General features: G+C 68.9%; 56 protein-coding genes and 1 pseudogene (2 of these 57 only partly in view). 21 read left to right on the forward strand and 36 right to left on the reverse strand.

The features are described 5' to 3' along the window. Together G328_RS0110175 and G328_RS0110180 are read left to right on the forward strand one after the other, a co-directional pair. A protein-coding gene (locus tag G328_RS0110175) for a DivIVA domain-containing protein (protein ID WP_019619250.1) crosses the window boundary here: on the forward strand, positions 1 to 628 show its final stretch. Its footprint begins 992 nt before the window's first position; the window shows 628 of its 1,620 coding nt (coding positions 993-1,620); the start codon falls outside the window, past its left edge; it ends in the stop codon at positions 626 to 628. A 6-nt stretch (positions 629 to 634) separates the two neighbouring features. Beyond that, positions 635 to 1,681, forward strand: coding sequence for an AI-2E family transporter (locus G328_RS0110180; RefSeq protein WP_019619251.1), 1,047 nt, complete (start codon positions 635 to 637; stop codon positions 1,679 to 1,681). Between the two features lie 30 nt (positions 1,682 to 1,711). Here the strand turns inward: G328_RS0110180 and G328_RS0110185 are convergent, their stop codons facing one another. The 8 genes from G328_RS0110185 to rpsB form a co-directional block, all read right to left on the reverse strand. Then, a complete protein-coding gene (locus G328_RS0110185; RefSeq protein ID WP_019619252.1) occupies positions 1,712 to 1,996 on the reverse strand; it encodes a hypothetical protein in 285 nt (94 codons plus the stop codon). 6 nt (positions 1,997 to 2,002) lie between these two features. Beyond that, positions 2,003 to 2,791 (reverse strand): aggregation-promoting factor C-terminal-like domain-containing protein, encoded by a 789-nt coding sequence (locus G328_RS15965; protein ID WP_019619253.1) that lies wholly within the window; start codon positions 2,789 to 2,791, stop codon positions 2,003 to 2,005. Positions 2,792 to 2,894: 103 nt separating this feature from the next. Continuing rightward, positions 2,895 to 3,458 (reverse strand): DivIVA domain-containing protein, encoded by a 564-nt coding sequence (locus G328_RS0110195; protein WP_019619254.1) that lies wholly within the window; start codon positions 3,456 to 3,458, stop codon positions 2,895 to 2,897. A gap of 15 nt (positions 3,459 to 3,473) precedes the next feature. Beyond that, complete coding sequence (locus G328_RS15100; protein ID WP_187325756.1) at positions 3,474 to 4,370, reverse strand: phosphatidate cytidylyltransferase; 897 nt, start codon at positions 4,368 to 4,370, stop codon at positions 3,474 to 3,476. Between the two features lie 104 nt (positions 4,371 to 4,474). Continuing rightward, a complete protein-coding gene (gene frr / locus G328_RS0110205; RefSeq protein ID WP_019619256.1) occupies positions 4,475 to 5,029 on the reverse strand; it encodes a ribosome recycling factor in 555 nt (184 codons plus the stop codon). A gap of 60 nt (positions 5,030 to 5,089) precedes the next feature. Continuing rightward, positions 5,090 to 5,821 carry a UMP kinase gene (gene pyrH / locus G328_RS0110210; protein ID WP_019619257.1) on the reverse strand — a complete coding sequence of 244 codons (732 nt, stop codon included), beginning with the start codon at positions 5,819 to 5,821 and terminating at the stop codon, positions 5,090 to 5,092. Between the two features lie 124 nt (positions 5,822 to 5,945). Next, positions 5,946 to 6,803: a translation elongation factor Ts gene (gene tsf / locus G328_RS0110215; protein WP_019619258.1), complete on the reverse strand. Its 858-nt coding sequence runs from the start codon at positions 6,801 to 6,803 to the stop codon at positions 5,946 to 5,948. 19 nt (positions 6,804 to 6,822) lie between these two features. Then, positions 6,823 to 7,704, reverse strand: coding sequence for a 30S ribosomal protein S2 (gene rpsB / locus G328_RS0110220; RefSeq protein ID WP_019619259.1), 882 nt, complete (start codon positions 7,702 to 7,704; stop codon positions 6,823 to 6,825). Between the two features lie 299 nt (positions 7,705 to 8,003). Here rpsB and G328_RS0110225 point away from each other — a divergent pair, with 299 nt between their 5' ends. Both G328_RS0110225 and G328_RS16515 read left to right on the forward strand, forming a co-directional pair. Further along, positions 8,004 to 8,546 carry a M23 family metallopeptidase gene (locus G328_RS0110225; RefSeq protein ID WP_019619260.1) on the forward strand — a complete coding sequence of 181 codons (543 nt, stop codon included), beginning with the start codon at positions 8,004 to 8,006 and terminating at the stop codon, positions 8,544 to 8,546. A gap of 36 nt (positions 8,547 to 8,582) precedes the next feature. Then, positions 8,583 to 10,193 carry a hypothetical protein gene (locus G328_RS16515; protein ID WP_154651567.1) on the forward strand — a complete coding sequence of 537 codons (1,611 nt, stop codon included), beginning with the start codon at positions 8,583 to 8,585 and terminating at the stop codon, positions 10,191 to 10,193. A gap of 42 nt (positions 10,194 to 10,235) precedes the next feature. Here the strand turns inward: G328_RS16515 and G328_RS0110235 are convergent, their stop codons facing one another. From G328_RS0110235 to G328_RS16765, 8 genes are all read right to left on the reverse strand, one after another. Beyond that, the gene (locus tag G328_RS0110235; RefSeq protein WP_019619262.1) at positions 10,236 to 11,141 is read right to left on the reverse strand and encodes a tyrosine recombinase XerC; all 906 of its coding nucleotides are present in this window, start codon (positions 11,139 to 11,141) and stop codon (positions 10,236 to 10,238) included. Between the two features lie 64 nt (positions 11,142 to 11,205). After that, on the reverse strand, positions 11,206 to 11,790 hold the full coding sequence (locus G328_RS0110240; protein ID WP_019619263.1) for a DUF7010 family protein: 585 nt from the start codon (positions 11,788 to 11,790) through the stop codon (positions 11,206 to 11,208). Between the two features lie 89 nt (positions 11,791 to 11,879). Then, the gene (gene dprA / locus G328_RS15105; protein ID WP_019619264.1) at positions 11,880 to 13,127 is read right to left on the reverse strand and encodes a DNA-processing protein DprA; all 1,248 of its coding nucleotides are present in this window, start codon (positions 13,125 to 13,127) and stop codon (positions 11,880 to 11,882) included. Between the two features lie 26 nt (positions 13,128 to 13,153). After that, positions 13,154 to 14,725: a YifB family Mg chelatase-like AAA ATPase gene (locus G328_RS0110250; RefSeq protein WP_019619265.1), complete on the reverse strand. Its 1,572-nt coding sequence runs from the start codon at positions 14,723 to 14,725 to the stop codon at positions 13,154 to 13,156. Continuing rightward, entirely contained in the window at positions 14,726 to 15,085 is a 360-nt protein-coding gene (locus G328_RS0110255) for a YraN family protein (protein WP_019619266.1), read from the reverse strand. A gap of 212 nt (positions 15,086 to 15,297) precedes the next feature. Next, positions 15,298 to 15,969 carry a GAP family protein gene (locus G328_RS0110260; protein ID WP_019619267.1) on the reverse strand — a complete coding sequence of 224 codons (672 nt, stop codon included), beginning with the start codon at positions 15,967 to 15,969 and terminating at the stop codon, positions 15,298 to 15,300. Between the two features lie 5 nt (positions 15,970 to 15,974). After that, positions 15,975 to 16,406, reverse strand: coding sequence for a DUF1214 domain-containing protein (locus G328_RS16760; protein ID WP_235619874.1), 432 nt, complete (start codon positions 16,404 to 16,406; stop codon positions 15,975 to 15,977). Continuing rightward, entirely contained in the window at positions 16,403 to 17,134 is a 732-nt protein-coding gene (locus G328_RS16765) for a DUF1254 domain-containing protein (RefSeq protein WP_235619875.1), read from the reverse strand. The genes G328_RS16760 and G328_RS16765 overlap by 4 nt, the downstream gene beginning before the upstream one ends. 665 nt (positions 17,135 to 17,799) lie before the next feature. On the opposite strand from G328_RS16765, the pseudogene G328_RS16895 reads away from it, so the two are divergent. The 3 genes and pseudogenes from G328_RS16895 to G328_RS0110295 all read left to right on the forward strand — a co-directional run. After that, positions 17,800 to 18,114 (forward strand): annotated as a pseudogene (locus G328_RS16895) (winged helix-turn-helix domain-containing protein); the annotation flags it as partial. Between the two features lie 1,294 nt (positions 18,115 to 19,408). Next, complete coding sequence (locus G328_RS16875; protein WP_390294829.1) at positions 19,409 to 19,537, forward strand: LuxR C-terminal-related transcriptional regulator; 129 nt, start codon at positions 19,409 to 19,411, stop codon at positions 19,535 to 19,537. A 147-nt stretch (positions 19,538 to 19,684) separates the two neighbouring features. Further along, positions 19,685 to 21,379, forward strand: coding sequence for a thiamine pyrophosphate-binding protein (locus G328_RS0110295; RefSeq protein WP_019619273.1), 1,695 nt, complete (start codon positions 19,685 to 19,687; stop codon positions 21,377 to 21,379). A gap of 12 nt (positions 21,380 to 21,391) precedes the next feature. On the opposite strand, the gene G328_RS0110300 is transcribed toward G328_RS0110295, so the two are convergent. The 6 genes from G328_RS0110300 to G328_RS0110325 form a co-directional block, all read right to left on the reverse strand. After that, positions 21,392 to 21,715, reverse strand: coding sequence for a DUF2469 family protein (locus G328_RS0110300; protein ID WP_019619274.1), 324 nt, complete (start codon positions 21,713 to 21,715; stop codon positions 21,392 to 21,394). Between the two features lie 11 nt (positions 21,716 to 21,726). Next, positions 21,727 to 22,407: a ribonuclease HII gene (locus G328_RS0110305; RefSeq protein ID WP_019619275.1), complete on the reverse strand. Its 681-nt coding sequence runs from the start codon at positions 22,405 to 22,407 to the stop codon at positions 21,727 to 21,729. Then, positions 22,404 to 23,249, reverse strand: a complete 846-nt coding sequence (lepB, locus tag G328_RS0110310; protein WP_019619276.1) for a signal peptidase I — start codon at positions 23,247 to 23,249, stop codon at positions 22,404 to 22,406. The genes G328_RS0110305 and lepB overlap by 4 nt, the downstream gene beginning before the upstream one ends. Before the next feature lie 100 nt (positions 23,250 to 23,349). After that, positions 23,350 to 23,697 (reverse strand): 50S ribosomal protein L19, encoded by a 348-nt coding sequence (gene rplS / locus G328_RS0110315; protein ID WP_019619277.1) that lies wholly within the window; start codon positions 23,695 to 23,697, stop codon positions 23,350 to 23,352. A gap of 146 nt (positions 23,698 to 23,843) precedes the next feature. Further along, positions 23,844 to 24,464: a hypothetical protein gene (locus G328_RS0110320; protein WP_019619278.1), complete on the reverse strand. Its 621-nt coding sequence runs from the start codon at positions 24,462 to 24,464 to the stop codon at positions 23,844 to 23,846. Positions 24,465 to 24,502: 38 nt separating this feature from the next. Continuing rightward, complete coding sequence (locus tag G328_RS0110325; RefSeq protein WP_019619279.1) at positions 24,503 to 25,594, reverse strand: carboxylate-amine ligase; 1,092 nt, start codon at positions 25,592 to 25,594, stop codon at positions 24,503 to 24,505. A 220-nt stretch (positions 25,595 to 25,814) separates the two neighbouring features. Between G328_RS0110325 and rpsP the strand changes: the two genes are divergently transcribed. The 4 genes from rpsP to trmD are packed head-to-tail and all read left to right on the forward strand — an operon-like array spanning position 25,815 to position 27,803. Further along, on the forward strand, positions 25,815 to 26,240 hold the full coding sequence (gene rpsP, locus G328_RS0110330; RefSeq protein WP_019619280.1) for a 30S ribosomal protein S16: 426 nt from the start codon (positions 25,815 to 25,817) through the stop codon (positions 26,238 to 26,240). A gap of 22 nt (positions 26,241 to 26,262) precedes the next feature. Further along, complete coding sequence (locus G328_RS16670) at positions 26,263 to 26,493, forward strand: RNA-binding protein (protein ID WP_026339806.1); 231 nt, start codon at positions 26,263 to 26,265, stop codon at positions 26,491 to 26,493. A 1-nt stretch (position 26,494) separates the two neighbouring features. Next, complete coding sequence (rimM, locus tag G328_RS0110340) at positions 26,495 to 27,046, forward strand: ribosome maturation factor RimM (protein ID WP_222828698.1); 552 nt, start codon at positions 26,495 to 26,497, stop codon at positions 27,044 to 27,046. A gap of 22 nt (positions 27,047 to 27,068) precedes the next feature. Further along, positions 27,069 to 27,803, forward strand: coding sequence for a tRNA (guanosine(37)-N1)-methyltransferase TrmD (gene trmD / locus G328_RS15115; protein ID WP_019619283.1), 735 nt, complete (start codon positions 27,069 to 27,071; stop codon positions 27,801 to 27,803). Positions 27,804 to 27,981: 178 nt separating this feature from the next. Here trmD and ffh read toward each other — a convergent pair whose 3' ends face one another. Together ffh and G328_RS0110355 are read right to left on the reverse strand one after the other, a co-directional pair. Next, on the reverse strand, positions 27,982 to 29,532 hold the full coding sequence (ffh, locus tag G328_RS0110350; RefSeq protein ID WP_019619284.1) for a signal recognition particle protein: 1,551 nt from the start codon (positions 29,530 to 29,532) through the stop codon (positions 27,982 to 27,984). A gap of 59 nt (positions 29,533 to 29,591) precedes the next feature. Then, entirely contained in the window at positions 29,592 to 30,500 is a 909-nt protein-coding gene (locus tag G328_RS0110355) for a LysR family transcriptional regulator (RefSeq protein ID WP_019619285.1), read from the reverse strand. A 54-nt stretch (positions 30,501 to 30,554) separates the two neighbouring features. Between G328_RS0110355 and G328_RS0110360 the strand changes: the two genes are divergently transcribed. Both G328_RS0110360 and G328_RS0110365 read left to right on the forward strand, forming a co-directional pair. Next, complete coding sequence (locus G328_RS0110360) at positions 30,555 to 31,109, forward strand: gamma carbonic anhydrase family protein (protein ID WP_019619286.1); 555 nt, start codon at positions 30,555 to 30,557, stop codon at positions 31,107 to 31,109. A 3-nt stretch (positions 31,110 to 31,112) separates the two neighbouring features. Continuing rightward, positions 31,113 to 31,766: an IclR family transcriptional regulator gene (locus G328_RS0110365; RefSeq protein ID WP_019619287.1), complete on the forward strand. Its 654-nt coding sequence runs from the start codon at positions 31,113 to 31,115 to the stop codon at positions 31,764 to 31,766. Here G328_RS0110365 and G328_RS0110370 read toward each other — a convergent pair. Continuing rightward, positions 31,763 to 32,737 (reverse strand): NAD(P)-dependent oxidoreductase, encoded by a 975-nt coding sequence (locus tag G328_RS0110370; protein ID WP_019619288.1) that lies wholly within the window; start codon positions 32,735 to 32,737, stop codon positions 31,763 to 31,765. The two genes, G328_RS0110365 and G328_RS0110370, sit on opposite strands and share 4 nt — an antisense overlap. Continuing rightward, positions 32,734 to 33,828 carry an isocitrate/isopropylmalate dehydrogenase family protein gene (locus G328_RS0110375; protein ID WP_019619289.1) on the reverse strand — a complete coding sequence of 365 codons (1,095 nt, stop codon included), beginning with the start codon at positions 33,826 to 33,828 and terminating at the stop codon, positions 32,734 to 32,736. Before G328_RS0110375 ends, G328_RS0110370 begins: the two co-directional genes overlap by 4 nt. 249 nt (positions 33,829 to 34,077) lie before the next feature. Between G328_RS0110375 and G328_RS0110380 the strand changes: the two genes are divergently transcribed. The 3 genes from G328_RS0110380 to G328_RS0110390 all read left to right on the forward strand — a co-directional run bounded on the left by G328_RS0110380 (position 34,078) and on the right by G328_RS0110390 (position 37,687). Next, entirely contained in the window at positions 34,078 to 35,337 is a 1,260-nt protein-coding gene (locus tag G328_RS0110380) for a CaiB/BaiF CoA transferase family protein (protein ID WP_019619290.1), read from the forward strand. After that, positions 35,334 to 36,206 carry a hydroxymethylglutaryl-CoA lyase gene (locus G328_RS0110385; RefSeq protein WP_019619291.1) on the forward strand — a complete coding sequence of 291 codons (873 nt, stop codon included), beginning with the start codon at positions 35,334 to 35,336 and terminating at the stop codon, positions 36,204 to 36,206. Before G328_RS0110380 ends, G328_RS0110385 begins: the two co-directional genes overlap by 4 nt. Positions 36,207 to 36,301: 95 nt before the next feature. After that, a complete protein-coding gene (locus tag G328_RS0110390; protein ID WP_019619292.1) occupies positions 36,302 to 37,687 on the forward strand; it encodes a 2-hydroxycarboxylate transporter family protein in 1,386 nt (461 codons plus the stop codon). Positions 37,688 to 37,748: 61 nt separating this feature from the next. On the opposite strand, the gene G328_RS15120 is transcribed toward G328_RS0110390, so the two are convergent. Continuing rightward, the gene (locus tag G328_RS15120) at positions 37,749 to 39,014 is read right to left on the reverse strand and encodes a S1C family serine protease (protein WP_051082900.1); all 1,266 of its coding nucleotides are present in this window, start codon (positions 39,012 to 39,014) and stop codon (positions 37,749 to 37,751) included. A gap of 252 nt (positions 39,015 to 39,266) precedes the next feature. Between G328_RS15120 and G328_RS0110400 the strand changes: the two genes are divergently transcribed. Beyond that, positions 39,267 to 40,727 (forward strand): amino acid permease, encoded by a 1,461-nt coding sequence (locus G328_RS0110400; RefSeq protein WP_019619293.1) that lies wholly within the window; start codon positions 39,267 to 39,269, stop codon positions 40,725 to 40,727. A gap of 37 nt (positions 40,728 to 40,764) precedes the next feature. On the opposite strand, the gene ftsY is transcribed toward G328_RS0110400, so the two are convergent. Further along, positions 40,765 to 41,646, reverse strand: coding sequence for a signal recognition particle-docking protein FtsY (gene ftsY / locus G328_RS0110405; RefSeq protein WP_026339810.1), 882 nt, complete (start codon positions 41,644 to 41,646; stop codon positions 40,765 to 40,767). A gap of 39 nt (positions 41,647 to 41,685) precedes the next feature. Between ftsY and G328_RS15970 the strand changes: the two genes are divergently transcribed. Beyond that, positions 41,686 to 42,273, forward strand: coding sequence for a histidine phosphatase family protein (locus tag G328_RS15970; protein WP_019619295.1), 588 nt, complete (start codon positions 41,686 to 41,688; stop codon positions 42,271 to 42,273). A 135-nt stretch (positions 42,274 to 42,408) separates the two neighbouring features. Further along, complete coding sequence (locus G328_RS0110415) at positions 42,409 to 43,437, forward strand: TerC/Alx family metal homeostasis membrane protein (RefSeq protein WP_019619296.1); 1,029 nt, start codon at positions 42,409 to 42,411, stop codon at positions 43,435 to 43,437. 78 nt (positions 43,438 to 43,515) lie between these two features. Here G328_RS0110415 and G328_RS0110420 read toward each other — a convergent pair whose 3' ends face one another. From G328_RS0110420 to G328_RS0110440, 5 genes are all read right to left on the reverse strand, one after another. Then, positions 43,516 to 44,625 carry a bifunctional 2-methylcitrate synthase/citrate synthase gene (locus G328_RS0110420; protein ID WP_019619297.1) on the reverse strand — a complete coding sequence of 370 codons (1,110 nt, stop codon included), beginning with the start codon at positions 44,623 to 44,625 and terminating at the stop codon, positions 43,516 to 43,518. Between the two features lie 17 nt (positions 44,626 to 44,642). Further along, positions 44,643 to 45,542 (reverse strand): methylisocitrate lyase, encoded by a 900-nt coding sequence (gene prpB / locus G328_RS0110425; protein ID WP_019619298.1) that lies wholly within the window; start codon positions 45,540 to 45,542, stop codon positions 44,643 to 44,645. 33 nt (positions 45,543 to 45,575) lie between these two features. Next, a complete protein-coding gene (locus G328_RS0110430; protein WP_019619299.1) occupies positions 45,576 to 47,111 on the reverse strand; it encodes an MmgE/PrpD family protein in 1,536 nt (511 codons plus the stop codon). Positions 47,112 to 47,171: 60 nt separating this feature from the next. After that, the gene (locus G328_RS0110435; RefSeq protein ID WP_019619300.1) at positions 47,172 to 47,810 is read right to left on the reverse strand and encodes a GntR family transcriptional regulator; all 639 of its coding nucleotides are present in this window, start codon (positions 47,808 to 47,810) and stop codon (positions 47,172 to 47,174) included. Between the two features lie 98 nt (positions 47,811 to 47,908). Further along, complete coding sequence (locus G328_RS0110440; RefSeq protein WP_019619301.1) at positions 47,909 to 48,781, reverse strand: LuxR C-terminal-related transcriptional regulator; 873 nt, start codon at positions 48,779 to 48,781, stop codon at positions 47,909 to 47,911. 119 nt (positions 48,782 to 48,900) lie between these two features. Here G328_RS0110440 and G328_RS0110445 point away from each other — a divergent pair, with 119 nt between their 5' ends. Next, the gene (locus G328_RS0110445; RefSeq protein WP_019619302.1) at positions 48,901 to 49,260 is read left to right on the forward strand and encodes a DUF485 domain-containing protein; all 360 of its coding nucleotides are present in this window, start codon (positions 48,901 to 48,903) and stop codon (positions 49,258 to 49,260) included. Beyond that, positions 49,257 to 50,888 carry a solute symporter family protein gene (locus G328_RS0110450; protein ID WP_019619303.1) on the forward strand — a complete coding sequence of 544 codons (1,632 nt, stop codon included), beginning with the start codon at positions 49,257 to 49,259 and terminating at the stop codon, positions 50,886 to 50,888. Before G328_RS0110445 ends, G328_RS0110450 begins: the two co-directional genes overlap by 4 nt. Before the next feature lie 10 nt (positions 50,889 to 50,898). Here the strand turns inward: G328_RS0110450 and G328_RS0110455 are convergent, their stop codons facing one another. The 3 genes in view from G328_RS0110455 to G328_RS0110465 are tightly spaced (at most 28 nt apart) and all read right to left on the reverse strand, a layout consistent with a single transcriptional unit that may run on beyond the window. Beyond that, positions 50,899 to 52,203, reverse strand: coding sequence for an NtaA/DmoA family FMN-dependent monooxygenase (locus G328_RS0110455; RefSeq protein WP_019619304.1), 1,305 nt, complete (start codon positions 52,201 to 52,203; stop codon positions 50,899 to 50,901). A 28-nt stretch (positions 52,204 to 52,231) separates the two neighbouring features. Beyond that, the gene (locus tag G328_RS0110460) at positions 52,232 to 52,855 is read right to left on the reverse strand and encodes a LysE family translocator (RefSeq protein WP_019619305.1); all 624 of its coding nucleotides are present in this window, start codon (positions 52,853 to 52,855) and stop codon (positions 52,232 to 52,234) included. Beyond that, positions 52,852 to 55,273, reverse strand: the 3' portion of a protein-coding gene (locus G328_RS0110465) for a DEAD/DEAH box helicase (RefSeq protein WP_026339812.1). Its footprint extends 137 nt past the window's final position; the window shows 2,422 of its 2,559 coding nt (coding positions 138-2,559); the start codon falls outside the window, past its right edge; its stop codon occupies positions 52,852 to 52,854. The genes G328_RS0110460 and G328_RS0110465 overlap by 4 nt, the downstream gene beginning before the upstream one ends.

Consider the following 55,273-nt stretch of genomic DNA (forward strand, 5'->3'; position numbering starts at 1 on the left):
CGCCGGCCAGCAGCGCCGCGAGCTCGAGGCCGAGCGCGTGCGCGTGACATCGGAGCTCTCGGAGCTGCGCGAGACGACGCTTCGTGAGCTCGCCGAGGCGCGCAGTTCACAGGAGGTCGAGCTCACGACGAAGCGCAACGAGTTCGAGCAGCAGCTCGTCGTCGCCGGCCGCAACGCCGAGGCGGCCGCGAAGCGCATGATCGACGAGGCGACCGAGCAGCTCGCCGACCTCAACCAGCGCAGCGAGCAGGTGCGCCGCGAGGCAGGCAAGATCATGGCGGATGCGCGCAAGCGCGCGCAGGAGACCGTGCAAGCCGCCGAGCGCCAGGCAGCCAACCTGCTCGAGAACGCGAACAAGCAGGCCCGTGAGCGCGCCCGTGAGCTCGAGGCCCGCACCCTCGCCGAAGAGCAGGCCGCCGAGCAGCGCCTCATCGCGGTGCGTGACGAGCGCGACCAGATCGAGGCCTACCTCGAGCAGATGCAGGAGCTCTTCTCGCGCATGCCCCTCATGTCGGGCAAGAAGGGTGGCGCGAACGAGGCTGAGCAGAAGCCTGCAGCGAAGGCCGACGAGGCCAAGCCCAACGCATCCAAGCCCGCGGCCGCCAAGCCGGGGCCCAAGAACGGCTAGGCACCCATGCGCATCGAGAATCCGTTCCGGATCGGGTTTCTCGCAACCCTCGGAGCCCTCCTCGCCCTGACGCTCGGCGGGATGGTGCAGTCGCTGTCGACGGTGCTCACCTACATCGCGACGGCGCTGTTTCTCGCGCTCGGCTTCGACCCCGCGATCAGCTGGCTTGAGCGTCGCCGCTGGCCCCGCTGGGCGGCCGTGCTCGCCGCGGTGCTTGGCGTGATCGTCGTCGCTGGCCTCGTCGTCTGGGCGATCGTGCCGTCAGTCATCGCGCAGGCGAACGAGATCGGCGCCCGCTACGGCGCGATCATCGGCGACATCGTGAACTCGAACGTCGTCGAGTGGCTCACCGCGACGTTCCCCGCGCTCGACGTGCAGGCGATGGTTGCCCAGGCCGCGTCGTGGCTGCAGGGCAACATCGGCGCGATCACGGGTGGCGTGCTGCAGGTGGGCGTCGGCATCGTGAACGGCCTGTTCGCCACGATGATGGTGACGATTCTCACCATTTACTTCGTCGCGAGCCTGCCGAGCATCAAGCGCGCCTTCTACCAGCTCACGCCGGCGTCGAGCCGCGGACGCGTCGCCGAGCTCTCGGAGCGCATCACGGGCTCGGTCGGCGCATACGTGCTCGGCATGCTCACCCTCGCGCTCATCAACGGCGTGCTCACGTTCACGTTCATGACGATCGTCGGCGCGGCGATGCCGATGGTGTTCGCGGTGCTCGCCTTCATCGGCTCGATGATCCCGATGGTGGGAACGATCTCAGCGTCGGTCATCATCGTGCTCGCGCAGCTCATTCTGCTTGAGCCGGGCTCCCCCGTGTGGTGGATCGCCGGTATCTACTACCTCGTCTACATGCAGGTCGAGGCGTACGTGCTCACGCCACGCGTCATGTCGCGCGCGGTCTCGGTCCCCGGCGCCGTCGTCGTCATCGCCGCCCTCACCGGCGGCACGCTGCTCGGCCTGCTCGGCGCGCTCGTCGCAATCCCCGTCGCCGCGAGCCTCATGATCATCATGCAAGAGGTCGTCATTCCACGACAGAACGAGCGCTAGCCGCTCCCTGCCAGCGGATGGGCGCGCGGGCTACGCGATGCGCCAGCAGTGGCTGTGCCAGTGCCGTCGATCGGCAATCGCCGCGTCGTCGCCCATGATGTTGTCGGCGCGGAACACGACGACGTGCGCCTGCCCGACGGGCACGGTGAGGCTGCAGCCGGGGCACACGTACTCTTTCAGCGCCCGCTCGGCGCTCACCGACTGCACGGTGTACTCGCGACCGCGGCGCACCTCGGTGCGCCGCATACCGCCGCGGATGCGCTCAATGTCGAGCGGGACGAACTCCCGGTCGCGCCGGGACTTGCGTCGCCCCATGGCGGCTTAGTACCAGCCGTTGCCCTGCGTGAACTTGAAGTCGTACGCGCCGCACGGCGAGCCGTAGCGGCCGACCATGTAGCCGAGCGCCCACTTCACCTGCGTGACGGGGTTGGTCTGCCAGTCGGCACCGGCCGAGGCCATCTTGCTACCGGGCAGCGCCTGGGGCAGGCCGTAGGCGCCCGACGAGGCGTTCGTCGCGCTCGGGTTCCAGCCCGACTCCTGCGTGATGATCGCGTCGAAGCAGGCCCACTCGCTGCCCGAGTAGCCCTGGCTCGCGAGGTACGCCTGCGCGTCACCCTTCACGGTGCCGGTGTCGTACGAGACCGAGTCGGGGTACGACGAGGAACCGCCCGACGACTCGCCGGACGATGAGTCGGTCGAGGAGGCGTCGCTCGACTCGGTCGACTCGGTGGTGCTCTCTTCGGTCGGCTCGGGCTCGGGTTCGGGCTCCGGCTCAAGTTCAACGGTGACGTCGCTGCGGCCCGAAACGAGCGACTGCTCGGTCGAGGCGCCATCGCCCGACTTGTCGTCGCCCGCCTGCGCAGTGTCGCCCGACTCGCCCGAGCCGTACGTCTGCGGGTTCGCACGCGTGATGTCGGCGAGCGAGGGCTGGTACGAGGCGGCGGCCTGCGAGACCGGCACGGTGAGGAACGGCTGCGCGAGCCCGACCGCGGCGACGGCGGCGAGCGCGCATCCGGCCACGACCGAAGTCACCTTGCGGTTACGGCGCGATGAGCGCACGGCCCACGGCACTGCTGCGCGGGTCGACCCCGAACGCGTCATTTCCGTCATCTGCTGCTCTCCATTCGTAACTGCCACCCGTCTACGATAACGGATTGGTTACGAAGAGACAACGGACAGGTCTCGAACGTTCAGGTTTGGGGCAGGCTGCGTGCTAGCGGATCGCGAGCATGACGTCGACGACGGCGTCGATGAGCAGGTCGACCTGCCCCTCTTCATAGCCGCGACGCTTCGAGGTGAACGCGACGCCACGTGCCTCGCGGAGCGTCATCGATGCCTTGCCACGCAGGAAGTCGTCGACGCGGTTGCAGAACGACTCGACCTCGTCGACCGAGTAGCCGCGCTGCAGCAAGGAGACGCGGCGGAACCGCTCCCCCGACGGCCGCTCGAGCCGCTTCAGTACCGCGCGCGCCGCATCCTTGATCTCGGCCATGTACTCGTCGCGGCCGCGGTGCGCAATGCGCTCCTCGTGCTCGCGCACGGCAACCGCGTCTTCGAGGCGCTCAAGCGCCGCGTCGACGTGCGGCGCCGAGTAGCCGCGCTTGCGCATCGTGAACGCCGTGTGGCGGATGCTCTTGGCCGTCAGGCGCTTGCCCTCGGAGCCATTGTCGAAATTCTCGTATCGCTCGCGGGCGACGCGCAGAGCACGGTCGACCTCTTCGGGGTCGTAACCGTACTCCCCTCGCGGGGCTCGGGGGAAAGGCGCCTCAGTCTTCATCTCTGCTATTTTGCCTCAGCCGAGGCGTTGCGCAAACTCCATGAGCGGTGTGGACCAGAAATACAGGGCGAACGCCATGGCGCCGGAGGGCAGCAGCGAGTCGACTCGGTCGAAGAAGCCGCCGTGTCCAGGCAGCCAGTTCGACATGTCTTTCACCCCGAGATCGCGCTTGATCATCGACTCGGTGAGGTCGCCGCACACGCCCGTGACCGTCAGCGCGACGCTCATGATGAGCCCGAACCACCAGGGCAGGTTGAGCAGCCAGACGCAGGCGATGATCGCGATGACGGTGCCGAAGACGAACCCGCCAACGATGCCCTCCCACGTCTTGCCCGGGCTGATGCGCGGCGCGAGCTTCGTGCGGCCCCACTGCAGCCCCGCGGCGTACGCCCCCGTGTCGACAGCAACGACGACCGAGATAAACGAGAGCACCCAGAACTCGCCGAGTGGCTGCGACAGCAGAATCACGGTGAACGCCGAGAGGAACGTCACGTAGAAGTGCACGAACGCGCTCGACGACGCGTCGATCGCGAGCTGGCGTCGGCTCGTGACGAGCCGACTGCGCTGCACGCGGTGCAGGCCGGCCTCGACGAGTCGCCAGCCGACGACAAACAGCACGCCGGTGAGGAACGCGACCCAGAACACCGAGGGCGGGAAGAAGTACGCGATCGGCACGATCGTGAGCGCCACGAGCACCGAGGGGATGCGCGGCACTCGCCGCCCGACTCGGCGCATGGCCGTCGTGAGCTCGACAACGACGAGCACGCAGATCGCCATGCCGAGCGGAATGAACAGCCGCTTATCGATAAGCAGCGTGAGCAGCACGGCCGCGATGAGCACCGCCGCGATGCCGATCGCGCTGAGGAGGTTGCGACCCGATCGTTCGTTGACCTGGTCATTGATGCGGCGCACCTGGCGGCGGATGCGCGCCGCTTCGATTTCCAGGGAGCGCGACGCGGGCGGGACCCCGTCTACCTCAGGGTCCCGCCCATCGTCATTCGCTACCGGCTCGTGCACTAGACCTCGAGTAGGTCGGCTTCCTTGTTCTTGAAGGCCTCGTCGACGCGGTCGATGTAGCCCTTCGTGATCTTGTCGAGTTCCTTCTCGGCGCGACCAACCTCATCCTCGCCGACTTCACTCTCGAGCGCCGAGAGGTCGGTCATGCCCTTGCGGCGGATGTTCCGCACGGCAACGCGGGCTTCCTCGGCCTTGTCGCGCGCGATCTTCACGTACTCCTGGCGGCGCTCCTTCGTGAGCTCCGGCATGACTACACGGATGAGCTGGCCCTCGTTCGAGGGGTTCACACCGAGGTGCTGGGCCGCGACAATCGCCTTCTCGATGTCCTTGAGTGCCGCCTTGTCGTACGGCGTGATGACGAGCATCCGAGCCTCTGGCTGCTGCAGCGATGCGAGCTGGCCGAGCGGCGTCGGGGTGCCGTAGTAGTCCACGAGCAGCTTCGTGAAGAGGGCCGGGTTCGCGCGCCCGGTTCGGATGTTGCCGAACTCCTCGTGGGCGTGCTCGATGGCCTTTTCCATCTTGTCCTTGGTCTCGTCGAGAACGTCGGAAATCACAGGGGGTCCTTTCGATGCGTACCAGCCCATCCTACGCAGGGCCGGGAGGCGGTCTGACCGCTAGTTGCGGAAGCTGTTCGAGACGAGCGTGCCGATGTCGTCGCCGAGAATCGCGCGCTCGATGTTGCCGTCGGGACTCATGCCGAACACGCGCATGTCCATGCCGTTGTCCATGCACAGGCTGAACGCGGTGGAGTCGACGACGCGCAGGCCTCGGCGCAGGGCGTCCTGGTACGAAATGCCGTGGATCATTTCGGCGTTCTCGTCGCGCTTCGGGTCGGCGGTGTAGACGCCGTCGACGCCGTTCTTCGCGACGAGGAGCACGTCGGCGTGCACCTCGAGCGCGCGCTGGGCCGCGACGGTGTCGGTCGAGAAGTACGGGAGCCCGGCGCCGGCGCCGAACACGACGACGCGGCCCTTCTCCATGTGTCGCTCGGCGCGCAGCGGAATGTACGGCTCCGCGACCTGGCGCATCTCGATTGCCGACTGCACGCGCGCGCTGCCGCCCGCCTGCTCGAGAAAGTCCTGCAGCGCGAGGGCGTTCATGACGGTGCCGAGCATGCCCATGTAGTCGGCGCGAGCGCGGTCCATGCCTGCGTTCGCGAGTTGAGCGCCGCGGAAGAAGTTGCCACCGCCGACGACCACGGCGATCTGCACCTGCTCCGCCGCTCGTGCGATTTCCTTCGAGATGTTCGTGAGCACCTCGGGGTCGACCCCGAGCTTGCCGGCGCCGAAGGCCTCTCCCGAGAGCTTCAGCAGAACGCGGCGAGGTTTGGTGGCAGTCGAGGTCATCGGGCTCCTAGCGACGGGGTTCGGTTCAGTAGTCGAAGATCAACCCTAGTGCGCCGAGGGCGGCCCATGCTGTGCACGGACCGCCCTCGGCGATGGTTGCGCGCGCAGGCGCGCTGGGGTTCGACTACTCCGCGTCGTCGGCGGTCTCGACGCCGGCGCCCACCTTGAGGCGGGCGAAGTCGACGATGGTGAGACCGGCGTTCTCGGCGATCTGCTTCACCGTGAACTTCGGGTCGCGGGCGTACTCCTGCTCGTTGAGCACGATCTGCTTGAAGTAAGCACCGAGGCGACCCTCGACGATCTTCGGCAGCGCGGCCTCGGGCTTGCCCTCGGCGCGGGTGATGTCCTCAACGACCTTGCGCTCACGGTCGATGTCGTCCTGCGGAACGTCCTCGCGGTTGAGGTACGACGGGTTCGCGAAGGCGATGTGCTGCGCGAGACCGTGCGCCGTCTCCTCGTCGCCGCCGGCGTAGCCGACGATGACGCCGACCTGCGGGGGCAGGTCCTTCGAGGTGAGGTGCAGGTACACGTCGAACTGCTCGCCCTTAACGAGGCGAACGTTGCGCAGCTCGAACTTCTCGCCGATCACGGCCGCGAGGGCGTTGATGCGCTCCTCGACGGTCTCGCCATCGACGGTCGCCTTGAGCGCCTCTTCGGCGTTCGTTGCGCCAGCGGCGGCGGCAGCCTCGAGCACGGTGTTCGCAAGGTCGATGAACTTCTCGCCCTTGGCGACGAAGTCGGTCTCGCAGTTGAGCTCGATGATGCTCGCAGTGCCGTTGTCGTTCACCTTGGCGGCGACGAGGCCCTCGGCGGCCGAACGGTCAGCGCGCTTCGCGTTGCCCTTCGCGCCCTTGAGGCGAAGCAGCTCGACGGCCTTGTCGCGGTCGCCGTCTGCCTCTTCGAGCGCCTTCTTGGTGTCGGTGAGTCCGGTGCCGAGCTGTTCGCGCAGCGCCTTCACGTCAGCGATGGTGAAGTTTGCCATTGACTGAGTCTCCTCTTGGTTACTTGGTCTCGTCGGCCGAAGCGGCCGCAGCCTCTTCAGTCTGAGCGGCGTCGGTAGCCGACTCCTGAACAGCCTCTTCGGCGGGCGCCTCGGCGGCGGCCTCGTCAGCCTTCGCCTCGCCCTGCTTCAGCAGCTCGAGCTCCCACTCGGCGAGCGGCTCAGCGGTCTCGCCGGCGCCCTCGGCGGGCTTCTGGTGACGGGTCATGAGGCCCTCGGCCGCGGCGTCGGCGACGATGCGGGTGAGCAGGCCGACCGAACGGATCGCGTCGTCGTTGCCCGGAATCGGGTAGTCGACGTCGTCGGGGTCGCAGTTGGTGTCGAGGATCGCGACAACCGGGATGCCCAGCTTCTTCGCCTCGTCGATCGCGAGGTGCTCCTTGTTCGTGTCAACGACCCAGAGCGCCGAAGGCGTGCGCGACATGTTGCGGATACCGCCGAGCGTCTTCTCGAGCTTGTCGCGTTCGCGACGCTGGATCAGCAGTTCCTTCTTCGTGTAGCCGCTCGAGGTGTCCTCGAAGTCGACGAGGTCGAGTTCCTTGAGGCGGTTGAGTCGCTTCTGCACGGTCTGAAAGTTCGTGAGCAGACCGCCGAGCCAGCGCTGGTTCACGTAGGGCTGGTTCACGCGGAGCGCCTGCTCCGAGATGACTTCCTGCGCCTGCTTCTTCGTGCCGACGAAGAGCACGGTGCCGCCGTGGGCAACCGTCTCCTTGACGAAGTCGTAGGCCTTGTCGATGAAACCAAGCGACTGCTGGAGGTCGAGGATGTAGATGCCCGAACGCTCCGTGAAGATGAAGCGCTTCATCTTCGGGTTCCAGCGGCGGGTCTGGTGACCGAAGTGGACACCGGCGTCAAGCAACTGACGCATCGAGACGACAGCCATGGTCGTTTCTCCTTGAGTTGGGCGCACCCGTGGTGCGCGGTTTTGGTTACTACTGCCGCAAGCGGCAATCCTGGTGCCCGGCCACGACTCCGCTCACCGCTCGGGTGAGACCGTCGAAGTCGCTGGCGTTTTGGACACGCGAAGTCAGCCCGGTGACGGACTGCAACTCAAAAGTCTAGCGCGTTTTGGGCTTGACCGGCACCCCCGCCTCGCCAACCGTGGCGCCTGTGGATGCGCGGTCATCCACAGGCACGCGGGCTCGGCGAGCGCGGGAGGTCACGGTTCGCGAGCCTAGCCGCATGCGACCGCACCGTATCCGCCTGTTCATCGCCCTCGCGGCGCTCGCGTTCGGTGCAGTCTGGGCGCCGAGCCCGGGCGTCGCCCTGGCTGCGCCGGAGCCTCCCGTGACCTCGGCCAACGATGACGAGAGCGCCATCTGGTCGTGGCCCGTGCGGCCGCGGCCCGAGGTGACCCGGCTCTTCGAGCTCGAGCATCGCTACTCCGCCGGGCACCGCGGCATCGACCTCACGGTGCCCGCCGGCACCGAGGTGTTCGCGCCCGACGACGGCACGGTGCACTTCGTCGGCTGGGTCGTCGACCGCCCGCTCGTGTCGGTGCAGCACGCGAACGGCATCCGCTCGACGTTCGAGCCCGTCGATGCCGTCGTCGCCGAGGGCGAGGTCGTCACGCGCGGCCAGCTGATCGGGCACGTTGCCGAATCACCCGCCCATGAGCCCTCCGGAGGGCTGCACCTCGGGGCACGGCTCGGCGACGACTATCTCGACCCGCTCGCGCTCCTGGGCGAGGTGCCGCGCGCGATCCTCCTGCCCATCTCGCCCTGACCGTCACCGTTCGTCTCGTAGTTGAAAGGCCATGTCATGCACACCCCTTCTCTTCCGCCCGGCAGTCTCGTGCGCCGAGCACCGCTGCCCGAGTTTCCATCGCCACGGCTGCGCGCCGCGCTCGCGTTCCTCTTGCTCGGCGCGATCGTCGTGCTGTTGATCCCGCTCGGTTGGCGCCAGGCGTCGGCCGCTGAGCTCGGCCCAGGGTTCTCGAACTCGTCGGGCGCGTTCGTCGGCGCGATGCGCTACGACTCGCACAACGCGTACTGCATCGAGCTCACGAAACCGCGGCCGGTCGGCGCGGTCACGCAGCCACTCACGAACGACCAGCCCGTGCCAACCGCAATCTCGAAGCTCAGCGTGACGCAGCGCACGCAGCTGCACTGGGCGATCAGCGAACGCGGCGACTCGAGCGACCCCGACGACACCGCGGCGGTCGCGATGTTCGTGTGGTCGGTCGCCGACGCGGCCCACTACCCGGGCGATGCCCACTACTTCGCGCTCATGGATGCCACGACGAAGGCCTCGGTGCAGGCGAAGCTCGCGCAGCTGCGCACCGACGCCGAGCGGGTGCAGGCCATCGAGCGGCCGACCTCGGTCTCGGTCGACGTCGTATCGGAGCCCGAGGGCCTGTACCTCAAGGTGCCGAAGGTCGGGACGGGCGTGCTCGTCAAGGTGCGGCTCGAGGGCGCGACCTACGGCGGCGAGGCCGAGTTCACCCTCGACGGCGGCGCCGACCAGAAGGTTCGGCTGCAACCCGAGCGCGGCGCGCCCGAGCTCAACGCGACCGTCTCCACCAGTGCGGCGGAGGGATACGCGACGCCCGAGCTACGCGTGCTCGTGACCGAGGGCAAGCAGCTGCTCATTCAGCGCAGCCCGTCGGCGTGGCCGCAGGCGAGCGACCGATACCTGCTCGGCACCTTCGTCAATGTGCCGATCACGCCGGCCGCGACCGCCACCCCGACCGCGACGCCGAAGCCCACCCCGGTCGGGAAGCCCGGGCCGACGCGCACGCCGGTTGGGAAGCCAGCTCCGAGTCCTACTCCTACTCCTATTCCCACTCCCACGGTGACGCCCACTCCCGTTCCCACGGTGACGCCCACCCCGACTCCGACGGCTACTCCCACACCAACACCTACTGCCACTGCCACTGCCACTGCCACTGCCACTGCCACTGCCACACCCACTCCGACGCCGACGCCCGAAGTGACGCCAAGTCCGGCGCCGACACCTACGCCGACCCCGAAACCGGCTCCCACCGCGACGCCGAGCATCCCGGCGACGCCCGAGCCGAAGCCCACTCCGACACCCTCAGCACCCGTGATGCCGCCCGCGCCGGAGCCCACCCCGACGCCGACGGTCACGCCTTCGCCAACCCCCTCACCGACGCCCACGCCCACGCCGACGCCCACGGAATCGGCCGAGCAGACCACGCCGCCGACCACCGCCCCGCCCGAAACACAGCCGGCAACGCCGTCGAGCGCATCCGAGCAGCCGGCTGTCGAGGACACGGCTGACCGGCTCGCCGAGACTGGCACGAAGCCGGGCATGTGGATCGGCGTGGCGAGCGCGGGACTCACGCTCATCGGGCTCGGCGGCTGGCTCCTGTCACGCGATCGCCAGCGCCGAGAGGAGTCTGCCTGGTAGCTCCCACCTGCACGGAGGCGTCGGCCGGACTTCGGTCGGCGCCTACGCGCGCGGGTGCGCGCGCCGGTATGTGTCGCGCAGGCGCTCGGCCGAGACGTGCGTGTAGATCTGGGTGGTACCGAGGTCGGCGTGCCCGAGGTACTCCTGCACACCGCGGAGGTCGGCACCGCCGTCGAGGAGATGGGTTGCCGCCGTGTGCCGGAACGTGTGCGGGCCTGACGGCCCCTGCCCCGGCGCGAGTTCGAGGAGGCTTCGGCTGAGTTCGTAGACGCTGCGGGTATTGATTCGGCCCCCGCGTGCGCCGAGAAAGAGCGCCTCGCCGGATGCGTCGTTCGCGAGTTCTGGACGCCCCCGCTCGAGCCACGCGGTGAGCGCGACCGCGGCGGGCCGGCCGTACGGGATCACGCGCTCGACGTCGCCCTTCCCGATTACCCGCGCGGTCTGCGCGGTGCGGTCAAGCGAGGTGGTGTCGAGCGACGCGAGTTCCGAGACACGCATCCCGGTCGCGTAGAGCAGTTCAACGATCGCGAGGTCGCGCAGCGCCGTCGGCGCACCCTCGTCGGCGCGGGTGCGCAGCGAGGCGAAGATGTCCCCCATTTGCGTTTCGGTAACGAGCCGTGGCAGCGACCGGCCGACCTTCGGCGACTTCAGGCGGCGGGCGACGTCGTCGCCGCGGCCGGTCGAGTGGCACCACGCGCTGAACCGGCGCGCGACCGAAGCGCGACGAGCGATCGTTGCCGCGGAGTGGCCCTGTTCGTTCTCGGCCCAGAGCCACTCGCGATAGTCCTCGAGGGTGAGCTCCCGCGCGTCGACCTTGCCGCCGCGTTTGACGTGGTCGGCGAAGCGGGTGAGGTCGCCGAGGGCAGCCCGGCAGGTGTTCGGTGAGCGGCCGAACTCGCGATCGAGCGCGACGACGTAGTCCTCGATCGATTCGCGCAGGCCAGCCATGTCGTCATGCTAGTTCCGGCCGCGGCACCAAGCGTCGCGACCCTCGGCGACCTCACGAGACCGCCTAGAGGAACCAGGCCACGACGGCGCTCACTCCGAGCACGAGACCGGTGACGAGGCTCGCGCGACCGGCTTGAATCGCCGAACGGCGTTCTGCGGTCTGCTCATCTGGCACCGGCGCACCCGGCACCCGTGCCGCTCGAACGCCAAGGCTCATCATCACCGTGACTCCAACCGCGACGGCGGCGCCCATGACCAGGTAGAGCGGCGTGGCATAGAGCCAGGAATACGGCGCGAAATGCACGACCAGCACGATCACCATGGCCAGGGGCACCAGTGCGTAGCGGCGCCGCACGACAAGGAAGATCACGAGCGGCAACGCCAGCAGCTGCCCCGCGCTGAGGTACACGGAGAGCGTGTTCATCCCGGCGAGTTCCGGGCGCGCGGTCGTCCCTGTCAGCGCAGTGAGACCCAGCGCAAGTGGGAGCGCGACCATGCCCTGAAACAGCGTCACGTACGCCGCCGTGCGCTGACTTGTTCGGTACCAGGACGCCGCGCAGACGAGCCAGGTCACACCGTACGCGGCGAGGAATCCCCATCCGTGTCCGGTCGCTTCGCCGAGTGCATGGGTGTATTCGGGGATCGACACGTCGCCTCCATTGGCTTCCCTCGAACTGTCGTCGAGGCGTGGGTTCGGTCGAGATTCGTTCCCTTCAATGTAGCCGCGTCCCCACCGCGCTAGCGGCGACGCCACCCGGTGCCGTCTTGGAACGCCCGGTCGAGCAACTCGAGTTCGGCGAGCCCGGCCCGGGTATCGGCGATCGAGAGCCCCGCGAGCGCGGCAAGCTCGGCTTCGCCATTGCCGCGGCGCGGGCGCAGCGCGTCAAGCACCCGCACGGCGGCGTCGCTGAGCCGCATTCCGTCGAGGTCATCGGCACCGAGCAGGGTCGGATGCGCGTCGACCTCGCCGTCGACGAAGAGGCGGCCGCCGGTCGCGCTCCGCCACAGTTCAAGCGCCTCGTCGCCCGACGAGACCATGGTCGCCTCGCCGGCCCGAATGAGGCGGTGGCAGCCCTCTGAGGATGCCGACGTGATTGCGCCAGGGACGGCGCCGACCTCGCGACCGAGCGCGTTCGCGTGGTTCGCGGTGTTCAGGGCACCGGAACGGGCACCAGCCTCGACGACGATCGTCGCGGGCGAGAGTGCGGCGATGAGGCGGTTGCGGTGCAGGAACCGCCACTTCGTCGGTGGCTGCCCGCACGGCACCTCCGACACGACGGTGCCGTTGCCCGAGAGCATCCGCTCGAACACCCCGGAGTTGCCAACGGGGTAGAGCCGGTCGATCCCGCCCGCCATGAACGCGACGGTCGAGCCGCCGCTCGCGAGGGCAACGCGGTGCGCCTGCGCGTCGATGCCGTAGGCGCCGCCCGAGACAACGGCGAGCCCGTAGGTGACCGCCGCAACGGCGAGCTCCCCCGCCGCTTCGAGCCCGTATTCGGTCGCGGCGCGCGAGCCGACGAGTGAGAGGCTGCGCGCGTCGGGGCGGAGGTGTGCGGGGTTGCCGCGCACCCAGAGCCCGATCGGCGCGTGCACGCCGAGGTCGTCGAGCTGGGTCGGCCAGAGGTCGTCGCCCGGCGATAGGAAGGTCGCGTCAAGCTGCGTCGCGGCGTGCAGCAGGGGCAGGTTGCGCTCGAGGTCGAGCCGCGGCGCCCACGTGTCGAGCGACTTGCGCCAGTTCACCGAGCGCGCCTCAACCGGGTCGGCCGCGAAGACGTCGCGCACGACCTGATCGCGGCCGCCCGCAAACAGCTCGAAGATGCAGCCAGCGCCAAGCTGCTGCACGAGCAGCCCGGCGGCCCCGTCGCCGGGCTCGGCGACGCAGGTCCAGCACATGCGGGCGACGACATCGAGCGGGTCGGCGGCCGAGACCCGACCGACCCGCAGTGGGCGGGCGAGGGATTCGAGAGTGGACTGGGTGCTGCGCATTGGGGCTCCTGGGAGGTCGGGGATGGCTACGCGTCGACCGAGGTCGCGACGCGGGTGCGATAGAAGAGGGCTTCGGCGATGTGGCTGCGACCCGGCCGGGCGGCGCCGTCGAGGTCGGCGAGGGTCCACGCGACGCGCTGCGCCCGGGCGTATCCGCGCATCGTGATCTGCCCGCGGCTCAGGGCTTGATCGAGCGGGTCGGCGGCGCCGGACTCGCACTGCAGCGCCGAGTGGCGCAGCGTCGTGCCGTCGACCTGCGCATTGCGGCGCAGCCCGAGCGGCTCGAGCCGCTGCGCGGCCCGGGCGCGCGCCTCGAGCACGAGGGCCGCGGCAACGCCCGAGGTGAGGCTGCCGCGCTCCCCCGCCGCCGCGAGCCGGGCGGTCGCGGTCGACACCCGCTCGACGCGCAGCTGCAGGTCGATGCGGTCGAGCAACGGCCCGCTCAGCCGCTGCAGGTAGTTGCGCTGCACCATCGGCGTGCAGTTGCAGGCGAGGCCGCGCACCCCGGCGTTCCCGCACGGGCACGGGTTCGCGGCGAGCACGAGCTGCGGATTCGCGGGGTACGTGACGGCGCCGCGAGCGCGGTGAATCGTGATCGACCCCGACTCGAGGGGCTGCCGCAGCGCGTCGAGCACCCGCCGTGGGAACTCGGGGGCCTCGTCGAGAAACAGCACGCCGTGCGCCGCGAGCGAGAGCGCGCCGGGCTGGATCACACCCGAGCCGCCGCCGATGAGCGCGACCGCCGAGGCGGTGTGGTGCGGTGCCTGCAGCGGTGGCCGCCGGTCGAGGCCCTCACCGAGCGGCATGCCCCGCAGCGAACGCAGGGCCGCGACCTCGATCGCGGCGTCGATGTCGAGGTCGGGCAGGATCCCGGGCAGGCGCTCCGCGAGCATCGTTTTTCCTGACCCCGGCGGCCCGACCATCGCGAGGTGGTGACCACCCGCCGCGGCGATGAGGAGGGCGCGCACGGCGCTGTCGTTGCCTACGACGTCGGCGAGGTCACCGGCGATCGCCGGGCGCGATTCGGCCCCGGGCAGGTGAAACTCGAGCTCGGGCGCGACCGGCTCACGGAGCTTGCCCGGCTCGGCGCCGTAGTGCTCGGCGAGCTCCGCGAGCGACGCGACCGGCACGACGCGGATGCCCTCGACGAGTTCGGCCTCGGACCGCGCGGCAGCCGGCACGAGAATCGTCTCGAAGCCGTGCTGCTTCGCGGCGTGCACGGCCGGCAGCACGCCCGCGACGGTTCGCACGGCGCCCGTGAGTCCGAGCTCGCCGATGTGGGCGTTGCGGGCGGGCCCCTCACCGTCGATGACGCCCATCGCGACGAGGATCGCGCAGGCGATCGGCAGGTCGAACCCCGCCCCGTGCTTACGCAGCTCGGCCGGGCCGAGGCTCGCGACGACGCGCTGCGGCGGCACGGGCTGCTGCGACGACTGCATCGCGGCCCGCACCCGGTGCCCGGCCTCGCCGATCGTCGCATCCGGCAGACCAATAATGAGGAGCTTCGGCAGGCCGCTCGCGACCTGTACGTCGACCTGCACCGCATCGCCATGCAGTCCCGCGAGCGCGATGCCCCAGCTGCGTCCGTTGCGCGCCATCTACTCCCCCACCCCTTCGATGTGCAGCAGGGTCGAACTCGCAAAACGCGGCATGACAATCGACACGACGTCGAGGCGCATTGGCATGAACGGGCCCGGATGCTCGTCGAGCCACCGGTGCGCGACCCGCATCATTCGCCTCACCTTCGTCGGGGTGATGGCATCGAGCGGATGCCCGCTGCCGATCGAGCTGCGGGTCTTCACCTCGAAGAACACAAGGTGGCCGCGCCCTCGCGCAACGATGTCGACTTCACCGTCGGAACAGCGCCAGTTGCGGTCGACGATCTCGAACCCGGTCTCGCTGAGGTACCTCGCGGCGAGTTCCTCGCCGTCGCGACCGAGCGTGATGTGTCGCGCCATATGCGCCTCCCGAAACTGCGGTGATTGGTGACTGCAGTCATCTTGGAGAACCGCTCGGGCAGCCGCCCGGCCGCGAGCGCGGTCGGTGGATAACCGCGCATCCACAGGCGCCCCGGTAGGTCACGCGACGAGCGCGTCGGAGCCCTCGCGAATCCCAGGTTTGGCCCAGATTCGCAGTCGGCCCAGATTCGCGATCGGCCCAGCCGCCAGCCCTAAAAGGCTTGGAGCGCCGCGCCGATGTTCTGCGCGGAGAGCACAATAAAGAGCACCATCATGATCGTCGCGTTGTTTGCGACGAGCCACGCCCGGGCCTTCGCGAGCGCGCCGGCCGAGGCCCTCGGTGCGACGAGCGACACGGGCACCGGCACCGTCACGGTCGCGGTGGCAAGGACCGTGAAAATCACGATCATCCAGACCGAATCACCGACGACGACCCGGGTGGCGCCGAACACCGAGCCGGCGGTCGCCGCCATAATGAGGTTCTTCGGATTCATCGAGAGCCCGAGCCCCAGTACGAATGCGGTCGGCGTTTTGACGCCGTCAACTCGCGACATCCATGACGGCATCTCGGGTTCGGTGCCCGGCCTCGGCCGCTTGCGCCACTGTCGCACCGCGAGCAGCGCGAGAATCAGGCCGAGTACGAGCTCAAACCAGCCCAGCACCGGCTGCGATTCCGCGGCCGAGGAATCGCCGACGACGGTCAGCGTCGCGAACGAAAAGAGCGTCGTGGCCGCGGTGATACCGAGCACCCAACCGACCAGGAACACGATCGCCTTCGGCGTCGAGTTCGGCGCCATCAGCAAGATGATCACCGCGATGATCGGGAACGGGCTCGCAGCGATGCCGACGGCCTGCGGCAGCGTCGCGCCGATGTACTCGAGCACGGTGATTACGCTTCGACGTCGGTGATGAGCTGTGGCGGCTCCCACGTCGCGGCCCCGGGACGCGGCCGGTAGAGGCGGAACAGGTAGTTCCACCCTGGCACGATCGGCAGTGTGTTCGGGCGGGTCGGGTCGCCGCCGAACCGAACGGTGACCCCGCCGTCACCGTCACGCGTCGCCGTGAGGTTGTTCAAGTTGTATCGCTCGGCCTCGTTTGGCTCGAAAAAGCCGTCGCCGTTGTAGACCGAGACCGACCAGAATCCGTCGACGGGCACATCGGTCACGCGAAGGTGATACTCACCGACGGGCAGGTGTGGCGACTGGTTGATGTAGATCGCTTCTGTCTCGGGCAGGCCGCCCCAACCCACCGCAGTGCCGATCAGGTGGCTCAGCCGCTCGACCTCGTTCTTGCGCCCGAATGCCCGGGTGAAGTCGGTCATGCCTCGGCCGAGCACCTTGAGCGCGTCGGTTGTCTGTTGGAGGGACACCGGATCGAAGTCTGGTGCCACGTACTCGCGACCGGCAACCGACGTCGCGCCGAACGCATCCTGCACGGCCGCGACCTCCGCGAGGTCGTCGGCGACTGCGGGTCGACGAGCACGCGCGCCGCCGCCAGCACGAATTCACTCCCGAGTTGCTCGGCCGTGAGCTCGTAGGTGCCGGGCTCGTGCAAGATCCGCTCGATGTAGTGTTCTTCGCTGACGAGCATGACCGAGACGTACCTACCGCCCGCGTCGGGCACCGTAATGGTGGCGCCCTGCGACACATCCAGCACGTTCGCGCTGTAGAGCGTGTCGCGGTTCATGCGAATCACGGTCTGGGCATCGATGGGCGTGGGCTGGCGGCCATGGTTCCAGCGGTTGGAGCCCTCAGCCCGGGCCGTAAACGCCGTAAACATCCGGGCGGATTCCGCGCGGGCATAGTTCTCGGCGGAGACGAGAATCTGGTTTGGGCTCACGGTGGTCTCCTTCGTCGGCCCGGTCAGCGTCGTCGAGCTCGGTCGTGCGCTGGCCGCCGAACGCTGCAGCTGGGTCTGGCCCAGTTTTGCAACGGGCCCGCGCCGGCTCACCCGTGTTCGGAAGAAATCATCCTTTGTGGATGACCCACGGTTTCGTGGAGCAATTCCACACCCACCGTCGCGATGTCGCCCAAATAGGATGATCGCCATGGAGACTCCAGGGCTCAGTCATTGGTTGTCACTGCCCTGGTTCTTGACCGAGGTGCCCGCCGCGCGCCCGCGGGATGTCTCGAGGCCGCGGCTCAACTCACTCGTTACGAAGCTCATTTCGGCGGCTCCCCTACTACTCGTTGCGGCACCAACGGGGTTCGGCAAGTCCACGGCACTCGCCGACTGGGCCCGGGGGCGTGCCGGAGTGTCGTGGCTCTCGGCAACAACCGCGGTCGATTCGGCGCGTCTCGTGCACGGCGGCCTGCTCGAGCTCGTGCCGCCCGCGTCGCGCGCAGCTTGCAGAGCAGCCAAGCGCGTCAGTCGGCACGAGCATCCTCGAACTTATGCCGCAGTTTCCCGAGGGTGCGACGCTCGTCGTCGACGACGCCCATCTGCTCGACACCGCGGTGCTGCAGCGCGGCATCTGTTCCTCCACAATGCTCGCTTCCGGCAGACTTCGCGTGATCCTCGTCGGTCAGTCACGGCTTGAGGGATGCTTCGCACGAGAGCTCGCGTCGGGCGAGGCAAGCCTGATCGGGCACAGCGAGCTCGCGCTGACTCCCGAAGAAACCGTCGGAGTGCTGAATGCGAATGGCGCGTCGCTCGAGGCCGACGAGGTCACCGCTGCCACCCGAGGTTGGCCCGCCGCGGTTCGGCTTCAAGTCATGGCCGCGGAAGGGAAGCCAGGCTCAGACGGGAAGGCGACATCGGCGCACCTCGTTGGCGACTACATCGAGCGGGCCGTGCTCCCGACCCTGCCCGACCACCTGCGCGATTTCGTCCTCCGGGCGACCACCTGCACTCGGCTTGATGGCCGACTCGCGGATGCACTTGCCGAGGGCGATCACGGTGCACGGTTGCTCGAGGAGTGCGCGGTGTCGGGTTTGTTCCTCGATCGTGTTGTCGATGCCGCCGGTCACGTCGTGTATCGCTGGCACGAGGTCTTCGCCGAGGAATGCCGGTCAATGCTCATGCGCGACGACCCCGTGCGAGCGCGCAGGCTCAACCGCATCGCGGCAGAGCGCCTTCGCCGCCGTTTCCCACCGGTCGCGATCGAGCACGCACTCGCGGCCGATGCCCCGGAGCTCGCACGTAAGATTCTCCGAACGTCGTGGCTGCGCATGCTCCTCGAATCTCAGGTCGAGCCACTCGAACGGCTCTGTCTGGCGATGCCCGGCGGCCTCCCCGAGGAGCGCGACCTCCTTCTCATCCGGGCGTGTTGCCGCAGTCAGCTCAACGATCCCGCTGGCGCCGGGCTGCTGCATCGACGCGCAACGTCAAAGCCGATACTTCTGGATGCCCCGTTCATCGAGAGCTTTGCGGAGCTCCTGCTTGCCGCCTCGCCCACGCAGAAGGCACTGGCGACCGACCGTGCGACGACGGTGCTCGGGCAAAGCTGCCCGGACGATGACTACCCGCACGGCCTGTTCCTCCTCGGCTGGTCAGAGCTCACGCTTCGCCGCAATGGCGAGACTGCGGTACGCCTGCTGCGGTCGGCCCTCGCCGAAGCCAAGGCACGCGGACTCCCCCACCTCGAGCGGATCTCGGCGTTGGATGCCGCCCTCGCCCTCTCATTTGCCGGAGAGTTTGCGGACGCCGACGCAACCCTCACGACGCTGACGCCAAAAGCACCCGGCCGGCCCGGCGAGTGGGAGCCGTTCGACGGCGGCATCACCACCTACATTCGTGGCCACAACGCATTCTGGCGCGGCGAGTTGCACCGGGCGCTCGAGTCATTCAGCGCCATCGTCGAACGGGACCGTGTCGATACTCCGATCGTCTCGCTCGCGCGGGCCTTCTTCGCCCTCACCGTCGCGGAGCTCGGGCGAGCCGACCTGTTCGATATCGCTGAACAGCAGCTCAAGCAGGTCCGCAGCGAAGACAGTCAGGGGGTTCCGTGGGCGGCCTATCGACAGCTCGCTCTGGGCCGCTTGCTTGAGGCGCAGGATCGCATCCCCGACGCACACCGAGCCGTGCGGCACCTGCTCGAGCGCGACGCTCGCGGCGCTCGACCATGCCGAGGGGAGAACAGACACCGCCTACCGCAGGCTCAGTCGCGCACTCGCGATCGCGGCACCGCACGACACGTTCTTCCCGTTTCTCACCGACGACGAGAACTTCAGCCGACTGCTCGCCGACTTCGCCCGCTCTGGCACGGATCACGAGCTCACGCTTGCGACGATCTTCGAGTTGCGGGATCGAACGCACCCCGCTCTCGCGCATCGCGGGTTGACACCGCGCGAGCGCGAGCTCCTCGGCCTGCTGCGTACCAGCATGACCGCCGCCGAACTGGCGGCGTCGCTGCATCTCTCGGTGGCGACCGTGAAAACGCACCTGCAGTCGATCTATCGCAAGCTCGGGGTCTCGACCCGCCGAGCGGCACTGCGAATCGCGCACCACTAGTCGCGGAAAACTCAACCTAACACCGCAAGCACTGCGCATTTTGTAAGCTAAAAATCCAAGAGATGTTGCAGAAAGCACATTCCGAGTACCGTCGGCACATATCCGGAGACATCGAAGTCCCGCATCGCCCGCCGTGAAGGAGTCACCATGCCGACCGTCGCCGAACGAGTTGCCACCGCCCTCGCCCCGTACGCCGACGAGATGTTTGGACTCCTCGGCAACGGCAATGCGTTTGTCGTTGACGCCGCGCTGCGGAACACCGGGACGCGCTTCACGGCCGTGCGGCACGAGGTCGCGACCGTCGCCTCCGCCGATGCCTACTACCGCGCGACCCGCAAGCTCGCGGTCGCGACCGCGACCTACGGCGCCGGGTTCACGAACACGCTGACGGCCCTCGCCGAGGCGTCGATGTCGCGTGTGCCGCTCGTGCTCCTCGTCGGTGACGCGCCCACGGGCGGCCCGCGCCCCTGGGACGTCGACCAGGATGCGCTCGCCGCGGCCTGCGACGTCGCGACCATCACGGTGCGCGCCGACTACGCCGCCGCAGCCGTGAACGACGCGGTTCGTCGCGCGCTCGCCGACCGCCGCCCGGTCGTGCTCGCGCTCCCCTACGACCTGCCGACCGCGACCGCGACTGAGGCGGACGTCGCCCCGATCGACTTCGACCAGAAACTCGCATCGCAGCGCCCCGAGGTCGACCGCACCGGGCTCGAGGCACTCGCCGCCGACCTCGCGGCGGCGAAGCGCCCCATCATTCTCGGTGGCCGGGGCGCACTCGACGCCCGCGCCGACCTCACGGCGCTCGCCGACCGCCTCGGGGCGATCACCGTCACGACCGCTGCGGCGCGCGGCCTGTTCGCCGGCCGCGCCCTCGACGCCGGCGTCTGCGGTGGCTTCTCGTCGGAGCGCACGGCGGGCTATCTCGCCGAAGCCGACCTCATCGTCGCGGTCGGCGCCGGGCTCAACCAGTTCACGATGGGCTTCGGCCGCCTCTTCCCGCAGGCGCGGCTCGTGCAGATCGACGTGCTCGACGCCGCGACGCACGCCGCCGTCGACACGTACCTGCGCGCCGACGCCGCCACGGCCGCGACCGTGCTGAACGAGGCGCTCGCCGACGCCGAGGCGCAGGCGTGGCCCGGCCTCGACGCCACCGAGGTCGCCGCGGCGCAGTTCGACCGCCCGTACGGCCGCACCGCCACCGAGGCTGCACCCGCCGCCGACGGGCTCGCGGCCGACGGCCAGCTCGACCCGCGCGCACTCACGGCAGCGATCGACCGCGCGCTCCCGGCAGAGCGCCTCATCACGAGCGACGGCGGCCACTTCATCGGCTGGGCGAACACCTACCTCGACGTACCCGGTCCCGACTCGGTGCTGCTCGTCGGCACGGCGTTCCAGTCGATCGGGCTCGGCTTCTCAACCGCGGCCGGCGCCGCGCGCGCCGCGAACGAGAGGGGCCGGATGCTCGTGCTCCCCACCGGCGACGGCGGCGGGCTGATGGCGCTCGCCGACCTCGACTCGCTCGTGCGCACGGCCGACCGCGCGACCGTGATCGTCTACAACGACGCGGCCTACACCGCCGAGATCACCCAGTACGGCATGCAGGGCCTCGACGAGCGCCCGATGCGCATCGACCGCGTGAGCTTCGCCGGCCTCGGGCAGGCGGTCGGCGCGCGCGGCACCGAGGTGCGCACGCTCGACGACCTCGCCGAGTGGGCGACCTGGGCCGCCTCGGGCGAACCGGGCACCTGGGTGCTCGACTGCCGCGTCTCGGGCGAGGTCATTGCGCCGTATCAGCTCGAGATCATGGAGAACCTCAAGCGTCAGGTCGCCGCGACGCGCTAGCGACGCCCGCGACTACTCGTCGATCGAGAGCTCCTTCGGGAGCTCGAAGTCGTGCGCGTTGAGTTCCTCGACGTTGACGTCCTTGAACGTCAGCACCCGAACCTGCTTCACGAAGCGGTCGGAACGGTAGATGTCCCACACCCACACGTCGCGCATCGTGAGCTCGAAGTAGAAGTCGTTCGCGGTGTCCTTGCGGTCGAGCGTCACCTCGTTCGCGAGGTAAAACCGGCGCTCGGTTTCAACGACGTATTTGAACTGCTTCGCCACGTCGCGGTACTCGCGGAACAGCGCCAGCTCAACGCCGCGCTCGTAGTCGTCAAATGCGTCCTCGTTCATAGCGAACCAGTCTAGGCCCGCGAGGTGTCGGCGCCGTCAAGGATCTTCCCGAGCCAGCTGCGGCGATGCTCGGGGCTCGCGCCGCGCTCCCGAATCGCGTCGCGATGCACCTGCGACCCGTATCCCTTGTTCCGCTCCCACCCGAACGCTGCGTAGTCGGGCGAGGCGAGCGCGAGCCGCCGCATCCGCTCGTCGCGGGCCACCTTCGCGACGACGCTCGCGCCGGCGACGCTCGCGCAGTCGCGGTCGGCCTTCGGCCGCACGGTCACCCGAAGCGGCTGCGTGAGCCCGGGCGAGAGCCAGTCGTGGCTGCCGTCGAGCAGCACGGCGGCGCGGTCGACCGGCACGCCCGCGCGATAGAGGTCGGCGAGCGCCCGCACCGCGGCGGCCGCGAGGCACTGCGTGATGCCGAACTCGTCGATCTCGGTCGGCGTCGCCCAGCCGACCGCGGTCGCGAACGCCCACCGCTGGGTTTCGGGCGCGAGCCGCTCGCGCGCCTTCTCGGTGAGCAGCTTCGAGTCGCGCAGCCCCTCGGGGAACCCCGCCTCGGCCTCGGCGGGGCGCACGGCACACGCGCCGACCGCGACGGGGCCGGCGAGGGCGCCACGGCCGACCTCGTCGATGCCGATCACGAAGTCGGCGTCGACGAAGAGGGCACGCTCGATCTCGAGCGTTGGCGCGGCGACGGTCACGGGTCGCGCGACGGGATGCCCGCGAACACCTCGGGGTAGTTCCCGAGGAACTGGATGCGCGCAACCGGCCAGTTAATGAGGAACGCGCGGCCGACAATGTTCTCGTACGGTATGAACCCGCCCGTCGGGGTGTCCTGGTGCGCGCGCGAGTCGGCCGAGTTGTAGCGGTTGTCGCCCATGACCCACACGGCGCCCTCGGGTACGGTGACATCGAAGGCGGTGCCGGATGCGGCCGTGTTATCGCCGAGTTCGACGTACGGCTCGCTAATCGGCACGTCGTTGATGACGATCTGCCCGTACGCGTTGCAGCACACGACGTGGTCGCCCGGCAGGCCGATGACGCGCTTGATGAGGTGGCTGTTTGTCTCCTCAGGCTTCAGCCCGATGAGCTCGAGCGCGCCGTCGACGGCGGCCTCGAGCGGCTCCTTCTGCTCGACCTCCTGCTGCGGGAGCCACCCGCCCGGGTCTTCGAACACGATGACATCGCCGCGGTTGAGGGCGACAAGATCGGGCACGAGCTGATTCACGAGCACGCGATCCTCTTCGATCAGCGTCTCGTGCATCGAGGCCGAGGGGATGTAGAACGGCTTGAGAAAGAACGTCTTGACGACGATCGAGACGACGAGCGCGATCGCGACGATGACGACGAGGTCGCGCACGAACATCCCGAAGGTGGCACCGCGCGCCACGACGTTCCCGTCGTCGTCGACGGCGATGTCGGTGCGTAGGCGGTGGCGCGGCCCGTAGGAGTGGCGAAAGACCTCGTAGACGAGGGCGTCGTCGGGGGCGTCGGTGCCGCTGATGTCGCCGCGCTCAGGCAACTGGAAGTCGGCGTCACGCACCCATTGGCTCCTCGTACTTAGTGGTCTGAAGATTTAAGCACGAACGAGATTGACCCCGACGCACCAGCGCCGGGGTCAATCAAATCGTGATGTACGCGAATTAGCGCTCGCGACGCTCGCGGATCTTCGCGGCCTTGCCGTGGCGGTCGCGCAGGTAGTACAGCTTCGCGCGGCGAACGATACCGCGGCTGACGACCTCGATGTGGTCGATGATCGGCGAGTGCACGGGGAACTGACGCTCCACGCCCACCTGGAAGCTCACCTTGCGCACGATGAAGGTCTCGCGCACGCCGTCGCCCTGGCGGCCGATGACGACGCCCTGGAACACCTGAATACGCTTGCGGTTACCTTCAACGATGTTCACGTGCACCTTGACGGTGTCGCCGGGGCGGAAGTCCGGAACGTCCTTGAGCGACGCGGCGTCGATCTGGTCGATGAGGTTGGCCATAGTGATCAATCACTCTCTGCGTCGCCACAGGTCGATCGCAATAGAAGCAAAGTTTAGAATTCCGCGGGCAGAGGGTCCCCTGTGGCAGAGTCTTGCCGCGGCACAAACGACGAGTCTACCGGGTCATCCCGGCCTGCGACAAGCGGTTACGACGTCGAGTGTGGGCGCGCCGTCCACTCGTCGGGCTCGTCATCGTCGTTCGAGCGCGGTTCCTCGAGAATCTCCGCCTCGATTGCCTGCGCCTCGGCGTCGGGCGCGGTGCCGTCGGCGCGCTCGTTCCAGGTCTCGTTCGTGTCAACGATGATCACGCGACCGCCCTGGGGCCCGCGCGACCGGCCAAAGTCAGAGTTCGACGAGGCGCCAGCGGCACGCTCGGCCCGCTGCCGAAGTGCCTCCTCGGCCTCCTTACGCGACGTGCGCCAGAGCTGCACGATGGCGAACCCGGCGAACAGCGCGGCCGCGAGTTGTGCCGCGCCACCCCATCCGCCCGGGATTGCGACCGCGACGAGCCAGAGCACGAGCGAGCCGAAGTACCAGGCCGCGTCGGTCGGCATCGCCTTCTTCGAGAGCCGGAACGTCGGCCGCAGCCAGAGCGCGATGCCGAGCAGCCCGAGCTGAATGAACGAGAGCGGCACAAGAATGAACAGGCCGAGGAACCCGCCGATCGACCGCTGAAAGACGATCCACGCAACGACCGTCCACGCGCCCACGAGAAATGGGGAGATCGCGAGGAACGGGCTGAGGATGCGGTGAAGTCGCTTGGCCATACAAGTAAATTACGCGGGCTGACTTGGAGGAATCCGCGTCAGCGCAGGAATTCCGCCCGAAGCGTATCGACGACACCAACCGCGCTCCCCGTGCGCATTGCCGCTCGCTGCCGGTCGGCCGAGGTCGAGTCGACGATCACGAGGTTCGAGACGAGCTCACCCTCGCAGCCGAGGTCGCGCGCGATGCCGAGCAGCTCATCCACCCGCCGGGCGAGGGATGCGCGGGCCGGCTCCTCGCGCCCGTCGGCGTCGACGATGAAGTTCGTGTCGAATCCCCAGCGGGCGGCACGGAACTTGTTCTCTTGCACGGCCCATTCGGGCAGCGACATGGGCTCCTCGCCGCGGTCGAGCGCCCGCAGCGCCTCCTCGACGATGCACTGCGTGAGCGCCGCGCCGGCGCCGACGTCGAACAGCGACGGGGCGCCATCGGCGATGCGCACCTCGATCGTGCCGAAGCGGGACGCGGGGCGCACGTCCCAGCGCAGCTCCTTCACGTCGAGAATCGTGCCCGAGCGAATCATCGCGTCGGTCGTGCGCTCGAAGTCGGCCCAGTCGCGCATCGTCGGGGGGATGCCGCCCGTCGGGAGCTGTTGGAAGAGCATCGTGCGGTGCGACGCGAACTGCGTGTCAACGCCGCCCCAGAACGGGCTCGATGCCGAGACGGCGAGGAGCCAGGGCAGGTTCGCGAGCACGGCCCGCATGACCGGCATGACCGCCTCGGGGTCGGGAATGCCGACGTGCACGTGCAGCCCCCAGATTGAAAGCTGCCGGCCCCAGTCGCGGGCCCGGTCGACGACGCGCAGGTAGCGATCGGCGGGCATGAGCGTCTGCACGTGCCAGTCGGCGAACGGATGTGTGCCCGAGCCGATCGCCGCGACGCCGATCGGGTCGCTCGCGGCGGCAAACTTATTGCGCAGCGCGCGGAGGTCGGCGATCGCGCCAGGCACGTTCCGATGCACCTCGGTGACGAGCTCGACCGTGTTGGTGAGGAACTCGCCGACACAGCGCGGCTCGCCGATCGCGTCGATCACCTCGGATGCGCGACCCGCGAGGTCGCCTGACGCGCGGTCAACGAGGGCAAGTTCCCACTCGATCCCGAGGGTGGCCCGTTCGGACGCCGTGAAGTCCATGCGGAACATCGTACGCGGCCGGGTCGCCCGGGTGATGGTCAACGGCCAAGTGAAGATTGGGTTCCCACCACGGGCAAAAATCTGCAAGAATAGTCAGCTGAGTCTGTGCCAGCGACCCTCTATCCGCAGCGTGCAGCGAATCCGGACGTCGGACAGTGCGCCCCACGCACTTCGTCGGTCAGTCTTTGATCGTTTTCAAGTTTCAACAAGCAGGAGACACGTGTCTGTCAAGATTCGTCTGAAGCGCCTGGGCAAGGTCCGGGCACCGTTCTACCGCGTCGTTATCGCCGACGAGCGCTCGAAGCGCGATGGTCGAGTGATCGAGGAGATCGGCAAGTACCACCCGACCGAGAACCCCTCGCTCGTCGAGATCGAGTCGGAGCGCGCCCAGTACTGGCTTTCGGTTGGCGCACAGCCCACCGAGGCTGTCCTCGCGCTGCTCAAGCTGACTGGCGACTGGGGTAAGTTCAAGGGCGAAGGCCCGACCGAGTCGCAGGTACAGCAGCCCGAGGCGAAGCCCGCCTTCGAGGCCGACACCAACAAGAAGCCCGTGCTTCGCCCCAAGGCTGAGCCGAAGGCCGCCGCGGTCGAGACTGAGGCCGACGCCGAGGTTGCGGAGCCCGCCGCCGAGGCAGCTGCCGAGTAGTACGCATTACCTAGGAGTCACCATGCTTGCATCCGCGTTGGAACACCTCGTTCGGGGCATCGTTGACCGCCCCGACGACGTGCGCGTCGATGCACTCGACTCCGCCCGCGGCGAGGTCCTCGAAGTGCACGTGCACTCCGAGGACCTCGGCCGCGTCATCGGTCGACAGGGGCGCACGGCGACGGCGCTGCGCACCCTCATCACGGCCCTCGCCGACGGCCGCCGCGTCCGCGTCGACGTGGCCGACAACTAAGTTGTCCGCTCGCAAACGCAGCGGCATAACACAGCTGCGCGTTGGGCGCCTCGTGAAGGCGCACGGGCTCAAGGGAGCCCTCAAACTCGAGCTCTACACCGACGAGCCGGAGCGTCGCTTCGTGCCCGGTGCATCCTTCTCGCTCCAGGTACCGACCACGTCACCGTGGCGGGGTAAGAACGTCGTGCTGCGCGAACTGCGCTGGTTCAACGACTCCCCCGTCGCGTTCTTCGAGGACGTCACCGATCGCACGACCGCCGAGACGCTCATCAAGGCAATTCTCTGGGTTGACCAGGACGAGGCCGAGGAGCTCGAGCCCGACACCTGGTACGACCACCAGCTCGTCGAGCTCGACGTGCAGATTGACGGCACGACGGTTGGCACCGTCGCCCGGGTCGACCACTTCCCCGCGCAGGATCTCCTCGTCGTCACCACGCCGAAGGGCGAGGTCATGGTGCCGTTCGTGAAGGAGATCGTGCCCGCGGTCGACCTCGAGGCCGGTGTCGTGACGCTCACGCCCCCGGGCGGCCTGTTCGACGACACCGCCGAATAGCTGGGGACTCCCGGGAGCCGCAATGCGCATCGACATCGTCACGATTTTTCCGCAGTTCTTCGACATCCTTGATCTCTCGCTGCTCGGCAAAGCACGGGCGCAGGGCATCATCGACCTGCACGTTCACGACCTGCGCGACGCCGCCCACGACCGGCACCGCACGGTCGACGACACCCCGTACGGTGGCGGCGCGGGCATGGTCATGAAACCCGAGCCGTGGGGCGAGACGCTCGACGGGATTCTCACCGACTCCCCCGCCGCCGACGGCCCGCTCATCGTGTTCCCGTCGCCCGCTGGCGACGTGTTCCAGCAGGCGCGCGCGCACGAGTTCGCGGCCGAGGAGCACATCGTGTTCGGCTGCGGCCGGTACGAGGGCATCGACCAGCGTGTCTTCGACTGGGCGGCATCGCGGGCGCGGGTCGCCCTCGTGTCGATCGGCGACTACGTGCTCAACGGCGGCGAGGTCGCCGTCATGGCAATGATCGAGGCGTTCGGGCGACTCATTCCCGGCGTCGTCGGCAACCCCGCCTCGCTCGTCGAGGAGTCACACTCCGACGGCCTGCTCGAGTACCCGAGCTACACGAAGCCCGCCACCTGGCGCGGCCTCGACGTGCCCGACGTGCTGCTCAGCGGCCACCACGGCAACGTCGAAAAGTGGCGCCACGAGCAGCAGCTCGAGCGCACACGACAGGTACGCCCCGACCTCTACGAGGCGTACACGAGCGGTGCCGACGCGGAAGGCTCGGCCGAGCGCTAGAGATTTCCTGGGCGATTTCGACTAATTAGCCCGAGAACAGGGGGTCGGCCGCACCCGCGGTGTCCGACCCCGCGTATCCGGGCTAGTTCGTGGGCGCGGGCCGGATACGCGCAGCACGGCTACGCGACCGGCACGGAAGCGCGCGGCCGGCATAGCCGCCAGCCGCGCCCAAACCTACCTACTTGCGCAGGTACTTCTGCAGCTTCTCGAGCTCTTCGGGGCTCGGCTGGCCGGCGCCGCCGAGGGCTCCGCCGCCGAACGACGAGCCCGTGGGTGCGCTCTGCGTCGGCGCCTCGATGCCGCGCTTCGCGGGGTTCCCCGAGAACTTCTTGCCCTTCTTCGCGTTCTTCTTCGCCTGCTTCGCGGCGGTTGCACGTCCGCCGCCTGACGAAGGCATGCCGGGCATCGACGGCATGCCGCCGCGCGCGACCTGGCGCATCATCTTCGACGACTGCTCGAAGCGCTTCATGAGGTCGTTGACCTCACTGACCGTGGTGCCCGAACCGCGCGCGATGCGCGAGCGGCGCGAACCGTTGAGCACCTTCGGCGTCTTGCGCTCGAGCGGCGTCATCGACTGAATGATCGCCTCGATGCGCACCATGCTCGACTCGTCGAAGTCGTCGAGCTGCTGCCGCATCTCTTTCGTGACGCCCGGCATCATGCCGATCATCTTCTTGAAGTTGCCTGCGCGACGCAGCTGCTGCATCTGCTTGAGGAAGTCGTCGAGCGTGAACTCGTTCGCGGCGAGCTTCTCGGCGGCCTCGCGGGCCTCCTGCTCGTCGAACGCCTTCTGCGCCTGCTCGATGAGCGAGAGCACGTCACCCATGTTGAGGATGCGGCTCGCCATGCGGTCGGGGTGGAACAGCTCGAAGTCGTCAAGGCGCTCACCGGTCGAGGCGAACATGATCGGGCGGCCGGTGGTCTCGGCGACCGAGAGCGCGGCGCCACCGCGCGCGTCACCGTCGAGCTTCGTGAGCACGACACCCGAGAAGTCGACGCCCTCTTGGAACGCCCGCGCGGTCGCGACGGCGTCTTGACCGATCATCGAGTCGATGACGAACAGCACCTCGTCGGGGTTCGTCGCGGCCTTAATGTCGCGGGCCTGCTGCATAAGCGTCTCGTCGACACCGAGGCGACCCGCGGTGTCGATGACGACGACGTCGTGGAGCTTCTCGTTCGCGAGGCGAATCGACTCGCGGGCGACGCGCACGGGGTCGCCCGCACCGTTGCCGCGCTCAGGCGCGAACACCGGCACGCCCGCCTGGTCGCCGACGATCTGCAGCTGCTGCACCGCGTTCGGGCGCTGGAGGTCGGCCGCGACGAGCATCGGCGAGTGCTTCTGGCCGACGAGCCACTTCGCGAGCTTGCCCGCGAGGGTCGTCTTACCGGCACCCTGCAGGCCGACGAGCATGATCACGGTCGGCGGGCGCTTCGCGAACTGCAGCTTGCGGGCCTCGCCGCCGCCGAGGATGCGCACGAGCTCCTCGTTGACGATCTGCACGACCTGCTGGGCGGGGTTGAGGGCGCGGTTCACCTCGTCGCCGAGCGCGCGCTCGCGCACGTGTGCGGCGAACTCCTTCACCACCGGCAGCGCGACGTCGGCCTCGAGGAGGGCGCGGCGAATCTCGCGAACGGTGCCGTCAACATCGGCGGGGGTGAGCTTGCCCTTCGAGCGCAGGTTGCTGAGCGCGTCGACGAGGCGGTCTGAAAGGTTCCCGAACAAGGCCATAGTGTCGGCCATTCTACCGGCAATCGGCCGGGCGTATCCGGTCGGCGACGGGCGGAGCGTTAGGGCGTCTGCGGGCCGGCGGCAGCGACGCGGATGAGCGCCTCGGCGGCCTCGGAAAGCGCGGGCTCGTCTCGCCAGATCGCGGTGAGTGGACGGTGCAGCTCGAGGTCGGCGACGTCGACCCGCCGCAGGCGGCCGGTCGCGAGATCGTCGGCGACCGTGAGCGCGCTCATGACGGCCGGTGCAATGCCGGCCGTGACGGCGCTACGCACCGACGTGATCGCCGAGAACTCGGCGGCCGGGTCGGCGACCCGCAAGTGCGGATGCTGCTGCCGCAGGAGCTCCTCGAGCACCTGCCGGGTGCCCGAGCCGGTCTCGCGCACGACGAGCGGCATCGCGGCAAGCTCGGCCGCCGTGATGAAGTCGCGCGACGCCCACTCGTGGCCGGGCGCGACGACGACGACGAGCTCGTCGTGGCCGACGACGAGCTTGCGCAGGTCGCTCGGTTCGTCGAGCGACTCGATGAAACCGATTGCGGCAAGCCCCGCGTGCACCTGGCGGATCACCTCGACCGAATTCACGGCGAGCACGTGGGGGCTCGTGTCGGCGCCGCGCTGCTGCAGCTCGCGCAGCCAGAGCGGCACGAGGTAGCCGGCGATGGTCTGGGAAGCGGCGACGCGCAGGTTGCTGCGTCGGTCGGCCTGCAGCGACGCGAGGCGCTCGTGAAAGCGGTCGGTGGCGCTCAGCAGGTCGGCGGTCCACTCGGCGACGATCTGCCCGGTCTCGGTCGCCTGCGAGCCGCGGGCGCCGCGCTCAAGCAGGTCGAGGCCGAGCTCGTGCTCGAGCTTGCGCATCCGTTCCGACACCGCCTGCTGCGAGCGGTCGGCGGCGGCAGCTGCGGCGTTGATGCTGCCGAGTTCGACGACGCGAACGAACAGCTCGAGCGAGTCAAGGTCGAGACGGGTCACAGAAGTACGGTATCGCCTCAGTGTGGCCGCAGGCGGGCGATTTAGGCTATCGGCATGAACGGACCACTGCTGCTCCCCTTCCGCGGCGTCAGCCCGCGCATCCACCGCTCGGCCTGGATCGCGCCGAACGCGACAATCATCGGCGACGTCGAGATCGGCCCCGATTCGAGCGTGTTCTACGGCTGTGTGCTGCGCGGCGACTCAGGCCCGATTCGCATCGGCGCGCGCTCGAACCTGCAAGACGGCACGGTCGTGCACGTCGACGCGGATGCGCCCTGCACGCTCGGCGACGACGTCACGGTCGGCCACGCGGCGATGCTCCACGGCACGACGGTCGGCGACGGCACGCTCGTCGGCATGCGCGCCTCGCTGCTCAGCCACTCGGTGATCGGCCGGGGCTCGCTCATCGCCGCGGGTGCGGTTGTGCTCGAGGGCTTCGAGATCGGCGACCGCGCACTCGCCGCCGGTGTGCCGGCGAAGGTGCGCCGCGAGCTCACCGAGGAGGAGTCGGCGGCGTTTATCCCCCACGCCGGCGGCTACGTCGCGCTCTCGAAAGCACAGCCGACGCTCCCCGAGGCGCTCGCACTCGACACCTGCTGGTTCGAGTAGGCGATGGCCGAACCCGCACTGAATCGAAGCCTCGTTCGGGCCGCCGCGATTCTCGACGCGGTCGAGGATGCGCCGCGCACGGCGAGTGAGATCGCGCGGCGCATCGAGGTGTCGGTTTCGGCGACGCACCGGCTCGCGACCGACATGGTCGAACTCGGCTTTTTGCGCCGCACCCCCGAGGGCAAGTACCTGCTCGGCCGGCGATTCAATAAGGCGACGATCGGTGAGGCGGCCCGCCCCCTGCTCACGAAGCTGCGGGACGAAACCGGCGAGACGCTGCAGCTCTGGGTGCGGCAGGGCTCGTATCGGGTGTGCGTCACGAGTGTCGAGAGCCGCCACGAACTGCGGGCGACCCTGCCTGAGCTCTCGCGACTGCGGCTCCCCGATGGGTCAGCCGGCGCGATCCTCGGCGCGAGTGCCGAGGGGCAGAAGTCCCTCAAGGCGCACGGCTGGGTCGAGTCGATCGGCGCCCGCACGCCCGGGCTGTCGTCGGTGAGCGCGCCCGTGTACGTCGAAGGCGAGGTGCTCGGTGCCCTCTGCCTCGCCCTGCCGATTGCTCGGCTCGAGTCGACCCCTGGCGAACAGTTCGGCGACGCACTCATCGAGTGCGCCGCCGAACTATCAAGGGTGTTTGATCGCGATGAGGTCGACCGCTAGGGCGCCCGCTTCACGTCGGTAATGACGCCGCGCGGGGTGCCGCCTCGCCGCACGGTGTCGATGTTCTGCCAGACGGTCGCGATGCGTCGCTGCACGTTCTCCCACCCGACTCCGGCCATGTGCGGCGTGCACACCACGTTGTCGAGGCGCAGCAGCTCGCTCGCGGGGTCGAGCGGTTCGTGCTCGAAGACATCGAGCCCCGCTCCCCCGATTCGACCCTCGCGGAGGCACTCGGTGAGCACGGCCTCGTCGATGATCTCGCCGCGACCGACGTTGATGATGAGGGCGCTCGGTTTCATGAGCGCGAGTTCGTCCGCACCGATGAGGCCTCGCGCCTCCGGCGAGTAGGGCACGTTGACGCAGACAATGTCGGCGGTGCGCATGAGCTCGTCGAGTTCGACGGGGCGAGCCCCGACGAGTTCCGCCACCGTGAGCGGAATCTCGGCGTGGTCGTAGTACACGACGTCGGCGTCGAACCCGTGCCGCACGATCTTGCCGACCCAGCGGCCGATGTTGCCGAACCCGACGATGCCGACCGTCTTTTGGTAGAGCTCGGCGTACGAAGTCTCGTCAAGGTCGGGCCGCCACTTGCGCTCGTGCATGAGGGGCATGGTGGTGGGGATGCGCCGCAGCAGCGTCAGCATGAGCGTCACGGCGTGCTCGGCGACCGAGATCGAGTGGGTCTTCATCTGGGCGACCGGCACGCCGAGCTCATCGAGCGTCGTCTTTGGCAGCTGCCCGTATCCCGAGCTCAGGTACTGAATGAACTTCGCCCGCTTCGCCGCGCGAAACACCTCCTCGGGCACCTCGATACCCGACACGATGAAGTCGGCCTCGGCCGCGGCGTCGAGCAGGATGCTCCGGTCGGCGTCGAGAGGCAGGATCGTGAGTTCGACGTCGTCGGGCGCCGCGGCGCGCATCCCCTCGACGTAGTCGGGCAGCGGGTTGAGGTAGAGCACCTTGACGGTCATGCGAGCACCTCGGTCGATTCGGCCGCGGGCAGGGCGGTCAGCACGGCGTCGACTACCTCGCGGGTGCCGGCTGTGCCGCCGAGGTCGCGCGGCAGCGGCCCCTCGGCGAGGGCGGCCTCGACCGCGGCCTGGATGTGCGACGCGACGCGGGCAGCGCGGGGGTCGCCGTAGCGTTCGCCGAGCCACTCGAGCATCATCGCGGCCGAGAGAATCATCGCGAGGGGATTCGCGACACCCTGGCCGGCGATGTCGGGGGCGCTGCCGTGCGACGGCTGGAACACGCCGCGCTCCAGGCTGACGTCGGCCGAGGGCGCGGTGCCGAGCCCGCCGACGAGGCCGGCGGCGACCTCCGAGACGATGTCGCCAAAGATGTTCTCGGTGACGACCACGTCATACCGGGCCGGGTCGGTGACGAGGTACATCGAGCCGGCGTCGATGTAGTACTTCGCGCTGCCGATGTCGGGGTGGCGGGCGGCGACCTCGTCGAACACGCGCTCCATGAGCACGTTGCTGCGCAGCGCGTTCGACTTGTGCAGCAACGTGACGTGGCCCGGCGTACCGCGCTGCTTGCGGGCGCGGGCCTGCGTGAATGCGACGTCGAAGAGCCGTTCGCAGTTCGCGCGCGTGATGGTCATGCGGTCGCTTGCGACCTCGTCGCTCGGCTCGTGCTGGTCGGCGAGCCCCGCGAACATCCCCTCGGTCGTCTCGCGAATCACGAGCATGTCGATGTGCTCGGCCTTGACCGGCACCTCAACGCCGTCGAAGCGGCGCACGGGCCGCAGGCTCGCGAACAGGCCGTAGTGGTGTCGCATGTCGATCTGCGCGCCGAACTCCAGGCCCTCGGGGCTCCGAACGTCGGGCAGCCCCATCGCGCCGAAGAGCACGGCGTCGAGCTTGCCAATCTCGTCCAGGTCGGCCGTCGTGATCTTGCGGCCCGTACGCTGGTAGAGGTCGGCGCTGAAGTCGTAGAAGGTCGTGCCGAGCGTGAGTCCGTAGCGGCGCTCGCACTCGTGGAGCACCTCGAGCGCCGCGTCGATCACCTCGACGCCGATGCCGTCTCCGGGAATCACCGCGATCTCGTAGTCGTTCATGGGTTCTCTCTTTCGCACCGTTGCGTTCCTGCGTGAGTGTGCCGGCGGGCCGGAGCACACCGTCACCCACGTTCCCAGTGTTCGGGAATCCATTGCTGACAGGTGGGATGAGCGTATCCCCGCAGCCGGGAGGCCAGCAGCTCCCATCACCGAATTCGCACCATATTTCTCACGGGGTGGGATATTTGCTCCCACCAATTGACCTAAGAATGGGAACTCCCCGAGTCTTGGCGCATCGATCACACCGACGTGGTCGACCACGACGACCCCCCGGAGGCACCCGTGCACCCCACCGAGACCATGCCGCTCGCCGGTATTCGCGTGCTCGAACTCGGCAACTTCATCGCCGCGCCGTTCGCATCGCGACTCTTCGCCGACTTCGGCGCCGAAGTCATCAAGATCGAAAAGCCCGGCACCGGCGATGAGCTCCGCGACTGGCGCAAGCCCCGCGGCGAGACCTCGATGCTCTTTCGCACGCTCGGCCGAAACAAGAAGTCGGTCGTGCTCGACCTGCGCACCGACGACGGCCGCGAGGCGGCCCGGCGTCTCGCGGCGACCGTCGACGTCGTCATCGAGAACTTCCGCCCCGGCACGATCGAGAAGTGGGGGCTCGGGCCCGACGTACTTCACGAACTCAACCCCGACCTCGTGCTCGTGCGGATCTCGGGCTATGGGCAGACCGGCCCCTACCGCGAGCGCGCGGGCTTCGGCAGCGCCGCCGAGTCGTTTGGCGGACTTCGATTCCTCACTGGCGAGCCCGATCGCCCGGCCGCGCGATCGGCCGCGAGCATGGGCGACACGGTCGCGGGCCTCTACGGCGCGCTCGGCGCACTCATGCTGCTGCTCCAAAAAGCGCGCGGCGACCACGCGACGACGCCGGCCGTTGTCGACATCGGCCTGTACGAGGGCATCTTCAGCCTGCTCGACTCGCTCGTGCCCGATTTCGATGCGTACGGCCTCGTGCGACGCCGCAGCGGCGGCACGCTCCCCGGCGTCGTGCCGATGGGCGCGTATCCGTGCCGCGACGATCTCGAGATCGTGATCGGCGGCAACTCGGCCTCGGTCTTCTCGCGCCTCATGCGCGCAATCGGTCGCGACGACCTCGCCGATGACGACTCGCTCGTGTCGGCACAGGGTCGCACCGCCCGCGAGGAGGAACTCAACGACGCGATTCGCGAGTGGACCCTCGCACACTCGCTCGCCGAGGCGCAGGCCGCCCTCGACGCAGCCGGTGTGCCCGCTGGCCCCGTCTACGACGCGCCGAGCATCGCCGACGACCCGCACTACCGCGAGCGCGGCATGGTCGAGACGCACGAGGTCATGATCGACGGCGCGGCCGAGCCCATCCGGTTCCCGGGCATCGTGCCGAAGCTCCCCGGCCACGAGGGCCGAACGCAGTGGCTCGGCCCCGACCTCGGCGCCCACTCGCGCGAGGTGCTCGCGCCCCTCGGCTACTCCGACGACGACATCGCGGCGCTCGCCGGCGACCGCGAGGAGCAGCGCGCATGAGCCACGTCGAGGTCACCGACGTCTACCTGCGCGACGGGTTGCAAGACGAGGCGGTCGTCGTGCCGACGGCGACGAAGCTCGAGATCGCCCGCGCCCTCATCGCGGCGGGCGTGCCGCGCATCGAGGTGACGTCGTTCGTGCACCCCCGCCGCGTGCCGCAGCTCGCCGATGCCGACGACCTCGTCGCGCAGCTTCCCGAGCGTGGAGCCACCTACGCCGCCCTCGTGCTCAACGACCGCGGCGTCGACCGTGCCGTCGCCGCGGGCCGCACCCAGGTCGAGCTCGTCGTGTCGGCGAGCGAGGCCCACAGCGCGGCGAATGCCGGGCGCTCGATCGCGGATGCACTCAGCGGCCTCGCGGGCTCGGTGCGGCGCCATCCCGAAGCCGAGTTCGTCGCCGGGGTCTCCACGGCGTTTGAGTGCCCGTTCGAGGGCGCCATTACGCCCGATCGGCTCGAGCGCATCGTCGGCGCGCTGCTCGAGATGGGCGTCACGACGATCGGGCTCGCCGACACGCTCGGCACGGCCTCGACCGCACAGGTGCTCGCGAGTGTGGATGCGGTGCGCGAGGCACATCCCGGCGCGGCGCTGTCGCTCCACCTGCACAACGCGAACGGGCAGGCGCTCGACACCGTTATCGCGGCGGCCCGCGAGGGCATCGACCGGTTCGACGGCGCACTCGCCGGCTACGGCGGCTGCCCCTTCGCACCCGGCGCCCACGGGAACCTCGCGACCGAATCGATCGTCGCCGCGCTCCACGCGAACGGGTTCACCACCGGCATCGGCGAGGCGCGCCTCGCCGACGCCGCGAGCGCCGCTCGCCGCGCGGTGGCCGAGGGCACGCCGATCCCGGCGCCCGCCAGCGCCTAGTCACGCTCGCTCTCCCACGTCCCTTTTCCCGCATCCGCTTTCCTCAACCCCAACCGTCGGCGAAGATGCCGATACCACACAGAATCGAGACAACGATGTCGAAAACCTCGAGCATCCGGTATGGCACGAACACCGGCCCGGAGACCCAGGCGATCCTGACCCGCGAGCGGCCGAACTGGTTTCAGCGCTCCAATCTCAACCGCATCGGCGATATGCCGATCAGCTACTTCCTCGTCATTGCGGCGCTGATCACGTTCGCGGGCGTCATCGGCATCCTGCCGAGCTCGATGCTCGTCGGGTTCGCCGTGACGCTCGCCTTCGGCGGGCTGCTGATGTGGATCGGCAACTGGGTGCCCGTGATTCGCGACTACGGCCTGCCGACGATCCTGTGCACGTTCGTGCCCGCGATCCTGATGTTCGCCGGCGTGCTGCCGGTGAACATCTCGGATGTCGCGTCAACGTTCCTTGACGGCCAGGGCTTTCTCGACTTCTTCGTTGTCGCGGTGATCGCCGGCACGGTGCTCGGCATGCCGCGTGCGCTGCTCGTGAAGGCGGGCCCGCGCTTCGCGATTCCGCTCGTCGGCTGCCTCGCCGTTACCTTCCTCGTCATCGGCGCGGTCGGCGCCCTGACCGGCTACGGCTTCATCGACGGAATCCTGTTCGTCGCCGCGCCGGTCATGGCCGGCGGCCTCGGCCTCGGCGCCGTGCCCATGTCAGAGATGTACGCGCAGCACACGGGGCAGGAGTCGGGCTTCTTCATGGGCGACCTCATCTCGGCCGTCGTCGTCGCGAACATCTTCTGCATCCTCTTCGCCGGCCTGCTCAACGGCATCGGCAAGGCCCGCAAGCAGTGGTTCATCGGGTTCAACGGCGAGGGCGAACTGCTGCGCACGAAGGGCACCCACGCCGAGCTGAAGATGCCGAAGAAGAAGACGGCGTCGACGTTCAACTCGCTCGGCAAGGGGCTGCTCATCGCCGGCGCGCTGTTCGTGCTCGGCACCGTGCTCAACTACTACCTGCCGTTCCTGCACGCGTACGCGTGGACCGTGCTCGCCGCCGCGGCCGTAAAGCTCTTCGGCCTGCTGCCCGAGGAGCTCGAGGAGGCGTCGTCGGAGTGGGGCGACCTGCTCACGACCTACTTCGTGCCCGCGCTCCTCGTCGCCGTCTCGATGACGTACATCGACATCGCCGAAGTGCTCCAGTCGCTCACGAACCCGGCGTTCCTGCTGCTCGTGCTGCTCTGCGTCATCGTTGCCGGGCTCAGCTCGGGCATCATCGGCTGGCTCGTGCGCTTCAACTTCATCGAGATCGCGATCACGCCCGGTCTCGTCATGGCTGACACGGGCGGTTCAGGTGACGTTTCGGTGCTCAGCGCGTCGGAGCGAATGCACCTCATGCCGTTCGCCGCGATCACGAACCGCATCGGTGGCACGCTCGTGCTCTTCGTCACGTCGCTGCTCGTGCCACTGCTCGCGATCTGACGCGCACACGACGGCGCGGGGTGGGGATGCGCATCCCCGCCCCGCGCCGTCGTTGTGCGACCTAGTCGGCCGGCCCCGCGATGAGGGTTGCCGTGCCCGACTGCTCGGTGCCCGAGGACGTGGTCCAGGTGACCGTGATCTCGGTGCCGGGCTCGTACTCGGCGATGAGCGCCTGGAGCTCCGACGCACTACCGACTGCGATGCCGTCGACGGCCGTGATCGTGTCGCCGGCCGCGAGCCCGAGCTCGGCCGCGGGGGTGCTTTCGTAGACGCCGGCGACGGGAACCCCGCCCGTCGCGCTGCTCGGCGCCCCCTGCTGCGACTCGCCGATCGCGATGCCGAGGAACGCCGGCGTGCCGAGCGTGTTCGTGTCGGTCTCGACGCCGTCGATGATCTGCTGCGCCACGTCGAGCGCGGTGTCGATGTCGATTGCGTAGCCGATGATGTTCGTGCCGCCCGTCGAGGCGATCGTCGTCATGCCGACGACCTCGCCCTCGTCGTCGATCACGGCGCCGCCCGAGTCGCCCGACACGACGTCGGCGTCGAACTCGATCATGCCCGACAGCGTCTCACTGTCGCCCGAGCCAGCCATGCTCGAGGCCGTGACCGTCGCATCCAGGTCGGTGACCTCGCCACTCGCGCTCATGAGCACGCCACCACCGTTCGCGTTGCCGACGGCCGTCACCTCGTCGCCGATCGCGGGGTCGTCGTCATCGTCGATCGTCGCCGTCTCGAGGTTCGAGGCGCCCTCGAGCTGCAGCACCGCGACGTCTTCAGTCGAGTCGGTGCCGACGACGGTCGCGTCATAGGTCGCGCCGTCGGCGGTCGTCACCGAGATTCTCGTCGAGCCCTCGACGACGTGATTGTTCGTAAGCACCGTGCCGTCGGCGGTGAGCACGATGCCGGTGCCCGCCGCGGCCGAACCCTGGTAACCGAGCGACGTCTCGATGAGCACGACCCCGGTCGACTCGTCGGCGGTCGATTCGACGGCGTCGGTGCTCGTACCGGTCGTTCCCGTGCCGCCTGGCTGGCCGGAACCACCCGGCTGCTCGGAACCACCGGGCTGCTCGGTCGAGCCGTCGCCCCAGAAGTTGGTGAACGGCGCGAGCACATCGTCGAGCCCGCGCTGCTGGGCCTGCGACTGCTGCGACTGCTCGGCCGCGAGGCTCGAGGGATGCGCGGACTGGGTCATCGCGCTGCCCGCCGCGACGCCGCCGAGTGCGGCGGCCGTGACGAGACCGAGAGAGATGCCGACGACGAGGACACCGCGGCGGAACTTGCCTGCGGGCGTACGCGTATCGGCCGGTGTGGTGGCGGTGGTGTTCATGGCGGCAACTTCACCAGCGGCGATCATGGCCCGCCGATGACGAACCTATGAGCGCGCTATGCGCCCCTTCTTGGCGGCGCAGCCCGCGCGTGACTAGACTCTCCTCGCCGACGACGCGCCCAGCGCACCGCCGCCAACTGTTCCCAATGGCGGGGTGCCCCTGAGGCCGCACGACCCCGTCGCGCATTCCGGGACGCCACGCATCGGGGATCCCTGACCAAGCGCACACCTGCGCCGACTCCCGGAATGCATATGACCTCATCACCCTCAACCGCGAGCATCCCCGTCACCGACGGGGCGGCCGGCACCGACGCCGCGCCGTCGAAGAAGCTCCGCAACCGCCACGTGACGATGATCACGCTCGGCGGCATCATCGGCTCGAGCCTGTTCGTCGGCTCGGCCAACGTCATCTCGCAGGTCGGCCCTGCCGCCCTATTCTCGTACGCGATCGGCGGCCTACTCGTCATGCTCGCGATGCGGATGCTCGGCGAGATGGCGACCGCGCGGCCCACGATCGGCTCGTTCATGGAGTACGCCCGCTCGGGCCTCGGCGAGTGGGCCGGCTACCTCGTCGGCTGGCTCTACTGGTACTTCTGGGTCGGCGTCGTCGCCTACGAGGCCGTCATCGGCGGCGCGATTCTGCACGGCTGGTTCAACGCCGTGCCGTCGTGGGTGTTCGCGATTGCGCTGCTCGTCGTGTTCATCGCGACGAACCTCGTGTCGCTGCGCTCGTTCGGCGAGGTCGAGTTCTGGCTCGCGAGCGTCAAGGTCGCCGCGATCATCGTCTTCATCGCCCTCGGCGCCCTGTTCATCTTCGGCATCTGGCCGAACTCGACCCCGGGCATCAGCCACCTCTGGGACGTCGGTGGCTTCGCCCCGAACGGCGTCTGGCCGATCATCTCGGGCGTCGCGATCGTGATCTTCTCGTACTTCGGCACCGAGATCGCCGTCATGGCGGCGGCCGAGTCCGAAGACCCCGTGCGCGGCGTGCGGCAGGCAACGAACACGATCGTGTGGCGCATCCTGCTCTTCTACGTCGGCTCGGTGTTCCTCATCGTCTCGATCGTGCCGTGGAACGGCCTGCCCGACCCCGACCAGCAGGGCCCGTTCGCGTTCCTGTTCTCGCGCTACGGCATCCCGGGCGCCGACCTGTTCATGACCGCCGTGATCCTCACCGCCGTCTGCTCGGTGCTCAACTCGGGCATCTACTCGGCCTCGCGGATGTTCGCCTCGATCGCCGAGCGTGGCTTCGCGCCGAAGCTCGTGGCCCGTAAGGCGAAGAACGGCGTGCCCGTCGTCGCGGTCATCGCGTCGACCCTTGGCGGCTTCGTCGCGGTGCTCGTGAGCTTCCTGTTCCCCGACAGCGGCATCTTCGACTTCATCATGAACTCGTCGGGCCTCGTCGCCCTGTTCGTCTACGCGTTCATCGCGCTCACGCAGGTGCGCCTGCGGAACAAGATGAGCGCCGAGGAGCGCGCTGGCCTCCAACTGAAGATGTGGCTGCACCCGTGGCTCGCGTACGCGACCGTCGCGGCCGTCGTCGGCATTGTCGTGATCATGCTCGTGAGCGGCCCCTCGACGCAGGTGCAGGTGGGCACGAGCCTCGTCTCGGTCGCCGTGCTCGTCGTCGTGTGGCCGTTCGTGCGCCGCAACCTCAAGAAGTCGGGCCAGTACGGCAAGCCGATCACCGAGGCGATCGAGCGCGAGGCGTAGCCTCGGTCGAACCGCCCCGCGGCAGCTCGCCGGCGCGCTACGCGTCGGCGAGCAGCTGCTCGGCGAACACGTGCGGCGTGAAACCGGTGAGGTCGTTGATGCCCTCGCCCGTGCCGATGAGCTTGATCGGCAGGCCCGTGCGCTCCTGCACGGCGAGCACGAACCCGCCCTTCGCCGAACCGTCGAGCTTCGTGACGACGAGGCCCGTCACCCCGGCGTACTCGATGAACGCCTCGGCCTGCTGCACGCCGTTTTGCCCGGTCGTCGCGTCAAGCACGAGCAGCACCTCGCTCACGGGCGTGAGCTTCTCGACGACGCGGTGCACCTTGCCGAGCTCATCCATGAGGCCCGACTTTGTCTGCAGCCGGCCGGCGGTGTCGATGATCACCATTTCGATGCCCTCGCGCATCGCGACCTCGACGGTCTGATACGCGACCGACGCCGGGTCTTGCCCGTACTGCTGCGGCCGCACGATGCGCACATCCGCCCGCATCGCCCACGTGTCGAGCTGCTCGACGGCGGCCGCACGGAACGTGTCGGCCGCACCCACGACCACCGTGCGGTTGAAGTTGCGCAGGAATCGGGCGAACTTGCCGATCGTCGTCGTCTTGCCGACGCCGTTCACACCGACCATGAGCGTCACCGCGGGGCGCGCCGAAAGGTTGAGGGTTGTATCGAACTTCGCGAGCCGCTCCTCGATGATCTCGCTGAGCATGCGGCGCAGGTCGCGCGGGTCGGTCGTCTGGTGGTGCGCCACCTGGTCGCGCAGCGCCTCGACCACCTCGTCGGTGATCGTCGGGCCGAAGTCGGCCGTGAGCAGCGCATCCTCGAGGTCTTCCCACGTCGTCTCATCGATCGTCGCGCGTGTAAACATGCCCCGCAGGGCGCTACCGAGTGACCAGGATCTGCGTTCCGCCATGGTGCCTAGCCTACGGGAGCGGCCTCTAGGCTGGAGGCCATGCGAATTGGGCTGATCAGACACGGCGAAACCGACTGGAACAAAGAAGCGCTCTTTCAGGGCACGAGTGACATTCCGCTCAACGACACCGGTCTCGACCAGGCACGACGCAACGCCGTGCTGCTCGAGGGGCAGCCGTGGGGCGCGCTCTACGCGTCGCCGCTTCGCCGCACGACCCGCACGGCGCAGGAGATCGGCCGCGTGACCGGGCTCGGCGAACCGACCCCGCTGCCCGACATCATCGAACGCCACTTCGGCGAGCTCGAGGGCGCCACCGTGTTCCTGCCCGACGGCTCGCGCCGCCTCGCCGACCATCCGTCGGTCGAGCCCGTCGAGACCGTGCTCGAGCGCACCTACCGCGCGCTCGACCGCGTCACGAGCGAGGCCGAGGCGGATGCGCTCATCGTCACGCACGGCACGGTCGTGCGACTGCTGCTGAACGACCTGCTGCGAGTGGCCGCCCCCCGCGATCAGCAACCTCGCGCTCACGGTGATCGAAACCGACCCGACCGCGAAGCGCGGATTCCGCGTCGTCGTCGCAAACGGGTACCCGGTGTCACCCGACCTCACGCACACCGTGTAGCCTAGGGCGATGTGAAGGGGAGTATTCCTCCTCGGCGTTCTCGTCATCACGGCTGAAACACGGAGTTTCTCCCGGGAGCGTCGGCTGCCACGGCAGCGGAAGAGACCTTCAGAACGTTCCGCGAACCTTCTGGAGGCACAGTGAATCACGTCGATTTCTGGATCTGGGCGATCAGCATCGCCGTCATTGTTGGATTCTTCTTCTTCGACTTCTACTCGCACGTTCGGCACGCGCACGTGCCGTCGATGAAGGAGGCCGGCTTCTGGTCGGTCTTCTACATCGTGCTCTCGTTCGGCTTCATGTTCCTCGTCGCGTGGCAGTGGGACTGGGCACACGCGGGTGACTTCATCACCGGTTACTTCACCGAGAAGGCGTTGAGCGTCGATAACCTCTTCGTCTTCCTGCTCATCATGATGAGCTTCAAGGTGCCGAAGCTCGCGCAGCAAAAGGTGCTGCTCATCGGCATCGCGATCGCGCTCGTGCTCCGCACCGTCTTCATCATCGCCGGCGCGTGGGTGCTCGACGCGTGGGCCTGGGTGTTCTACCTCTTCGGCGCGTGGCTGCTCTACATCGGCGTCAAGCAGTTCATCGACTCGTTCGACGACTCCGACCCCGAAATGCCCGGTTGGGTGCGCCACGTCAAGCGATTCGTGCCGGCGTCGGACCACTACAACGACGACAAGTGGACGATCGTTGAGAACGGCAAAAAGGTCTTCACGCCGCTCGTCATCGTCGTCGTCGCGCTCGGCTTCACCGACCTGCTGTTCGCGCTCGACTCGATTCCCGCGATCTTCGGCATCACGCAGGAGCCGTACCTCGTGTTCATGGCGAACGCGCTCGCACTGCTCGGCCTGCGCCAGCTCTACTTCCTGCTCGACGGCCTGCTCTCACGCCTGAAGTACCTCGACCTCGGCCTCGCGTTCATCCTCACCTTCATCGGCGTGAAGCTCGTGTTCCACGCGATGCACGTGAACGAGGTGCCGTTCATTAACGGCGGCGAGCCGATTCTCTGGGTGCCCGAGATTCCGACGTGGTTCTCGCTCGTCTACATCTTCGGCGTGCTGCTCATCGCGATCATCGCGTCGCTCATCTACTCGAAGTACAACTCCTCCGACGACGACGCCCCCGCGGTAGAAGCGTCGGCCGACGAAACCTCCTCCTCCAACTAGAACCTCGCAGTTGAGTGGTCGAAAGTTGCTGTTGTGCGGCCGCACAACAGCAACTTTCGACCACTCAACTGCGGGGAATTAGAGGTGGCGTTCTTCGGGGCCGTTGTACACCGAGAGCGGGCGAATCAGGGCGTTGTTCGCGTTCTGTTCAAGCACGTGCGCCGTCCAGCCCGTCACCCGCGCCGCGACGAACAGCGGCGTGAAGGTCGGGGTGTCGAAGCCCATGAGGTGGTACGTCGGGCCGGCCGGGTAGTCGAGGTTCGGGTAGATCCCCTTGCGCTCGAGGAACTCGTCGGCGAGCGTGCGATACAGCTCGAGCATGTCCTCGCGACCGACGTGCGCGATCATCCGTTCCATCGCCGCCTGCATCGTCGGCACGCGCGAGTCGCCGTGCTTGTAGACGCGGTGGCCGAAGCCCATGATCTTCTTCTTGTTCGCGAGCGCGTCGTCGAGCCACGGCACGACGTTCTCGGCCGAGCCGATCTCGGCGAACGTGTGCATGACCGCCTCGTTCGCGCCGCCGTGCAGCGCGCCTTTGAGCGCGCCGACCGCGCCCGTAACTGCGCTGTAGAGGTCGGCGGTCGTCGACGCGATGACCCGCGCCGTGAACGTCGAGGCATTGAAGGAGTGCTCCGCGTAGAGCACCATCGACACGCGGAACGCGTCGACCACCTCGGGCGCGGCTTCCTCGCCGAACGCCATCCAGAGGAAGTTCTGCGAGTAGTCGAGGTCGTCGCGCGGCGTGACGACCTCCTGCCCGTGGCGACGGCGCTGGTCGTACGCGACGACGGCCGGCAGCTGTGCGAACAGTCGCTTCGCCTTCACGAGGTTCGCCTCGGCCGAGTTGTCCTCGGTCGTCTCGTCAGACGCGCCGATGACCGACACCGCCGTGCGCACAACATCCATGGGATGCGCCGAGGTCGGCAGCGTGTCGATCAGCGACTTCAGCTGCGGTTCGAGCGCCCGGTGTTCGCGTTCGAACCGCGCAAACTCGGCCGTCTCGTCGTCGGTCGGCAGCTCCCCGTTCCACAGCAGCAGCGCGACCTGCTCGTAGCTGCAGCGCTCGGCGAGTTCCTGCACGGGATACCCGCGGTAGAGCAGCGAGTTCGACTCGGGATTCACGCTGGAGACGGCCGTGTAGTCGACGGGCACGCCCGCGAGCCCCTTATAGATTTCCTTCGATTCCATCGAATGCTCCTTTGCAGTCAGCGCTCAACCCGAAAGTTGAACACCGAGGTGTCGAATCGGTTATACGCCTCGTAGTCGAGCAGGTCGTACAGGTCGGCGCGGTGCTGCATCTCGTCGAGCTTGTCGCGCAGGTGCCCCGACGCGGTGAGCTCGTCGAGCGCGCGCTCGGTTGCGCCCATCGAGATGCGAAGCATCGACACGGGCCAGATCACGAGGTTCATGCCGACGTCGCGCAGCTGGTCGACAGAGAACAGCTCGCTCTTGCCGAACTCGGTCATGTTCGCGAGCAGTGGCACGTCGACGGCGGCCCGCATCGCGGCGAACTCGTCGAGCGTGCGCATCGCCTCGGGGAAGATCGCGTCGGCGCCCGCGTCGACGAGTGCCTTCGCGCGGTCGAGCGCGGCGTCGAGCCCCTCGGCGGCACGAATGTCGGTGCGCGCCATGATGAGGAAGTTCGGGTCGCGCCGGGCGTCGACGGCGGCCCGGATGCGCTTGATCGCGGTGTCGTCATCGACGACCTGCTTGCCGTCGAGGTGGCCGCACCGCTTCGGGTTGACCTGGTCTTCGATGTGGGCGCCGCCGAGGCCCGCGTCTTCGAGCTCCTGAATCGTGCGGGCGACGTTCATCGGCTCGCCGAAGCCGGTGTCGGCGTCGATGATGGCGGGCAGGTCGGTGACGCGGGCGATCTGTCGGCCGCGACTGGCGACCTCGCTCAGGGTCGTGAGGCCGATGTCGGGCAGCCCGAGGTCGGCGGCGAGCACGGCGCCCGAGATGTAGACGCCGTCGAAGCCCTTGCGCTCGATCATCCGCGCCGAGAGCGGGTTGAACGCGCCGGGGAACCGCAGGAGCTCCCCCGAGGCGAGCCGTTCGCGCAGCCGCGCGCGCTTGTCGGCGACGGTCGTGGTGCTGTAGAACATTGCTCCTCCTAGAGAAACGTCGGAACGGGCCGGCTAGAACAGGCCGGCGATGGGGCTCGCGGTGAGCGTGCCCGGCGCGGCGACGATCGTGAGCTGGCCGAGCTCGTCGGGCGCGAGTTCGGGCAGGCGCTGCGCGACGTCAAGGAATCGCTCGATCTCGGCGGCTTCGAGCACGCCCTCGGCGAGCGTGCGGAACTTCGCAACGTACTGGTCGCGCGCGAACGGGCGGGCCCCGAGCGGATGCGCGTCGGCGACGGCGATCTCGTCGCGAATCTCACGCCCGTCGGTGAGGCGAATGACGACGGCCCCGCCGAACGCCTTCTCGGCGATGTCGAGCGAGTGGTAGCGGCGCGTCCACTCCGCATCCTCGACGGTCGTGACCTTCTGCCAGAGCGCGACGGTGTCGGGTCGCGCGGCGCGCTCGGGCGCGTACGAGTCGACGTGGTGCCACGCGCCGTCTTGCAGCGCGACGGTGAAGATGTACGGGATCGAGTGGTCGAGCGTCTCGCGCGACGCCGTCGGGTCGTACTTCTGCGGGTCGTTCGCGCCCGAGCCGATGACGTAGTGGGTGTGGTGCGAGGTTTGAATCTCGATCGACTCGACGAGCTCGGGGTTCGACACGAGCTCGGGATACGCGCCGTGGAGCTTCCGCGCGAGGTCGATCCACGCCTGCGCCTGGTACTCGGCCGAGTGCTCCTTCGTGTACGTGTCGAGAATCGCCCGCTTCGCCTCGCCGGCGCCGGGCAGCGGCACGGTGTAGCGGCCCTCGGGGCCGTCGAGCAGCCAGGCGATAACGCCGTCTTCGCCCTCGTAGATCGGCGTCGGGCTCGTCTGGCCGCGCATCGCCCGGTCGACGGCCTCGACGGCCATCTTGCCGGCGAACGCGGGTGCGTGCGCCTTCCACGTCGAGATCTCACCCTTGCGCGACTGGCGGGTCGCGGTGGTGGTGTGCAGCGCCTGCCCGATCGCCTGGAAGATCGTTTCCGGGTCGAGGCCGAGCAGCGTGCCGATGCCGGCGGCGGCCGACGGGCCCAGGTGGGCGACGTGGTCGATCTTGTGCTTGTGCAGCGAGATGCCCTTCACGAGGTCGACCTGCACCTCGTATCCGGTCGCGATGCCGCGCACGAGGTCGCGGCCCGTCACGCCGTTCGCGGCCGCGCGGTGCTGCGCGACCGCGAGGATCGGCGGGATGTTGTCGCCCGGGTGCGAGTACTCGGCGGCGAGGAACGTGTCGTGAAAGTCGAGCTCGCGCACGGCGACGCCGTTCGCCCAGGCGGCCCACTCGGGGCTCGTGCGCTCGTCGGTGGCGAGGCCGAAGACTGTGGCGCCCTCGCCGCCGCGCGACACGGGGTGGGCGGTTGCCTGCCCGCGGGCGGCGATGATCGGGGCACGGTTGAGCGACGCGGCCGCGACCGAGGCGTTGTCGATGACGCGGTTGATGACCATCTCGGTGACGTCGTCGTCGACCTCGACGGGGTCGGCCGCGAGCGCGGCGAGCTTCCACGCGAGCTGGTCTTCGCGGGCGAGCTGTTCGTCGGAGCGGTAGGTGCGAACTTCGTGGTCGTGCACGGTGGTCCTTTCGGCGGGGCGGGTCAGCAGGGTTGGATACTCGGTGGCGGAGACGCGGGGTCAGGTGTCGATGCGCGCGAGCGCGTTGCGCAGGCTGCGGCTGAGGTGAACGTGGGTCGCGTGCGTCGCGAGCTCGGCGTCGCCCGCGAGGATCGCGTCGACGACGAGGAGGTGTTCGGCGGCGGCCTCGCGCAGCCGATCGGGGTCGTGGCGCGCAATGCGGCGCACGCGTGCCGAGTGCAGGCGGGCGCTCGACAGCGCGGCCTCGAGGTAGGGGTTTGCGACGGCGGCCGAGATGGCCGCGTCAAGGTCGTCAACCACCTCGAAGTAGCGGGCAACGCCCGACTCCCCCGCCTCGAGCTGCTGGGGTGCCGCGGCGAGCCGCTCGCGGAGCTCGGCGAACGGTGCCTCGTCGCGCCGGCGGGCGGCGAGCGACGCGGCCGTCGCCTCGAGCGCCTGCCGCAGCTCGTACACCTCGCGGATGCGCTCGGCCGAGAGGTCGGTCACGACGAGCACGCGCGGCGACTGTGCCCGCACGAGGCCGTCGGCGGTGAGGCGCGTGAACGCGGCGCGCACCGGAGTGCGGCTCACCCCGAGCCGGGTCGACTGCTCGACCTCGGCGAGCTGGGTGCCGGGCTCGAGCACGCCGTCGAGGATCTCGTCGCGCAGTGTTGCGTACGCTCGTTCGCTCGCGCGCATCTGACCTCCTCGTAGTTATGCATACATTAACGCGCCATTACGCGAACTACCAGCCTCAGAACCTGAGTAACGTATACACAACCGGGCCATGCCCGGCGCTACGGCAGCAGCCCCTCCCGGCGCGCGGCAGCGACCGCGGCGGCGCGCGAGTGCTCCCCGAGCTTGCGAAGCACCGACCCGAGATAGCTCTTCACGGTCGACTCCGTCAGCCCGAGCTCGGCACCGATCTCGGCGTTGCGCCAACCGAGCGCGACGTACCCGAGCACGTCGAGTTCGCGCGGCGAGAGCGGCCCCCGCGCCGCGCGGGGCGCGTCGAGCTCGGGATGCGCGATGCCAACCAGGCGCCGCTCGAGCGCCTCGAGGCGCAGCCGCAGGGCGTCGTCGCCGACGTCGGCGCTGATCGCGCGCAGCTCGGCGTAGCTCGAGCGCAGCAGTTCGAGCTGTGTCGCCGTGATCGGCGCCGCGGCGCGCATCGTCACGCGGGCAGCGTCGGCGGCCCGCTCGCGCGCCCGCACGACCTGGTCTCGCGCCCGCAGCCGCCGGGCGAGTTCGGCGGCCGTGCGCTCGGCCGACCCGAGCACGACCGGGCCGAGTGGCGCATCCGTTCGGCTCGCCCCGTAAATGACGCCGCGCATCGCGCCCTCGACCTCGATTGGCACCGCAATCAGCGACCGCACGCCCTCGCCGAGCACCGCCCGGTCGTAGTCGTGCGTGATCGCTCGCGACCGGCCGTAGTGCGTCGTGAGCTTCGGCCGCCGTTCGGCGATCACGCGCCCGCCGAGACCGCGGGTCGTGCGAACGTGCAGGCCGGCCATCGTGCCCGTGATCTGCCCTCGCAGCGCCGTCACCTGCACGCCCTCGTCGCTCGCCATGCCACCGAACACGAACGGGAACGCGCCGTCGCGCTTCAGTTCGTCGAGGCTGCGTTCGAGCAGCTCGTACTCGGACAGGACACTGCTTCGTTGCATCATCGCTACCAACTTTCGGAGGTAGTAGGCACTCTAGCGAATCCCTAACTTTGGTCGACAGTGGCGCAACGTGGCGCCGCTGCCCGCCGCAGCGTTGCGGACGCGGACGAGAAGGAGGCCCCGTGCCCAGACCATCCGACGAGGAGCCCGCGGTCGACTACGTCGCCGTGCAGAACTCCGCAGAATTCCAGTCACACCGACGCAAACAGCGATCGTTCGTGTTCCCCATGGCGATCTTCTTTTTGCTCTGGTACTTCGCCTACGTGCTACTCGGCGCGTACGCCCACGACTTCATGGCGACGCCCGTGTGGGGCCACGTCAACGTGGGCCTGATCCTCGGGCTCCTCCAGTTCGTGACGACCTTCGGCATCACGACCTGGTACGTGCGGTTCGCGAACCGCAACCTCGACCCCGAATCCGAACACCTCCGCGCCGAGCTCGAAGACCTCGAGTCGAAGGCGCACGACGGGAGCCGCTCGTGAACGAATTCTTCGCCTCGGTCGGCACCGTGCTCGCCGACACCGTCACCACGGTCGAAAACAACCCTGTGCTGAACATCTCGATCTTCGTCGTCTTCGTCGGCATCACGCTGTTCATCGTCATTCGCGCGAGCCGCAACTCGCGCAGCGCCGCCGACTTCTACGCCGGCGGTCGCTCGTTCTCGGGCACCCAGAACGGCTTCGCCATCTCGGGTGACTACCTCTCGGCCGCGTCGTTCCTCGGCATCTGCGGTGCGATCGCGATCAACGGCTACGACGGTTTCCTCTACTCGATCGGGTTCCTCGTCGCCTGGCTCGTCGCACTGCTGCTCGTCGCCGAGCTCATGCGCAACACCGGCAAGTTCACGATGGCCGACGTGCTCTCGTTCCGCCTCAAGCAGCGCCCCGTGCGCACCGCGGCGGCGATCACGACGCTGGCCGTGACGCTGTTCTACCTGCTCGCACAGATGGCCGGCGCGGGCGGGCTCGTCTCGCTGCTGCTCGGCATCAACGACGCGATCGGTCAGAGCATCGTCATCGCGGTCGTCGGCGTGCTCATGATCGTCTACGTGCTCGTCGGCGGTATGAAGGGCACGACGTGGGTGCAGATCATCAAGGCGATGCTGCTCATCGGCGCGGCGTTCGCCATGACGATCTGGGTGCTCGCGCTGAACGGCTTCAGCCTCAACGCGCTCTTCGACCGGGTCGTCGCCGCGTCGGCAAACGGCGAGGCCGTGCTCGGCCCCGGCCTGCAGTACGGCACGAACCCGCTCGACTTCGTCTCGCTCGGCATGGCGCTCGTGCTCGGCACCGCGGGGCTGCCGCACGTGCTCATGCGCTTCTACACCGTGCCGACCGCGAAGGAAGCGCGCAAGTCGGTCGTCTGGGCGATCTGGCTCATCGGCGCGTTCTACCTGTTCACGCTCGTGCTCGGCTACGGCGCCGGCGCGATGGTCGGCCCCGACGTCATCGCCGAGGCGCCGGGCGGCGTCAACTCCGCCGCTCCCCTGCTCGCGCTCGAGCTCGGCGGGCCCGTGCTGCTCGGGGTCGTGTCGGCGATCGCGTTCGCGACGATCCTCGCGGTGGTGGCGGGCCTCGCGATCACGGCGGCGGCCTCGTTCGCACACGACATCTACGTCAACGTCATCACGCGCGGCGAGGCATCGCAGCACGACGAGGTGCGCGTGGGCAAGATCACCGTGGTCGTGCTCGGCATCGTCGCGATCGTCGGCGGCATCGGCGTGCAGGGGCAGAACATCGCGTTCCTCGTCGCCCTCGCGTTCGCCGTCGCCGCCTCGGCCAACCTCCCGACGATCCTCTACTCGCTCTACTGGAGCGGGTTCACGACCCGCGGGGCCGTGTGGAGCATGTACGGCGGGCTCGGCTCAGCGCTCGTGCTCATCACGTTCTCGAAGGTCGTCTCGGGCGCCGAGACATCGCTGCTCGGGGCCGGGGTCGACTTCGCGTGGTTCCCGCTGAACAACCCCGGCATCGTCTCGATTCCGCTCGGGTTCTTCCTCGGCTGGCTCGGTTCGGTCACGTCACGGCAGCGAGAGGATGTGCGCCTCGCGGCCGAGATGGAGGTGCGGGCGCTCACCGGTCACGGCGCGGAGCCGCCCGTACACCACTAGCCGTGCACCACTAGCGCGCGGGCACCTCCGCGGCCCGGATCCCGAGCAGCGACCTGAGGGTCGACTGCTCGGGATACGCGTCGCGGAACGCCCCGCGCTCGCGCAGCGCGGGCACGAGTTCGTCGCGCACGCGGCGCAGCTCGGCCCGATTGCTCACCTGCACGATGAAGCCGTCGGCCGCGCCGGCGTCCCGCCACTCGAGCAGGGCGCCGGCAATCTCGGCGCCCGTGCCAGCGACGACGAGGCGGTCGCGGCCGAGCAGCCGGGCGACGGATGCGCGCAGCGGCTGCCCCGCGTCGCGGTCGGCCGCGAGGTGGTCGGCGAGCCAGGTGCCCTCGTTCACGAGCGCGCGGGCGAGGTCGTGCTCGGTGATCGGCGACTCGTCGACGTCGCGCTCGATCGCGCGGGCGACGCGGCCCGTGAGTTCGTCGAGCGCGCCGTGCCGCACGAGGTAGGCGCGACGGGCGTCGTCGGCGTGCCCCGGCGCATCCGCGAAGGCGAGCATGACCTTGATGAACAGCTTCGGTTCGGGGCGGCCCGCGGCGAGTTCGGCGCGGATGCCCGCGCGGTACTCGAGTGCCTCGGCGATCGTCGTCTGCATGCCGAAGACGCAGTCGGCGCTCGCCGCCGCGAGCGCACGCCCCGGCGCCGAGTGCCCGGCCTGAAACACGACGGGCTCGCCCTGCCGCGAGCGCTCGATGTTGAGCGGGCCCGCGACCGCGAAGTGCTCGCCGCGGTGTTCGAGGGTGCGCACGTGCGCGCGGTCGAGGTACTGGCCCGACGCGCGGTCGCGCGGGAACGACCCCTCGTCGTACGTGTGCCAGAGGCCGCGAATCACCTCGAGGGCCTCGGCGGCGCGGGCGTAGCGGGTCGCGTGGTCGCGCTGTCCGTCGAGGCCGAAGTTGCGGGCGGCCCGGTCGCCGAGCGACGTCACGACGTTCCAGCCGGCGCGGCCGCCACTGAGGTGGTCGAGCGACAGGAGCATCCGGGCGAGGTTGTACGGCTCCTGATACGAGGTCGAGAAGGTGCCGACGAGGCCGATGTGCCGCGTCGCCGCCGCGAGGTACGACAGCACCGAGAGCGGCTCGAACCGCGAGAGGTAGTGGGGCGCGCCGTCGAGGTCGGCGAAGACCGCGTCGGCGACGAACACGAAGTCGAGCAAGGCCTCCTCGGCGAGCTGGGCAACCTCGCGATACCAGTCGGGGTTCACCGAGGCGTTCGCGGGTTCGTCTGGGTCGAGCCAGGCGCGCTCGTCGTCGGGTGCCCCCGACGCCGTCAGCATCGCCCCGAGGTGCAGCTGCGCGAAGGTCGTCATTTGACGATCATCTCACCCCGCCGGCCGGTCAGCCGAACAGCGGCTTCAGCAGAATGACCGCCGCGAACACGACGAGGGCGATCGCGCAGATGCGGTCGATCCACGCGACGACGATCGGCCGCTGCAGCTGCTTCGCGAACGTGCGGGCGCCGAGGGCGATGATGCCGAAGTAGAGCATGCTGAGCAGCGCGTGGATGCCCGCGAGCACGGCACCGAGCAGGTACGACGGCACGCCGTCGACGTGGAAGCTCGGCATGACGGCGAGGTAGAACACGCCGATCTTCGGGTTGAGGAGGTTCGTGATGAGGCCGGTCCAGAACCCCGTGCGCTTGCTTGGCGGCGGCGCATCCGCCTCGACGTCGCGCCGCCCGCGCGGCCACGCCTGCCACGCGAGGAACAGCAGGTACGCGGCACCGGCGATCTCGATCGCGCGCTGCGCCCAGGGGAAAAGCTGCAGCAGCGCGACGGCGCCGCTCGCGGCCGCGACGCCCCAGACGAGCACGCCGAGTGCGACTCCGGCGCCGGTGAGTAGCGCGTTGCGCGCCCCGAACCGCGTCGCGGCCCGCAGCACGAGCGTGAAGTCGGCCCCGGGCGTGATCGTGAGCAGCGCCGCGAGCGGGGTGAACGCAAGCAGGGCGCCGAGGAACGTCACAGCTGCACCACCTCGGTGACGCGCACGACGGCCTCGCCGGCCTCGGCGGATGCGCTGAGGTCGACCTCGGCGCGAATGCGCCAGTCGTGGTGGTGCTCGGGGTCGTCGAGGGTCTGCTCGACGAGCCAGAGCCCGTCGGCCTCGCGCGACGTGTCAATGCGGCACAGCTGCGGCGCGCGCGCCGCCGCGTCGATGCCGAGGTCGTCGTATTCGTCGTAGTAGTCGTCGAGCACACCCGGCCAGTCGACGGCCGGGTCGAGCGCCTCGAGCTCGTCATCGCGCTCGAGCGCGGCGAGCAGCACGCGGCGCCAGAGCTCGTTGCGCACGAGCACGGTAAACGCGCGACGGTTCGCGACGACGCTCGGGGGCGCGGGCGGGAGCACCGGCTCGCCGTCGTCGTCGACGGGCGCGACGAGCTCGGCCCACTCGTCGACGAGGCTCGAGTCGACCTGCCGAATAAGCTCCCCGAGCCACTCGACGATCGAGTCGAGCTCGTCGGTCACGCGGTCGGCCGGCACCGAGTGCTGCAGCGCGCGATACGCGTCGCTGAGGTAGCGCAGCACGACGCCTTCGGCGCGCGCGAGGTCGTAGAACCCCGTGAACTCGGCGAAGCTCATCGCGCGCTCGTACATGTCGCGCACGACCGTCTTCGGCGCGACCTCGAAGTCGCGTGCCCACGGCTGCCCCTCCGCGAACTCCTCGTAACTCTGGTCTAGCAGCTCCTCGAGCGGCTTCGGCCAGGTGATCTCCTCGACTCGCTCCATCCGCTCGGCGTAGTCGACACCGTCGGCCTTCATCGCCGCGATCGCCTCGCCGCGCGCCTTCCGCTGCTGCGCGAACAGCACGGGCCGCGGGTCGTCGAGAATCGACTCCATGACGCTCACGACGTCGAGCGCGTAGCTGCCGCTGCCGACCTCGTCGGCCGCGCCCTCGGTCTCGACGGCCGGGTCGAGCAGGTCGAGCACGGCGATCGCGAACGGCGACAGCGGCTGGTTGAGCGCGAAGTTCGGCTGCAGGTCGACCGTGAGCTTCAGCTGGGGCCGCCGGGTACCGGGCACGGGATGCGCGTAGTCGGCCTCGACGATGCCCGCGTCGAGCAGGGTGCGGCCGAGCGCGAGCGCCCGCCGCGCGAGGTCGAACTGCCGCGCGCGCGACTCGTGATTGTCGAAGCAGAGGCTGCGGACGTTCGCGAACACGTCGCCGCCGCGGGCGACGATGTTGATGAGCATCGCCGAGGTCATGTGCATGTGGCTCGAGAGCTTCTCGGGCTCGGCCTCGACGAGGCGCGAGAACGTCTTCTCGGTGTAGTTCACGAAGCCCTGGGGCGGCTGGCGACGCTGCACCTTGCGCTGCTTCTTCGGGTCGCCGGCGGCCTTGGAGATTGCGTGCTCGTACTCGACGACGTGGTCGGGCGCCTGCACGACGACCGTGCCGTGGTCGTCGTAGCCGGCGCGCCCCGCGCGCCCCGCGATCTGGTGAAACTCGCGCGCCGACAGGTGACGCTGCTTCGTGCCGTCGAACTTCGTGAGCGACGTGATGAGCACCGAGCGAATCGGCACGTTGATGCCGACGCCGAGCGTGTCGGTGCCGCAGATCACGCGCAGCAGGCCGCGCTGCGCGAGCACTTCGACGAGCCGGCGATACCGCGGCAGCATGCCGGCGTGGTGCACGCCGATGCCCTGGCGCAGCCAACCCGAGAGCTTGCGGCCGAACGCCGTCGTGAACTTGAACCCGCCCATCGCCGCGCTGATCGCATCCCGCTGCTCGCGGGACGCGACGCGGATGCTCGAGAGCGCCTGGGCGCGCTCGACGGCTTCTTTCTGCGAGAAGTGCACGACGTAGATCGGGGCCTCGTGCTCGTCGAGCAGTCGCTCGACGGTCTCGTGCACCGGCGTGAGGACGTACTCGAAGCTGAGCGGCACGGGCCGTGTCGCGCCGGCGACGAGCTCGGTGGGGCGCCCCGTTCGGCGCGTGAGGTCGTCGCGCAGCGCCTCGGTGTCGCCGAGCGTCGCTGACATGAGCAGGAACTGCGCCCGGCCGAGGAGCAGCAGCGGCACCTGCCAGGCCCAGCCGCGCTGATCGTCGCCGTAGTAGTGGAACTCGTCCATCACGACCTGGTCGACGTCGGCGTCGCCGCCCTCGCGCAAGGCCTGGTTCGCGAGAATCTCGGCCGTGGCGCAGATGATTGGCGCGTCGGGGTTCACCGAGCTGTCGCCCGTGACCATGCCGACGCGCTCGGCGCCGAAGATCTCGACGAGCGCGAAGAACTTCTCGCTCACGAGCGCCTTGATCGGTGCGGTGTAGTAGCTGCGCTTGCCCTCGGCGAGCGCGATCGCGTGCGCCGCGATCGCGACGAGCGACTTGCCGGTGCCGGTCGGCGTCGCGAGCACGACGTTCGCGCCCGACACGAGGTGCACG

It is taken from the genome of [Zimmermannella] faecalis ATCC 13722 (assembly GCF_000381765.1).
In the GTDB taxonomy this organism is placed as follows: domain Bacteria; phylum Actinomycetota; class Actinomycetes; order Actinomycetales; family Microbacteriaceae; genus Gulosibacter; species Gulosibacter faecalis.

What these genes read in the sequence shown, in the direction of transcription:
- G328_RS0110180 (WP_019619251.1), top strand. Translation starts at nt 635, where the DNA reads ATGCGCATCGAGAATCCGTTCCGGATCGGGTTTCTCGCAACCCTCGGA.
- G328_RS0110185 (WP_019619252.1), bottom strand. Translation starts at nt 1,996, where the DNA reads ATGGGGCGACGCAAGTCCCGGCGCGACCGGGAGTTCGTCCCGCTCGAC.
- G328_RS15965 (WP_019619253.1), bottom strand. Translation starts at nt 2,791, where the DNA reads ATGACGGAAATGACGCGTTCGGGGTCGACCCGCGCAGCAGTGCCGTGG.
- G328_RS0110195 (WP_019619254.1), bottom strand. Translation starts at nt 3,458, where the DNA reads ATGAAGACTGAGGCGCCTTTCCCCCGAGCCCCGCGAGGGGAGTACGGT.
- pyrH (WP_019619257.1), bottom strand. Translation starts at nt 5,821, where the DNA reads ATGACCTCGACTGCCACCAAACCTCGCCGCGTTCTGCTGAAGCTCTCG.
- tsf (WP_019619258.1), bottom strand. Translation starts at nt 6,803, where the DNA reads ATGGCAAACTTCACCATCGCTGACGTGAAGGCGCTGCGCGAACAGCTC.
- rpsB (WP_019619259.1), bottom strand. Translation starts at nt 7,704, where the DNA reads ATGGCTGTCGTCTCGATGCGTCAGTTGCTTGACGCCGGTGTCCACTTC.
- G328_RS0110225 (WP_019619260.1), top strand. Translation starts at nt 8,004, where the DNA reads ATGCGACCGCACCGTATCCGCCTGTTCATCGCCCTCGCGGCGCTCGCG.
- G328_RS16515 (WP_154651567.1), top strand. Translation starts at nt 8,583, where the DNA reads ATGCACACCCCTTCTCTTCCGCCCGGCAGTCTCGTGCGCCGAGCACCG.
- G328_RS0110235 (WP_019619262.1), bottom strand. Translation starts at nt 11,141, where the DNA reads ATGGCTGGCCTGCGCGAATCGATCGAGGACTACGTCGTCGCGCTCGAT.
- dprA (WP_019619264.1), bottom strand. Translation starts at nt 13,127, where the DNA reads ATGCGCAGCACCCAGTCCACTCTCGAATCCCTCGCCCGCCCACTGCGG.
- G328_RS0110250 (WP_019619265.1), bottom strand. Translation starts at nt 14,725, where the DNA reads ATGGCGCGCAACGGACGCAGCTGGGGCATCGCGCTCGCGGGACTGCAT.
- G328_RS0110255 (WP_019619266.1), bottom strand. Translation starts at nt 15,085, where the DNA reads ATGGCGCGACACATCACGCTCGGTCGCGACGGCGAGGAACTCGCCGCG.
- G328_RS16760 (WP_235619874.1), bottom strand. Translation starts at nt 16,406, where the DNA reads ATGACCGACTTCACCCGGGCATTCGGGCGCAAGAACGAGGTCGAGCGG.
- G328_RS16765 (WP_235619875.1), bottom strand. Translation starts at nt 17,134, where the DNA reads ATGGCGATCATCCTATTTGGGCGACATCGCGACGGTGGGTGTGGAATT.
- G328_RS16875 (WP_390294829.1), top strand. Translation starts at nt 19,409, where the DNA reads ATGACCGCCGCCGAACTGGCGGCGTCGCTGCATCTCTCGGTGGCGACC.
- G328_RS0110295 (WP_019619273.1), top strand. Translation starts at nt 19,685, where the DNA reads ATGCCGACCGTCGCCGAACGAGTTGCCACCGCCCTCGCCCCGTACGCC.
- G328_RS0110300 (WP_019619274.1), bottom strand. Translation starts at nt 21,715, where the DNA reads ATGAACGAGGACGCATTTGACGACTACGAGCGCGGCGTTGAGCTGGCG.
- rplS (WP_019619277.1), bottom strand. Translation starts at nt 23,697, where the DNA reads ATGGCCAACCTCATCGACCAGATCGACGCCGCGTCGCTCAAGGACGTT.
- G328_RS0110320 (WP_019619278.1), bottom strand. Translation starts at nt 24,464, where the DNA reads ATGGCCAAGCGACTTCACCGCATCCTCAGCCCGTTCCTCGCGATCTCC.
- G328_RS0110325 (WP_019619279.1), bottom strand. Translation starts at nt 25,594, where the DNA reads ATGGACTTCACGGCGTCCGAACGGGCCACCCTCGGGATCGAGTGGGAA.
- G328_RS16670 (WP_026339806.1), top strand. Translation starts at nt 26,263, where the DNA reads ATGCTTGCATCCGCGTTGGAACACCTCGTTCGGGGCATCGTTGACCGC.
- trmD (WP_019619283.1), top strand. Translation starts at nt 27,069, where the DNA reads ATGCGCATCGACATCGTCACGATTTTTCCGCAGTTCTTCGACATCCTT.
- ffh (WP_019619284.1), bottom strand. Translation starts at nt 29,532, where the DNA reads ATGGCCTTGTTCGGGAACCTTTCAGACCGCCTCGTCGACGCGCTCAGC.
- G328_RS0110360 (WP_019619286.1), top strand. Translation starts at nt 30,555, where the DNA reads ATGAACGGACCACTGCTGCTCCCCTTCCGCGGCGTCAGCCCGCGCATC.
- G328_RS0110365 (WP_019619287.1), top strand. Translation starts at nt 31,113, where the DNA reads ATGGCCGAACCCGCACTGAATCGAAGCCTCGTTCGGGCCGCCGCGATT.
- G328_RS0110370 (WP_019619288.1), bottom strand. Translation starts at nt 32,737, where the DNA reads ATGACCGTCAAGGTGCTCTACCTCAACCCGCTGCCCGACTACGTCGAG.
- G328_RS0110375 (WP_019619289.1), bottom strand. Translation starts at nt 33,828, where the DNA reads ATGAACGACTACGAGATCGCGGTGATTCCCGGAGACGGCATCGGCGTC.
- G328_RS0110385 (WP_019619291.1), top strand. Translation starts at nt 35,334, where the DNA reads ATGAGCCACGTCGAGGTCACCGACGTCTACCTGCGCGACGGGTTGCAA.
- G328_RS0110390 (WP_019619292.1), top strand. Translation starts at nt 36,302, where the DNA reads ATGTCGAAAACCTCGAGCATCCGGTATGGCACGAACACCGGCCCGGAG.
- G328_RS15120 (WP_051082900.1), bottom strand. Translation starts at nt 39,014, where the DNA reads ATGAACACCACCGCCACCACACCGGCCGATACGCGTACGCCCGCAGGC.
- G328_RS0110400 (WP_019619293.1), top strand. Translation starts at nt 39,267, where the DNA reads ATGACCTCATCACCCTCAACCGCGAGCATCCCCGTCACCGACGGGGCG.
- ftsY (WP_026339810.1), bottom strand. Translation starts at nt 41,646, where the DNA reads ATGGCGGAACGCAGATCCTGGTCACTCGGTAGCGCCCTGCGGGGCATG.
- G328_RS15970 (WP_019619295.1), top strand. Translation starts at nt 41,686, where the DNA reads ATGCGAATTGGGCTGATCAGACACGGCGAAACCGACTGGAACAAAGAA.
- G328_RS0110420 (WP_019619297.1), bottom strand. Translation starts at nt 44,625, where the DNA reads ATGGAATCGAAGGAAATCTATAAGGGGCTCGCGGGCGTGCCCGTCGAC.
- prpB (WP_019619298.1), bottom strand. Translation starts at nt 45,542, where the DNA reads ATGTTCTACAGCACCACGACCGTCGCCGACAAGCGCGCGCGGCTGCGC.
- G328_RS0110435 (WP_019619300.1), bottom strand. Translation starts at nt 47,810, where the DNA reads ATGCGCGCGAGCGAACGAGCGTACGCAACACTGCGCGACGAGATCCTC.
- G328_RS0110440 (WP_019619301.1), bottom strand. Translation starts at nt 48,781, where the DNA reads ATGATGCAACGAAGCAGTGTCCTGTCCGAGTACGAGCTGCTCGAACGC.
- G328_RS0110455 (WP_019619304.1), bottom strand. Translation starts at nt 52,203, where the DNA reads ATGACGACCTTCGCGCAGCTGCACCTCGGGGCGATGCTGACGGCGTCG.